The organism is Pseudomonas sp. Ga0074129 (assembly GCA_001465025.1).
Taxonomy (GTDB): Bacteria; Pseudomonadota; Gammaproteobacteria; order Pseudomonadales; family Pseudomonadaceae; genus Aquipseudomonas.
Genome location: LNDO01000057.1, coordinates 57,672 through 113,565 on the forward strand (window position 1 = coordinate 57,672; position 55,894 = coordinate 113,565).

Sequence of the window (55,894 nt, forward strand, 5' to 3'; positions counted from 1 at the left end):
CCCAATATCGCAAAGAGCGGCGCAAGCGACGTCTTATTGACGCCTTAAGTTTGGATCCCTTGGAGGAAGCCTCCGAGGAGAAGATGCCCAAGCCAGAGGATAAGGCCGGTCTTGACCGCTGGTTGGTGCATGTCAACCCGATTGACCGTGAAATTTTGGTGCTGCGTTTTGTCGCAGAGCTGGAATTTCAGGAAATCGCCGACATTATGCACATGGGCCTCAGTGCAACAAAAATGCGCTACAAAAGGTCGCTTGACCGGCTGCGTGATAAATTTTCGAACAATCCCGAAACTTAGTTAGGGTATTGGCGTCCCATTTTATGGTTAATTCTGTTAGAGTTAGCGGCTGAGTTGTCTTGCGTCTGTCAGACAACTTACTGACCACCAAGATAGGTATTTACGTGATGAAACTGAAAAACACTTTAGGCGTCGCTATTGGCTCGCTGCTGGCCGTATCTTCCCTCAGCGTCATGGCTCAGGGTCAAGGCGCTGTAGAAGTGGAGGGTTTTGCTAAGAAGGAAATCTTCGATAGCGCTCGTGACTTCAAAAACAACGGCAATCTGTTCGGCGGCAGCATCGGCTACTACCTGACTGACGACGTTGAACTGCGTCTGAGCTACGACGAAGTGCACAACGCCCGTGGCGAAGATGGCCGCAACATCAAAGGCTCCAACACTGCCCTTGACGCGCTGTATCACTTCAACAACGCTGGCGACGCACTGCGTCCTTACGTTTCTGCAGGTTTCTCTGACCAGAGCATCGGTCAGTCCGGCCGTGACGGTCGCAATGGCTCCACCTTTGCCAACGTAGGCGGCGGTGCCAAGTACTTCTTCACTGACAACTTCTACGCCCGTGCAGGTGTTGAAGCGCAGTACAACATCGACCAAGGCGACACCGAGTGGGCTCCAAGCGTCGGTATCGGCATGAACTTCGGTGGCGGCAGCGCGCCTGCTGCAGCGCCTGTTGCAGTAGCGGCTGTTGAGCCGACTCCTGAGCCGGTAGTTGCTGCTGAAGAGCCGGTTGAACTGGTTCGCGTTGAGCTGGACGTCAAGTTTGATTTCGACAAAGCTCAGGTTAAGCCTGAAAGCTACGGCGACATCAAAAACCTGGCTGACTTCATGAATCAGTACCCACAAACCACCACCGTGGTTGAAGGTCACACTGACTCCAAAGGCAGCGACGCTTACAACCAGAAACTGTCCGAGCGTCGCGCAAGCGCTGTTCGTGACGTACTGGTTAACCAGTACGGTGTAGACGCTTCGCGCGTTAACGCTGCTGGTTACGGTGAGTCCCGCCCGGTTGCTGACAACGTTTCCGATGCTGGCCGCGCTGTAAACCGTCGCGTAGAAGCTGAAGTAGAAGCTCAGATCAAGCAGTAATCGATCTGGCTACATAAAAAAACCCGGCTTCGGCCGGGTTTTTTTATGCGCTGGATAATCTGCGTTCTTCAAAGAAAATCCGCTAAAAGCCCACGTACAGCGGGCGAGCGAAGCGTGAAGAGCTCAGGCGCTGATAGCCGCTAGTTGCAAGTTAGGTTGCGCGGCTACCTCGCCAATCACCAAGATGGCCGGGCTTTTCAAGCGGAAGTCCTGAGCAGCTTGCTGCATGCTTGCCAGGTTACTGCGGCATTCGCGTTGCTGCGGCAGTGAGGCGTTTTCGATCAGGGCCACCGGCATGTCTGCACGCATCCCGCCCGCCAAAAGGCTTTCGCGGATCTCAGCCAGTTTGGCTACGCCCATATAGACCACCAACGTCGTGCCGCTTTGAGCCAGAGCTTGCCAATTCAGGCTGCTGTCATCTTGGGTGTGGGCGGTGATCAAGGTGACGCCACGGGCTACACCGCGCAGCGTCAGTGGAATGCCGCAGTGGGTGGCTCCGGCCAGGCCCGCCGTGATGCCGTTGACTATTTCCACCTCTATACCGTGCTGGCCGAGCCAGTCGGCTTCCTCGCTGCCCCGGCCGAAGATGCAAGGATCGCCGCCTTTGAGGCGCACCACGCATTGACCTTGGCGCGCATAGCGCACCATCAGGCGATGAATAAATGCTTGCGGTGTCGAGCGGCAGCCACCGCGTTTGCCTACGTGCATGATGCGTGCGTGGGGACAGTGTTCGAGCACCGCTGTGTTGACCAGGTCATCGATCATGACGATATCGGCTTGATGCAGGGCTTTGACAGCCTTGAGCGTCAGCAAGTCGGGGTCGCCGGGGCCTGCACCAACCAGCCAAACTTTAGCGTTCATATCGGATACCTCTATGCGTTGACGGCGACTGGCTGGGTGGCCAGCAGGCGTTTGATTTCGGGGACGCAGGAGCCGCAATTGGTGCCGCACTTGAGTGTTTGTTTAAGGCCATTGAGGTCTAAGCCTTGAGCGATGCCTGCGCAGATAGCTTCGTGACTGACATTCAGGCAGTTACACAGGGTTCTGCCGACGGCTGTGGTGGCGCTGTTCTCCGGCGGTGTCGAGCGTGGCGCGAGCAGCCAGCGACGTAATTCGGTATCGGCACTGCCGCTCTCCCAGATGCCCTTGAGCCAGTCACGGGCGGCGGTTTCGCCGGCCAAACGAATGGCAGTGATGCGCCCGTCCTCGATGCGTACGCGTTTACCCACGGCCTTGCGTGGGTCGTCGTAAGCCAGCACAGGGCCGTCGCTAAGCCCGAGGGTTTGATCAATTTGCGCCAACACTTCAGGAGCAGGTGCTATGGCGCAGGCTGCACGAATCAACAGGGCTGGCCGCTCACGCCCCGTCAGCGTCAGGTTGGCATAGGCGAAGTCTTCAAACAGTGGGCGCAATGCCTCGAAGCGCGTTTGCACCTGACCTTCAACCAGGGCAAAGAAATGCCAAGGCAGTTCGACTTTATCCAGCTCGATGCCAGCATGTTTCAGCTCCGGCTGTTTGGATAACGGATCGAATGCCGGTTGGGTCAGCACGTTGGTGCCCAGACCTTTCAGAAAGCGATTACCCCAGTGCATGGGCAAGTAAGCCTGGCCGCTGCGCACGGCGTCATCGGCCTGCACGGGCACGATCAGACTGCCGCGACGGCTGCGTATTTTCACCAGATCACCGCTGTTCAGCCGCCGTCGGCGCAGCTCGTCCGGGTGCAGGCTTAATAGTGCTTCGGGTGCATGGCTAAACAGCCGTGCAGCCGAGCCGGTGCGGCTCATGCCGTGCCATTGATCACGCAGGCGGCCGGTGTTGAGGGTCAGCGAGTAGCGAGTATCGCGCTTTTCCTGAGCGGCGCGGAAGGGTTCGGCGATGAATTGCGCACGACCGTTAGCGGTGGGAAAACGGTCATCGCCATATAGACGTGGCGTACCGCCGGTGGCGCCGGCCGGAAAGGGCCATTGCTGAGGGCCTTGGTTGTCCAGGATCGCGTAGCTGAGCCCCGAGAGGTCGAGGTCACGCTGGGCGGTCAGGTGTTTGTACTCCTCGAACAGCGCTTGCGGGCAGTCGAAGGCGAACAGGCTTGGCAGGCCGGGGCGTAGCAGTTGTTCTAAGCGGCGGGCGAAATCGGTGGTGATGGCCCAATCCGGCCGCGCCTCAGCCGGTGCGGGGACGGCGCGGCGCACATGGCTGACGCGCCGTTCGGAATTGGTCACGGTGCCTTCTTTCTCGCCCCAACTGGCGGCGGGCAGCAGCAGGTCAGCATAGTGGCAGGTTTCGGTGGTAAAGAAGGCTTCTTGCACGACGACAAAGGGGCAGGCGGCCAGGGCTTCATGCACCTTGTTTTGGTCTGGCAACGATTGCGCCGGGTTGGTGCAGGCGATCCAGAGGGCTTTTATGTGCCCGCTGCGCACGGCTTCAAACAGCTCAATGGCCGTGAGGCCGGTGGTGTGCGGCAGGCTGTCGACGCCCCAATAATCGGCCACTTCCTGGCGGTGCTCAGCATTCGCGGCTTCGCGGTGACCGGGCAATAGATTGCTGAGGCTACCGGTTTCGCGCCCGCCCATGGCATTGGGTTGGCCGGTGAGGGAGAACGGGCCGCTGCCCACTTTGCCGATTTGACCAGTGGCCAGGTGCAGGTTGATCAGCGCGCTGTTTTTTGCGCTACCCGCCGTGGATTGATTCAGGCCCATGCACCACAGCGAGAGGAAACTCGGCGCGTTGCCGATCAGCCGTGCACATCGCTGCAGGCTGTCCACGCTGATGCCGCACAGTTCGCTGACCATCTGCGGGTTATAGGCGTGCACCAGACTTTTAAGCGCTTCGAAGCCCTCGGTGTGGGCCTCGATAAAGCGCCGGTCGGCCCAACCTTCCCAGAGCAGGATGTGCAGCAAACCGTGAAACAGCGCTACGTCACTGCCGGGCAGTATTGCCAGGTGCAGATCGGCCAACTCGCAGGTATCGGTGCGCCGTGGATCGACCACAATGATTTGCATGTGAGGGCGCTGGGCCTTGGCTTCTTCCAAGCGGCGAAACAGCACCGGATGGGCGAAAGCCATGTTGGAGCCGACTATCAGCACACAATCGCTTTGCTCGATGTCTTCGTAATTGCATGGCGGCGCATCCGCACCCAAGCTGCGTTTGTAGCCGACCACGGCTGAACTCATGCACAGGCGTGAGTTGCTATCGATGTTGTTGGTGCCTACCAAGGCGCGGGCCAGCTTGTTGAAGGCGTAGTAATCCTCGGTGAGTAATTGGCCGCTGATATAAAACGCCACGCTGTCCGGGCCGTGTTCGCGAATGGTCTCGGCAAATACGTTGGCCGCGTGATCCAGGGCGCTGTCCCAGTCTGTGCGCGAACGAGCCAGGCCTTTGCCTAAGCGTAATTCGGGGTGCATGGCGCGGGCATCAAGGTCGCCGGTCAGGTGCAGCGTCGCACCTTTGCTGCACAATTTGCCGAAGTTGGCCGGGTGCTGTGGATCGCCCTGTACGCCGAGGATGTGCTCGCCGTCGTGCTCGATCAGCACGCCACAGCCCACGCCGCAGTAACAGCAGGTTGATGCGGTGATTTGGCTTTGGGTAGGCATGGGACTCGACTCCGTGATTTGCGGCCTGCTGTAGGAGCCAGCTTGCTGGCGATCCAGGCCGCGAAAAGCATCGCCAGAAGAACTCGGTGTCCACCTGGCTCCTACAGGTTTACGCGCACTTTTCGGCGCAATTAAGGGCCAGTAATACGCGACCGTTTTCAACCTTGGCGTTATGCCGGTGAGCGCAGCCCACGTCCGGCGCTACGGCTTCACCGCTGTCCAGTTCGATCTGCCAATTGTGTAGCGGGCACGACACGCGTTTGCCAAAGATCAAGCCCTGCGACAGCGGCCCACCTTTATGCGGGCAGCGGTCGTCGAGGGCGAACACCTCATCTGTTGACGTCCGGAAAATCGCGATATCGCCTTTTGGCCCGGCCACGATGCGCGAGCCCAGTACGTTGATGTCTTCCAGCGCGCAGATATCCAGCCAGTTCATAGCGTGGCCTCCTCAAGTTGCACGAGCTTGATCGGTTCAAATTCCTTCTTTAACAGCGGTTGTTCGATGCGTTCCTTCCACGGGTCTTGCTCGAACGAGAGAGCGAACTGCAGCCGTGCGGCCAGTGCTTTGCGGTTGGCCTCATCTTCCACAACGGCTTTTTTGATGTACGCCATGCCCACGCGTTGCAGGTAGTGCACGGTGCGCTCCAGATAGAAGGCTTCTTCGCGGTAAAGCTGAAGGAAGGCGGCGTTGTATTCGCGCACGTCGTCTGCGGTTTTCACTTTGACGAAGAACTCGGCCACCTCGGTTTTGATCCCTCCGTTACCGCCGATGTACATCTCAAAGCCCGAGTCCACACCGATGATGCCGACGTCTTTAATACCGGCTTCGGCGCAGTTGCGCGGGCAACCGGAGACTGCCAGCTTGACCTTGTGCGGCGACCACATGTTGAACAGGTCGTGCTCCAGATCGATGCCCAACTGGGTCGAGTTCTGCGTGCCAAAACGGCAGAACTCGCTACCAACACAGGTTTTCACCGTGCGGATGGACTTGCCGTAGGCGTGGCCCGAAGGCATATCCAGCTCTTTCCACACCGCCGGCAGGTCTTCCTTCTTGATGCCGAGCAGATCGATACGCTGGCCACCGGTGACCTTGACCATGGGCACCTTGTACTTGTCGGCCACATCGGCAATGCGGCGCAGCTCGGACGGGTTGGTCACGCCGCCCCACATGCGCGGCACCACGGAGTAGGTGCCGTCCTTCTGGATATTGGCGTGGGCGCGTTCGTTGATCAGGCGCGACTGCGGGTCGTCCTTGGCTTCGCCCGGCCAGGTGGAAATCAGGTAGTAGTTGAGCGCCGGGCGGCAGGTGGCGCAGCCGTTGGGCGTGCTCCAGTTAAGGAAGGCCATGGCCTGGCTCAGGCTGGTCAGGTGCTCATCGCGGATGGCTTTGCGGATCTGCCCGTGGTTGAGATCCGAGCAGCCGCAGATGGCCTTCTCGCTCTTGGGTTTGACATCCGCGGCGCCGCCGACGGTGCTGATCAGGATCTGCTCGACCAGGCCGACACAGGAGCCGCAGGAGCTGCCGGCCTTGGTCTGCTTCTTCACGTCATCCACCGAGAACAGGCCGTTTTCCTGGATGGCCTTGACGATGGTGCCCTTGCATACGCCGTTGCAGCCGCAGATTTCCATGCTGTCGGGCATATTGGCGGTCTTGTCGGCGCCCTGGTGGCCGACGTCGCCGATGGCGTTCTCGCCAAACATCAGGTGGTCGCGGATCTCGCTGACGTTGTGGTTCTCGCGGATCTGGCGGAAGTACCAGCCGCCGTCGGCGGTGTCGCCATACAGGCAGGCGCCGACCAGCACGTCATCTTTGATCACCAGCTTCTTGTACACGCCGCCGATGGGGTCGGAGAGGGTGATGGTCTCGGTGCCTTCACCGCCCATAAATTCGCCGGCGGAGAACAGGTCGATGCCGGTAACCTTGAGCTTGGTCGAGGTCACCGAGCCCTGGTAGCGGGCGAAGCCGAGCTGGGCCAGGTGGTTGGCGCAGACCTTGGCCTGCTCGAACAGCGGCGCCACCAGGCCGTAGGCGATGCCACGGTGGCTGGCGCATTCGCCGATGGCGTAAACGCGAGGGTCGTAGGTCTGCATGGTGTCGTTGACCAGAATGCCGCGGTTACAGGCAATGCCGGCGCTCTCGGCCAGGTCGCTGTTGGGGCGAATGCCGGCGGCCATCACCACCAGATCGGCGGGGATCACTTCGCCGTCCTTGAATTTCACCGCGCAGACGCGGCCTTCGCCGTTGTCCAGCAACTCAGCGGTATGCTTGGGCAGGAGGAACTTCAGGCCGCGGTCTTCCAGGGATTTCTGCAGCAGCTCGCCGGCAGTGCGGTCGAGCTGGCGCTCCAGCAGCCAGTCGCCCAGGTGCACCACGGTGACGTCCATGCCGCGCAGCTTGAGGCCGTTGGCCGCTTCCAGGCCGAGCAGGCCGCCGCCGATGACCACCGCGTGCTTATGGATCTTGGCGGTGTCCATCATCATCTGGGTGTCGGCGATATCGCGGTAGCCGATCACGCCTTCCAGGTCCTTGCCCGGAATCGGCAGGATAAAGGGATTGGAGCCGGTGGCAATCAGCAGGCGATCGTACTCGGCCTCGCTGCCATCGTCGGCGATCACCAGGCGCTTCTTGCGGTCGATCTTGACCACCTTGCGCCCGAGCAGCAGCTTGATGTCGTTTTCCGCGTACCAGTTCAGATCGTTGAGCACGATCTCCTCGAAGGTCTGCTCGCCGGCCAGCACGGGGGAGAGCAGGATGCGGTTGTAGTTGGGGTGCGGCTCGGCGCCGAACACGGTGATGTCGTAAAGGTCGGGGGCGAGCTTGAGCAGCTCTTCGAGGGTGCGCACACCCGCCATGCCGTTGCCGATCATCACCAGCTTGAGTTTTTGCATGCCGGCCATCTCCTGAGTCATTGATCACGGAAAAACAAAAAAGACGTCCCGCTAGTCACCTAGCGAGGACGCCTTTGTCCAAGTCCCGTTCTATCGGGAAGTGCAGCCTTCTACGTTGAGGGCCGCGCTTTTATTACATTGTGTCTGGGGTAATGCAGACCTTGTGCCAACTTGTGCCAGCTTATGAAAAGCCGCGTTTTTTCTGGCTTTTCAGCCACTTGCAAGGAGCTTTTGGGCTAAGGACTGCACCTTTATCAGGCGCCTTGCGCTTCTTTGGTGCGTGCGCCAGTGTGGTGCACGCTATTTAAGCAGCCAGAACAGCAGGGCCAGATTCAGCAGCAGGGAAACCAAGGCCACGCTGCGCCAGACCAGCAATGGCTCGCGCTCCAGCAGCGGCCGCGGCGCGCTGCTGAGGGACTGGCGCTCGCCGCTCTCCAGGGCCAGCAGCCATTCTTCGGCGGTCTCGAAGCGTCGCGCCGGGTCGGCGGCCAGGGCGCGTGCCAGTACTTCATCGAGCCAGGCCGGCAGATCCGGGCGATAGCGGCTGGCCGGGGCCGGCTGGCCGAAGCGCGGGTGCTGGAAGGCCTCGATCTCGCCATAGGGGTAGTGGCCGGTGAGCAAGTGATAGAGCGTCACGCCGGCGGCGTAGAGGTCCTGCTGGGCGCTGGGGGCGCTGCCGCTGAAGGCTTCCGGGGCGATATAGCTGGGTGTGCCGGGCAGGCTGTGGGCTTCGTCGCGGGACAGGCCGGGGCAGTAGGCCAGGCCGAAGTCGAGCACGCGCAGCTCGCCATCATCGCCCCACAGCAGGTTTTCCGGCTTGATATCGCGATGGAGGATATTGCGCCGGTGCAGCAGGCCGACGGCCTTGATTAGGCGCGGGGCGATATCCAGCCACTCGGCCAGCTGCAGCGGGCCGCACAGGCGCAGGTGCTCGGCCAGGGTCTGGCCGCTGTAGGCACGCTGCACGTAGTACAGGTGCTGGCGCTGGGGCACGGGGTGCAGCTCGGGGAAGTGGCGCCCGGCCACCCGGCGCAGAAACCATTCCTCCAGGAGCAGGGCCGGGCCAGCCTGGGGATCGTGGGCACGGCTGGCCGGCAGGGTCTTGAGCAGCCAGCTGCGCTGCTGCTCATCGCGTACCCGGTAGACCAGGGACTGGCGCGACTCGGCCAGCAGGCGCTCGATCTGCCAGCCTTCGAACAGACTGCCCTCGCGCAGGCGCGGCGGCACCGACCAGTGGCTGAGCTGGGCCAGGGTGTCGGCCAGATCACTCTCGGGCAGGGCGTCGATGCGCACCAGCAGGGCGCTGGCATTGTCCTGGCTGCCGGCCTGATGGGCGGCCGCGACCAGGGCCTGGCTGGCGGCCTGCAGATCTTCGTGCTGCTGCAGGATACGGGCGATGGCGCGGTCGTCCAGGCTGGCCCAGACACCGTCGCTAAGCAGCACGAAGCATTCGCCCTGGCGCAGTTCGCCATCCAGATAATCCATCACCAGGTGCTGATCCAGGCCCATGGCGCGCTTGAGCACATGCTGCATGCCCGGCTGCTCCCAGACATGCTCCTCGCTGATCGGCTCCAGTTGCCCGGCCAGCCAGCGGTAGACCCGGCAGTCGCCGACATGGGCCAGGGTAAAGCGCCGGCCGCGCACGACCAGGGCACTGAGGGTGGTGAGCAGCGGCTGGCCGCCGCTGCCGGCCAGCAGCCAGCGGTTGTGGGCCACCAGCACGCGGTCCAGGGACTGGCTGACCGCCCAGGTTTCCGGGGTGGAGTAATAGTCCAGGGCCAGGGCCTGCAGGGTGGCGCGCGAGGCCAGGCCGCCATCGGCGCACTGGCTGACGCCATCGGCAAGGGCGAACAGGTAGCCCTTGCTCGCAGCCAGGGCCGGCGCCGGAGTGACCAGGCGGATGGCGTCCTGGTTTTCCGCCCGCGGGCCGGTGGCGCTGGTTTCGCCGAAGCTCAGTTGCAAGGCCATGGCCGGTTCCTGAAACAAGGTGAACGAGAAGGGCTGAGGCAAAGGCGGGACCTTGGCCGCGATGCACGAGTGCGTCGTTGCCGACTTAACTCGCCTTTCCTGACCAGTGCAATGCCGCGCGGCCGGTCGGTCCCGCCTTCGCCTCAAACCTTCAATCTGGGCGTAGGGTGGATCGCGCTTTACCGATCCACCGTGGCCATCAGGTGGATGAGAAATGCGTCATCCACCCTACGTATCGGGTCAGACCCGGGCGGCGGTCACGGCCGCGCTACCCCAGGTGGTGCGCCAGCGCTTTTTCACTCCATACAGGCCGAACCAGGCCAGTACGCCGAGGCTGGCGAACAGCCACAGGCCCAACTGGTAGTCGCCGGTGTGCTGCTTGATGGCGCCCAGGCCTGCGGCCAGGAAGAAGCCGCCGATGCCGCCGGCCATGCCGATCAGCCCGGTCATCACGCCGATTTCCTTGCGAAAGCGCTGCGGCACCAACTGGAACACCGCGCCGTTGCCGGCACCCAGGCCGAGCATGGCGGCGACGAACAGGGCCAGGGCCGCAGCGGAGCTGGACAGGTTAAAGCCCACGGCGGCGATGCACAGGGCCGCGACGGTGTACATCATCAGCAGCGAACGGATACCGCCGATGCGGTCGGCCAGGGCACCGCCGAGGGGGCGCATCAGGCTGCCGGCGCAGACGCAGGCGGCGGTGTAGTAACCGGCGGTCACCGGATTGAGGCCGTACTGATCACTGAAATAGCCGGGCAAGACGCTGGCCAGGCCGATAAAGCCGCCGAAGGTGACGCTGTAGAAGAACATAAACCACCAGCTATCGCGGTCACCCAGGGCCTTGAGGTAGTCGCCCAGGGCTTTGGGTTGCGGGCGCTCGGGGGCGTTCTTGGCCACCAGGGCGAACACCACCAGGGTGATCAGCAGGGGAATCAGGGCCCAGCCAAACACGTTCTGCCAGCCAAACAGCGCCGCCAGGCCTGGGGCGAACAGGGCCGCCAGCACGGTGCCGGAGTTGCCCGCACCGGCAATGCCCATGGCCTTGCCCTGGTGCTGCGGCGGATACCACTGCGAAGCCAGGGGCAGGGCGACGGCAAAGGCGGCGCCGGCAAAGCCCAAGAACAGACCCAGCAGCAGCGCCTGCTCATAGCTGCCGATGCCGATCTGCCAGGCGCAGAACAGGGCCACTATGACCACCACCTGGCCAATCAGGCCGGCAGTCTTGGGCGACAGGCGATCACAGATAAAACCCATCAGCAGGCGCAGCACGGCGCCGGCGAGAATTGGCGTGGCGACCATCAGGCCGCGCTCCTGGGCGCTCAGGCCCAGATCGGTGGCGATCTGCACAGCCAGCGGGCCGAGCACGTACCACACCATAAAACTCAGGTCGAAATAGAGAAAGGCGGCGAACAGCGTCGGTGCGTGGCCGGATTTCCAGAAACTTGTATTCATCGAACACCTCATTCGGCAGTAAAGGGTCCCGGCCGGGCGCGGCGCACCGTGGTCGTGGACACGGCGGCCGCAACCCGCCGGGGAGGTGCGGTGCTTGTGGCGCCACACCCTGGGGCCTGTGATCTGTTTACGGGGGTAAGCAGGTCTGGCCGCAGCTGGGTTGAATAAGTACAGGCACAAGCCCTGGATCACAGGGCAGGCACCGGCCCCGAACACTGGGGCATAAAACGCAAAACGCCGCATAAGCCGTGCGCCCGTGGGCGTGGTCTATACGACGTCTTTGTCGTTTATCGGGCAGCCGCCATTGGCTACTTGTATGGGGGTATTAGCAAAGGCTGCGCCAACTTATGGCGCAAGACGAAGAAAATGCGCTGCGCCTGGGCGTGCCTCGGCCAGAATCGCCCCGCAATAGCCCGCGTGGGCCCGTGGATGCTCCTGCAGAGCGCATGACGCGGGGCTTTGCGTACAGTGCCAGCGGGCGGCGGGGCTGACTGGCTTAGGGGCAATCAGTTAAGGAGCCTAGGGGCTGGTAAGGTAGTGGGCTGCACCGCAGCAGGGCATGCTGGGCTTGGGAGGGGTGGGCGGTGCTGCAAAATAAGGCGTCAGAGGCTCTCCTGCACCCGGATAAGGCGCAGAGAAGGCGTGCAGGCCAGTGGGCTGGCCTTAAATCTGGATTAGCCCTGCTGGTGCTGGGCTGCCCGTTCGCGGCTATTCGGATTGGTGCCGTCTGCCTGGGTGGGGAGCGGGAGGGTGAGAAGGGCGATGGCGAGCAGATTGCTCATGCGCCCGGCCCGGCGAATATGGCTGCGCGTGGATGGCATAGCGATTCCCCTGCTGCTTGTTGTTATGAACTAGGCGTAGCAGAGCATTGCAGCCTTGTCACGGCGCTGGGGAAATCTTTATTCGGGCTTGATCGTGCGGCCAACCGCCAGGGTAAAGCCGCCATTGGCGGTTATCTCGGCTCAGTCAGCCAATTGACCTTGGCAAACTTGGCGCTGAATTCGGTAGACATTGGTACCACTTTGCCAAGCCGGTAGTTGAAGAAGACAAACCCGGATTTGGCCATTGCCACCAGGGCGCCGTCGGCCGGGCGGGTGATGCGGAAGGTGATATCACCGCCGTACTTGTTAAAGTCCATGACCCCGACCTCGAACAGCAACTGGTCGCGGGCATGGGCTTCGGCGCGGTAGGTGGTGGCCAGGTCCGTGACGATAATGCCTACACCCTCGGCGCTGGTTTCCTCGATGCCGAACTCGAACAGAAAACGCGCCCGGGCCTCGGAGATCATCGAAATCATCGAGTCGTTGCCCAGGTGGTTGGCACCGTTGATATCGGTCACGCGCACAGTCAGGTGGGTGCTGTAGCAATATTGATCTTCGGGAAATTCGAGCGTCAGGCGGGCCATGGTCGGTTCTCTATGGGGGCAGCGGGCATTCTACCGTCGGCATCGACCAACGAAAGCGTTTGGCGGTAAGGAACGTTCGTATTCAATCGCTATTGGCTAATCAACATCTGACAAAAAAGCTATCGCGGGCCCTGCTTATGCTGATGAGCCCGTGTGGGCTTCTCAACGCTGAAGCCTCTAAACAGTCAACGCTTCACAACCCTGCGGCACCCATCCCTGAGCCACCATTAGGGCTCCACTTTCCTTTTCACCATATGCCGCAAATACTCGAGCAAGTCCCCCAATTCCTTGTCACTCAACACCTCAGCCGCAAATCCGGGCATTTTGCCCTGCGGCCAGCGCCGCAAGCTCTGCGGGTCGCGGATGTAGCGGGTGAGGAAGTCGCCGCTGAAGTATTCCGTTGGGTTGTAGGGGATGTTCAGGTCCGGGCCGAATTGCGAGTCGCCTGCGCCATTCAAACGGTGGCAGGCCATGCAGTTCTTTTGGTAGTGGGCAAAACCCGCCTGCACGGCTGGGCTCGAATCGGCGGCGGGTAGCAGTTGCGGGAAACGCTGCGCCACGGGCGCCAGGGTGCGGATGGTGATGAGCTGGAAGGGCCATTGTTCCGGGCCGATCTGGCTGGCGGCCGGGTTTTGCCAAACCAGATAAAACGGCCCCGCGCTGGGTTTGCCCGCGCCCAGGGGCGGCCAGGGTTGCGCAGGGTCTTCAATGGCCAGCCAGGCTTGGCTGCCGGTTTGGCTTAACACGGGCGCGGCGGACAGTTCGGCAGCAAAACCATCACTGGCCACCAGTTGCAGGTGATCACCCGGCGAGACCCCCGACAACAACGCGGCCAACGGCACGGCGTGATAGCGCATGTGGCGCTTGTAGCTGACATCGTTGGGTATTTCGATCTGCTGCACCTTCGGATGAGCCAGCAATTGCGCGCTGCTCAGTGTTTGGCGTTGACTGCCGAGGTTTAGCTGCAACTCGGCCGCCTGGATCACGCTCAGCGGCAGCAGGGCCAACAGGCTGATGAAAGCGAGGTGGCGGATCAATCCTGCGACTCCAGAGCCACTTTCAGCTCTTCATAACCGCCGCCATTAATCAGGTTGCTGTAGCCCAGGGCACGCAGGCTGTCTTCGGCGATACCTGAACGACGGCCGCTGCGGCAGTAGAGAACGATGGGCGTGTCTTTATCCGGGGCCAGTGCGCTGATGCGGTTGGCAATCTCCTCGTGGTCGATTTGCTCGGCACCGGTCAATGCGCCCTCAGCGAATTCAGCCGCCGTGCGCACATCAATCAATACGCTGTTCGGGTTTTGCAGGGCGCTGATGGCGGCATGCAGGTGGGCGTCGTTGGCCATGACGGGCAAACAAACGAGCAGGCCGAGTGAGGCGAGAAGTGTGCGCATGGTGAGCTCCTAGGGTGAATAAAATCACCCTAGCACAGCTCGCCCCAGCAGCGATGTCGGCACACACCTGTCGCCGCCAGCGCACACCACGGTGGCTGGCAGAGCAGGGCGGTTGTGGTGGCGCTGTGCATGTACAGGGCACACAAGTGCGCAGCGTTCAGGCTTAGGTGATCAAGCGGGTCAGGTTGGGAAGGATCAGCAGTAGGGTGGTGGCAAAAACGATCATGCCGGCTTGGCGCAGCTTGATGGGGTTGAGCATGGCGGTTGGCCTTCTTGTTTTTTACGGCGGGTCGTCACGGCCTTGCTGCACTACGCGGTGGTGACGCCACGTCTCTGAGTGGTCAAACATGCTGTCCCGGCAAAACCCGGCGACAACGCCTACAACCAGCGGCCTGCGGTGATGCTGCAGGTGGCGTTTTTCAACTGTAGGGGCATGCTTGGCATTGCAATAGATGACTTGATTACAACGACTAGCGGGCTTGCTACCCGCAGTTATGACGCAACCCCAATCGACCTTAAGCAGCCCTTGAGCTAGAGGCGCTGTTGCCTGTTTGCCCCGTGCGTAACCGTTTGTCTGAGCTGAGCGGTCAATGGCCCTGAGCGCTTCGGTCATTGAGCCTGCCGGTGTGCGGCGTATGGTGACAGCACTCAACAAAAACAGGCGCGGGCCTCACCTGCGCCATCAGCCACCCTCCATTGGAGGTCTGAGGACGCCATGACCGAAGCATATATTTTCGATGCCGTGCGCACGCCCCGCGGCAAGGGCAAGAAGGACGGCGCGCTCTACAGCGTCAAGCCGGTCGACCTGATCGCCGGCCTGCTCAAGGCCCTGCAAGCGCGCAATAACCTCGACACCAGCCAGGTTGATGACATCGTGCTCGGCTGCGTGACGCCAGTGGGTGATCAGGGCGCGGACATCGCCAAAACGGCCGCCATGGTCGCCGATTGGGATGTCAGCGTGTCGGGCGTGCAACTCAATCGTTTCTGCGCTTCGGGTCTGGAAGCGGTGAACATGGGCGCGATGAAGGTGCGTTCCGGCTTCGAGGACCTGGTGGTGGTAGGCGGCGTCGAATCAATGTCGCGCATTCCCATGGGCTCCGACGGCGGTGCCTGGGTGATGGATCCGGCCACCAACATGCACACCCACTTCACCCCGCAGGGTATCGGCGCCGATCTGATCGCCACCCTGGAAGGTTTCAGCCGCACGGATGTCGACAGCTTCGCCCTGCGCTCGCAGCAAAAGGCCGCCCGCGCCAGCAAAGACGGCTCATTCAGCAAATCGCTGATTCCGGTGGCCGACCAGAACGGCATCGTCCTGCTTGATCACGATGAATTTATCCGTGGCGAATCCACCCTCGAAGGCCTGGGCAAGCTCAAACCGAGCTTCGAGATGATGGGGCAGATGGGCTTCGACAGCACCGCGCTGCGCGTCTACAGCCATGTTGAACAAATCAACCATGTGCACACCCCGGGCAACAGCTCGGGCATTGTCGATGGTTCGGCCCTGATGCTGATCGGCTCCGAAGCCAAAGGAAAGGAACTGGGCTTGAAGCCGCGAGCGCGCATCGTCGCCACGGCGGTAACCAGCACCGACCCGACCATCATGCTCACCGGCCCGGCACCGGCCACGCGTAAGGCCCTGGCCAAGGCGGGGCTGAACGTCAATGACATCGACCTGTTCGAGGTCAACGAGGCGTTCGCTTCGGTGGTGATGAAATTTATGAAGGACATGGGCGTCAGCGAGGACAAGGTCAACGTCAACGGCGGCTCCATCGCCATGGGCCACCCGCTGGGTGCAACCGGCTGCGCCATCCTTGGCACCCTGATTGATGAGCTGGAGAAGCGCCAATTGCGCTATGGCCTGGCCACACTCTGCGTGGGTGGTGGTATGGGTATTGCCACGATTATCGAAAGAATCTGATCAGGCGTAGGAGCGGGCCATGCCCGCGAAGCCGACGTTGCGTTGATGATCGCGGGCATGGCCCGCTCCTACGGTTTCTGCGTTGCCCACCCGTTGAGTGCAACTGCCAGTAAGAAAGGAATTAAATAATGACTGACGCCATCCGTTACGAAAAAGGCCAGGACAATATCGTCGTTCTGACCATGGACATGCCCGGCCAGAGTGCCAACACCATGAACGCGGTGTACCGCGAAGCCATGGGCAAGATCGTCGAGCGCCTGGAAGCCGAAAAGGATTCCATCGCCGGGGTTATCCTCACCTCCGCGAAGAAGACCTTCTTCGCTGGCGGTGACCTCAATGAACTGATCAAGGTCACCAAGGCCGATGCGCCGGCCTTTTACCAGATGATCCTCAATATCAAAGGCCAGCTGCGCCGCCTGGAATGCCTCGGCAAACCGGTGGTGGCCGCCATCAACGGTGCAGCCCTGGGCGGCGGCTGGGAAATTGCCTTGGCCTGCCACCACCGTATCGCCCTGAACAACTCCAGCATCCAGCTCGGTTTGCCGGAAGTGACCCTCGGCCTACTGCCGGGCGGCGGCGGTGTGGTACGCATGGTGCGCATCCTTGGTCTGGAAAAAGCCCTGCCGTACCTGGCCGAGGGCAAGAAGGTACGCCCTGATGCAGCGCTCAAGGCTGGTCTTATTCATGAACTGGCCGCTGACAGCGATGAGCTGCTGGCCAAGGCACGCGCCTTTATCGCCGCCAACCCGACGGCTGTGCAGCCGTGGGACGTGAAAGGCTACAAAATTCCCGGTGGTACGCCGTCCAGCCCGAATGTGGCGCAAATGCTGGCCATAGCACCGAGTGTGTTGCGCGACAAAACCAAGGGCTGCTTCCCAGCGCCGGAGAAGATCATGTGCGCTGCCGTCGAGGGTGCCCAGGTCGACTTCGATACCGCGCAGATCATCGAAGCACGTTACTTCACCGAGCTGACCACCGGGCAAGTGGCGAAGAACATGATTGGCACCTTCTGGTTCCAACTCAATGAAATCAACGCCGGTGGCTCGCGTCCGCAAGGCTTCGCGCCCTACGTGACCAAGAAGGTCGGCGTACTCGGTGCCGGCATGATGGGCGCAGGCATTGCTTATGTGTCGGCGGTGGCGGGCATCGATGTGGTGCTCAAGGACATCTCCATCGAGGCCGCTGAGAAGGGCAAGGATTACTCGGCCAAGTTGCTGGACAAGAAGGTCAGCCGTGGCCAGATGAGCGCCGAGAAACGCGATGGCATCCTGGCGCGGATCAAACCGACGGTCAGCGATACTGATTTCGAAGGCTGCGACCTGATTATCGAAGCCGTGTTCGAGGACCGTGACCTCAAAGCCAAGGTAACTGCTGCCGCTGAATCCGCTGCGCTGGCAGATGCAGTGATCGCCTCCAACACCTCGACCTTGCCGATCACCGGCCTGGCCACTGCCGTGCAGAAGCAGGACAAGTTTATCGGCCTGCACTTCTTCAGCCCGGTGGACAAGATGCCGTTGGTGGAAATCATCAAAGGCGAGCACACCAGCGACGAGACCATGGCGCGTGGTTTCGACTACGTCATGCAGATCAAGAAGACCCCGATTGTTGTCAACGACAGCCGTGGCTTCTTCACCTCGCGGGTGTTCGGCACCTTCACCAACGAAGGTCTGGCCATGCTCGGTGAAGGCGTGAGCGCGGCGATGATCGAGAACGAAGCGCGCAAGGCCGGCATGCCCGTCGGCCCTTTGGCGATCAGCGATGAAGTGTCGATGAGCCTGATGAACCATATCCGCCAGCAGACCATCAAGGACCTCGCTGCCGAAGGCAAACAGATCCCCGAGCACCCGGCGTTCGCCGTGATCGACATGATGCTCAACGAATACAAACGGCCGGGCAAAGCGGCTGGGGCTGGTTTCTATGATTACCCTGCGGCCGGCGCTCCGGCTGGCGGCAAGAAGCACCTGTGGCCGGAGCTGAAAGCGCGCTTTGAAAAAGCCGAGGCGCAGATTTCACAAGAAGACGTGCGCGATCGCATCCTGTTTATCCAGTCCATCGAAACCGTGCGTTGTGTGGAAGAGGGTGTGCTCAAGTCCGTGGCCGATGCCAACATCGGTTCGATCTTCGGTATTGGCTTTGCCGCCTGGACCGGCGGTGCGTTGCAGTTCATCAACCAGTATGGCGTGCAGGACTTTGTCGCCCGCGCCAAGTACCTGGCCGAGCAGTACGGCGAACGCTTCCTGCCGCCTGCTTTGCTGTTGGAGAAGGCTGCGAAGGGCGAAACCTTTTAAGGGTGTCTCCAGCTGTTAAAAAGCCAGCCTTCGGGCTGGTTTTTTTATGACGATGAGGCGCTGCGGTAATGCTTTTATCAAGAGGATCTGCCTACTTTAAAGCCCATAAAAGGCGTATTAATGCTGTGGCTTATCCGCGTGCCAGTTGAATTTACCTTTTTTACCCTGCAGCCCTTGCGCCTATTGCCTTGTAGCCCTTCGGCAGGCAGGCTTGCGCGCTGAAAATCCACCCCTTTGCGCCTTAGGTAACCGCCCATATGCCGCTGCAAATTTGCATCTTGGAAACCGATATCATCCGCCCGGAACTGGTCGATCAGTACGACAGTTACGGTCGCATGTTTCAGCAGCTCTTCGCGCAGCAGCCGATTGCGGCTGAGTTCAAGGTGTACAACGTGGTGGATGGCCATTATCCGCCCGACAGTGAGCAGTACGATGCCTACCTGGTGACCGGCAGCAAGGCCGACTCATTCGGGCCAGATGCCTGGATTCAAACCCTGAAAACCTTCCTGCTGGAACGCTACAGCCGTGGCGACAAGCTGCTGGGTGTGTGCTTTGGCCACCAATTGCTGGCCTTGCTGCTCGGCGGTAAAGCGGAGCGTGCCGAACAGGGCTGGGGCGTCGGCACTCATCAGTACCGTTTGGCGCATAAAGCCGAATGGATGAGCCCGGATTTGGAAGATCTGACCCTGCTGATCAGTCATCAAGATCAAGTCACGCAGCTGCCGGAAAACGCCACGCTGCTGGCCAGCAGTGATTTCTGTCCGATTGCCTCTTATTGCATTGGCGATCAGGTGCTGTGCTTCCAAGGCCACCCCGAGTTTGTTCACAGCTACTCGCGCGCCTTGCTTGACCTGCGCCAACAGCACATTGGTGAACCCACCTACACCCGAGGCGTTAACAGCCTTGATCGTGATCACCAGGGACATACCGTCGCCGAGTGGATGATGCGTTTTGTTGCACATGGCAGGGCTGGCTTGGCCGTGTAAGCAGCCGTTTTGGGAAAAACTTATTTAGAACGAGTTTTTATAGCCAACCTGAGCGCTTGAAGCTGGCGAAAAGCCCCACGCAGCCAGTGATTATTACGCTCAGCACGCCGAAGTAGCCGAACTGCCAAGTGAGTTCAGGCATGTACTCGAAATTCATTCCATAAATACCGGCTACTGCTGTGGGAAAAGCTAGGATTGCCGCCCAAGCGGCGAACTTGCGCTGAGTGATGCTTTGTCGAGATGACTCAAGTAGCAGGCCGATTTCGATAGCATGGTCTGCCATCTCGCGTAGAGCGGTGAGATCTTCGAGCAGACGGTTGACGTGAATGGCTACGTCGCGGAAATAAGGGCGCATGTTTTTATCGATAAATGGGAAATCCAGGCGCTGCAACTCCTGGCAAATTTCTGCCAGCGGTCCGATATAGCGGCGTAACCGTAAAAGGTCGCGGCGCAGGCCTTGGATTCGTTCAACATCGGCTTGATTCAATGGATTTTTCAGCACGTGGTGCTCCACCTCTTCAAGTTCGCTGTGATAACTGTCCATCAGGGGGCGGTAGTTCTCTATAACAAAGCTAAGCAGGGCATAGAGCACAAAATCTTCGCCATGTTCGAGCAGCAGCGGGCGTGCCTCGCAGCGTTGGCGCACCCGGGAATAGGGCGCGGATTCGCCATAGCGGGCGCTGATGATGTAGCCGCTGCCTGCAAACAACTGGGTTTCGATAAAAGTCAGTTCGCCGTTTACTCGGATGGGCGAATAGAGGACCAGAAACAGCGCATCACCGAAAGTTTCAAGCTTGGGGCGAGTATGCCGTTGCAGTGCGTCTTCCAGCGCCAACTCATGTAGATCGTATTGCTGCTGCAGGCTTATCAATTCGACAGAGCAGGGGTCATGCAGGCCGATCCAGACGAAATGCCCTGGCTTCTTCGACCATGGCTTACCCTCATCCAAGCTGATGTCCGTGACCTTTTTTCCCTTGCTGTAAACTGCTGCGGCAACAACGCGACCCATAACGCTTCCTTCTTAATTGGTGACATCGGCGTGCAGTTTAGCGGCTCGCTCCGGTGCGGTGCGGTGCGGTGCGAGTGCGCGGCTCAGCTCGTATCTGGCATTTAAGAACTCTGCGCATGGATGTGTTGCGGTTGTATCAGGCACGCTGGCTGATCTGCTGGTCCATCTCGTTAATGCACTGCTGCATTTGCTGGCGGCAGGTTTCAACCAGTTGCGGCAAGTCGTCTTGCGTCAGGCCCGCCGTGGGGATTGGCGGCAGCGAACGGATCATGATCTCGCCACTGTCCCAGCGGTTGAGCTGGATGTGGTTGATGTAGGTGCTCACACACACCGGAATAATCGGCACACCGGCGGCAATCGCCATCTGGAACGCGCCTTTCTTGAACGGCAGCAACCCCTTGCCCAGGTTGCGCGTGCCTTCAACAAACACCCAGATAGAGGTGTCTTTATTACGCAGGGTTTCAGTCGTGGTCAGCATCGACTGCTTGGCGCTGGCGGCATTGCCTCGGTCGAGCAGCACATTACCGGACAGCCAATAGAGTTGGCCAAAAAACGGCACCCACTTGAGGCTTTTTTTACCGATGCTCACGGTGCGTTCAGGCACCACGCGACCGAGCACGTAAAGGTCGTAGTTGGACTGATGGTTGGCGATGATCACGCAAGAGCGCTGATGCTCCAGCAGGCCTTTCGCATCGGCCTTCAGCCGCCAGCGCAACAGCCACTGTGCTGGCACGCTGTAAAGGCGCGCGCAGAGGCGGCTGTTGTCTGGGTTGAACGGGCGGCAGATACCCAGCAGCAGGCCCAGAGTGCCCGCCAGAATGAAATGCACGCCCATCGCCAGCATGCGCAGTAGAAAAAGCATCAGGTACGCCCGTCTTAGGAAAAAGGCGCGCAGTGTACGGGCGTGCACTGCTTTGGGCAATTGATGCTGATCAGAGGTCGTAACAGGGCAATTCAGCAGCCGCATCAAACCGGTTGTGAGTGATGTGCAGGCGAGCGCGGCAGTGCGGTATATACATGAAGTGCATAAAAAAGCCGCGCAGTGTATGGCCATGCGCGGCTTTTAAAGGGCTCGTCCGCCGAGCCATCAAGCATCAGGCGGGCGGCGGATGCGTTGAGCGTTTAGCCCAGGTGTTGCTTATCCTGCTCGATGGCCGCATCCAGCGCGTCCAGCAGCCCTTTACGCACTTTCAGCTTGGTGTTGCGGTGCGCTGTCATGTTGATCTTCTTCATCTGCTTGGCCACGGCCAGCGCGGTTTCATGCAGTTGCTCAGCCGGCACCACTTTATCGAGGAAGCCTGCATCCACAGCGCCTTGTGGATCAAACATCTCACCGTTGATTACCGAGCGGTGGAAGGCCGACTTGCGCAGGCGATCGCGCGCCAACTCGATACCCGCGTGGTGCATGGTCATGCCGATTTGCACTTCGTTCAGGCCGATGGTGAACGCACCCTCGACGCCAATGCGGTAGTCGGACGACAACAAGATAAAGGCACCCTTAGCCACCGCGTGGCCTGGGCAGGCGACGATGATTGGGAAAGGGTGAGCCAGCATACGGCGCGCCAGGGTGGAACCTGCTGCCACGAGATTGATGGCGTTTTGCGGGCCGGATGTCATGACTTTAAGGTCATAACCACCTGACAGAATCCCCGGTTGGCCGGTGATAATCACAATCGCCTTATCCTGCTCGGCGCGATCGAATGCGGCATTAAAGGCTGCGATCACGTCCGGGGAGATGGCGTTCACCTTGCCATTGCTGAGGGTCAGAGTGGCAATGCCATCGTCGAGTTGATAACTGATCAGGTCGCTCATGCTGGGGTTCCTTGTGCTGAAGTGCAGCAGACGTTACTCATCCGCATCGGTCAGGTAAAGCACGGCGGCTGACTGGCCGGTCAATGCTTACGGTTGATCAGCCTATCGTCATCATCAAGATCAGCAATTGGCTGGCGTCACAACATCCTCGTTAGTCTGGCCACCTCAACCAACCATCGAGGCCGCCATGCGTGGATTCCCCCGACTGCTCAGCTTCTGGCGTGTCGCGATTGCTTTGCTGCTGCTCATCGCCTTGCTCTGGCTCGCCACCGATCCCCACAGCCAAACCCCGGCTGGGGTTCTCGGTCTGTTCGCGTTCAGCCTGTTTATCTCCCTGGGCTTTATCTTGTTTGGCCAACAACGATTTGATGCCAGCCCCGGTGCAACCAAGCCCGAAGACCAGCATTTTGCATAACCACATGAATCTTTTGAAAAAAGATTTTGCCTTTGGCGTGCTCTTCGGCTACATTTGCGCGCCTCGACAGACAGCAATGTCAGACGAGACCCGGTGAAGTGTCCGAGCGGTTGAAGGAGCACGCCTGGAAAGTGTGTATACGAGAAATCGTATCGTGGGTTCGAATCCCACCTTCACCGCCAGACCCAGAAAACCCCAGAAAGAGCGATCTTTCTGGGGTTTTTGCGTTTTGGCTGTGCGCATCGTTGCGTTTGTTCAATGTTGCTGGCCAATGCCCGGCGTCAGCCTTCTTTGGCGCGGTAGGCGCCGGGGGTGAGGCCGGTCCATTTTTTGAAGGCGCGGTGAAAGGCTGAGGGTTCGGAGAAGCCGAGTTGTTCGGCGATGTCGTGGATGGCCAGTTCGTCACGGCCCAGGTGGTAGATGGCCAGGTCGCGGCGCAGGTGGTCTTTGAGTTCTTGGAAGCTTGAGCCTTCTTCGCGCAGGTGGCGGCGAAGGGTTTGTGGGCTCATGTGCAGTTGTTGGGCGACGGCGTCCAGGTCCGGCCAGTGGCTGCAATCGCGGCCGAGCAGGCGACGGATCTGGCTGATCAGGCTGTCGCCGCCATCCGGGCGGGCGAGCAGGTCGGCGGGCGAGTGCTGGAGAAATTGCTTGAGCGTGCGTTCGTCCTGCAGCAGTGGCATGGCCAGGTAACGGGCATGAAACAGCAGGCTGGTACGGCCAGCGCAGAACCTTCGGGTGCAAGGGAAGAGCAGTTCGTATTCGCTGGCATGGCCGGGTTGGTTGTAGGTAAAGGTGGCCTCCTCGAGGCGGATGCGTTGGCCAATCAGCCAACTGCCGAGGCGATGCCAGATGACCAGCAGGCTTTCCACCAAAAAGTGATCCGGGTCCCACAGGGTGGAGTCGTCCACGCTCAGGCGCGCCCAGTCGCCTTCGCGTTGGATGCTAATAGTCGGGGCCTCGGGAAACAGGCTGTAAAACAGCGCGCCGCGGCCCAGCGCTTTTTCCAGGGAGCGGCAATGAATGATGGCGTAACACATCATGGCGAAGGTGCCGCGTTTGCTGCGCAGACGACCGAAGCCTAGGTATTCGTCGTCCAAACTTTCCCACAACAATTGCACCAAGCGGGCGAACTGCTCCGGGGCGACGCGGGCGCGGGGTTCGTCGAGCAGGGCCGGTTGGATGCTCAGTTGGCGCAGCAGTGGGGCGCAATCATGGCCGTGACGCTCTGCACCGCGCAGGGCGGCACGAACAAAATGGCTGGCTATGGTGCGTTCGCGCATGGGGCTCGCTCGTCAGATGGGCGCGCCGATGGTAGCCACAGGTGCGCCTGCGCAACAAGCTCACCTTTTGCTCGGTGGGCATGCAATCAGTGTTTGATTTCTCCGCGCTGCAATGCGGCATGCACGGCTTGTGCGGTGGTGGCGACGCCCAGGCGCAGTCTGGCGCGGCGCAGGTGGTTTTCGACGGTGCGTGGCGATACACCGAGGATGGCGGCAATTTCCGTTTGCCGACGGCCGCTGGCAATCCATTGCAACACTTCGCGTTCGCGCAAGGTGAGGCTCGGTGGGTACTCGCGTTCCGTATGTTCAAGCAAGCGCTTGGCTTTGCGAAAGCCGTGTTGACTGACAATTGCCAGTTGCAGGCGCGTGTCGGCGCTGCTGTCGAGGTGGTGGCCGCCAAGGCTCACGGCACCTTCAAGGCCGTTGCGGCCGAACACCGGCACCTGCAAGCCATTGATGCCAGGGCCTGAAGGTGTTTGCACAATGCGGTACATATCTTCGCCGGCCTGGTTGTTTTTGCTCCAGAAGAAAGCTTCGTCAGTGTGCAGCACGTGCTGGGTGGCGGGGCAGCGCTGCACGTATGTCGTGGCATCAACGCTGCTGCCGTCAGCAAACCAGTCGCCCTCCAGCCAGTAAATTCGTCCGATTACCGCGTCCGGAATGGCTGCCATGGAAAACATGGCAAACATCTCATAGCCCAAGGGTTGCGCGATGTGCCTGATAACCGCCTGCACATCGGCCATATGCTGGCTTTTATCGATGCGCAGGAGGCTGTCGAGCAGGGCATCTGTGTGTTTGGCGGGCGGACGGCTTACCGACATGTCAGCGTTTTGCCACGTCGCTGAGCAATGCCTGAGCCGCCAGTTGACCCACTTTGTTGGAGGCATAGGGGCTGTCACCGGTGATCAGTTTGCGGTCCTGATGGGTGTGGCCGGCGATGTCCTGATTGATGATCTCAACGCCCAGCGCCGTCAGTTTTTCGCCCATAAACCACTGCATCTGGCCGGGCATGTAGCCCAGTTGCGGTGTTTGTGCGTCCAGCGTGTCGGGGAAGGCGCAGATTTTGTAATCCTTGAACAAATAATCCTGCGGCGCTTCACCCACGCCAGCGGCCAACAGGGCAGCGGGGCCATGGCAGAGGGTGATGATGTGGCGGTCGTGTTGCACCGCCCAGTGCAAGGCAGCTTTGACATCGGTGCTGTGCGGCAGGCCGATCAGCGCGCCGTGGCCGCCGGGGATAAACAGCGCAAGATAGTCCGAGTCGTCACCCAGGCCTTGGGCGAGCACGTCGGCCAGCTTCAAGGGTTGCTGGAACTGCGCCAGGTACTTGTCGTGGATGGCTTTGACTTCAGCATCTTCGCCGGGGAAGGCCCAGTACTCGAACTTGACCGGGTTGCCCGACAGCGTGGCGACGTCAAAAGCAAAACCGGCTTTGTCGAGGTGGTACATCGGCAGCAGCGTTTCGATGGGGTGGTTGCCGGTGGAAAACCGCGTACCGTTCTGCATCGGCAGGTAGCGCTCATCGGCGGCGATCATCAGGATTTTCCAGCGTCCGCCCTTGTACGGCTGTGGATAGTCAGCACCGCTCAAATCGGACTTGGGCGAGGTGAACTGCGACAGCGAATAGGGTGACGGGAAAAAGGCGTTGTACTCCGCCCTATCGGCGGTTGGGCGTTTGTCATCGCTGCTGGGGTGCATAGCAAAGCTCCTGCTGAATGGATGGGGCTGTGAACGAGCATAGGGCAGATTCGGCCCACCTCCCATGAGGGAAATCCCCTCCCTTTGATTGGTCGCGCAGCCTTGGCGTGCTCTGCGCAGCGCATGACCGATTGAGTCAATCCAGGCTGAGCGCATGGGTCATTGAGGCCGCAGGCAAGCGCGGCCTAACCTGCAGCACGACTTCAGCCCAGGGAGCAACGCCCCATGCAACGCATTATTTTCGACACTGAACACAACATGTTCCGCGACGCCTTCGCGGCCTTTTTGAAAAAGGAAGTGGTGCCGCATCAGGATGAGTGGGAAGCCGCCGGCGTGGTCAGTCGCGAGGTGTGGAAGAAGGCCGGCGACATGGGTTTTTTGCTGCCGTGGGCGGATGAAGAGTATGGCGGCTCCGGGCTTAAAGACTTCCGCTATGAGCAGATCATGTGTGAAGAGTTGGCCAAGATAAACGAGCCGGGTTTTATGCTGCCGCTGCATTCGGCGCTGTGCGGCCCTTATATCGCTGAATATGGCAATGCCGAGCAAAAGGCGCGGTTTATGCCGGGCATCATCAGTGGCGATCTGATTCTTGCCGTGGCGATGACCGAGCCGAGCGCCGGTTCCGATCTGGCGGGCATGCGCACCAGCGCGGTGGATCAGGGTGATCACTACGTGCTCAATGGTTCCAAGGTGTTTATCTCCAATGGCCTGCTGGCCGATGTGGTGATTGTTGCGGCCAAGACCGACCCGGCGAATAAACACGCCATGGGGCTGTTTTTGGTTGAGCGCGGCATGGAAGGCTTTGAGCGCGGCAAGAACCTGGAAAAACTCGGCATGAAGAGTCAGGACACCGCCGAGCTGTTCTTCAATAACGTCAAAGTACCCAAGGCCAACCTGCTGGGCGACGCCAAGGGTGGCTTCTTCTATCTCATGAACATGCTCGCCCAAGAGCGCCTGACCAACGCCTGTGGTGCGGTGGCGGCGGCCGAAGCGGCGTTGCAGGTGACCATCGATTATGTGCGCGAGCGCAAGGCGTTCGACCGGCCGATTTCGCACTTCCAAAACACCCGCTTCAAGCTGGCGGAAATGCGCACGCAGATTGACGTGGCGCAGGTGTTTGTCGATCGCTGTGTGCAAGACCATAACCAGAAGAAACTGACCCCGGAAGTGGCGGCCGAAGCCAAGCTGTTCACCACTGAACTGCTGTGCAAGGTGGTGGATGAAGGCGTGCAACTGCATGGCGGCTGGGGCTATATGTGGGAGTACCCGATTTGCAAGATGTACGCGAACGCGCGCATTCAGCGCATCTTCGCCGGCACCTCGGAAATTATGAAAGAGATCATCAGCCGAGGGATGAAGCTCTAAATAGCGGCACTTGTGATCGGGATTAGGTAGCCGTTACCGGGCGTAACCCACCACCGTCTCAAGGTGCTCCATCGCCGTGTGGGTTATGCGCCGCACTAAGAGCGTACTTTGATTATCTAGCCGTATTCGGCGTCGCTAACCTGCGTATACAACGCGTAACAGTTAATGCCTTGGGCGTTAATCCGAACCCGTGCCGGAGTGTTGCTCAGGGGCTAAGGTGTATCTCGGTAAAACAATAAGAACGAGGGATTGCGATGACTGAACAACTGCCTCTTAAGCGTCTGGCGCACTGGGTTGAGCACCGTGCGGATGCGGTCTGGCTGAGCCAGCCGGTCAATGGTCAATGGCATGATTTCACCTGGGCGCAGGTGGATGATCAGGCGCGGCGCATGGCCAGCGCTCTGCAGGCACTGGGTTGCGCGCCGGGTGACCGCGTGGCCTTGCTGGCCAAGAACTGCGCCGAATGGTTGATTGCCGACTTTGCCATCATGCTCGCTGGGCTGGTCAGCGTGCCGCTGTACCCGCTGCAATCTGCGGAAAGCATCGACTATGTGCTGCGCCATTCGCAGTGCAAGGCGATCTTTCTCGGCAAGCTGGATGAGCCGGAAAAGCTCGCCGCTGGCATTCCCGCCGAGGTCGTGCGCATCGCCATGCCTTACCCCACGATCAAGGCCGAGCACGGTTGGCATGCGTTGCTGGCGGCGCATCAGCCGTTGGCCGTGGGCCATGAGCAAACCGCAGGCGGCCTGTTGAGCATCCTCTATACCTCCGGCACCACCGGCCAGCCCAAAGGCGTGATGCTGTCGGCGGAGGCGTTTGCCATTGCCGGCAGTCGCTCGGTCGCAGAACTGGGAATCACCGAGGCGGATCAGTACTTTTCCTACCTGCCGCTGTCGCATGCCGCCGAGCGTTTTCTGGTGGAGATGAATGCGTTGTACAGCGGCGGGCGCGTGGCCTTTGTCGAGTCGCTGGACACCTTTGCCAGCGACCTGCGCCATGTGCGGCCCACCGTGTTCTTCTCCGTACCGCGCCTGTGGACGCGCTTCCAACAGGGCGTACTGGAAAAACTGCCACAAGCCAAACTCTCGCGCTTGCTGCGTATCCCGCTGCTGGGCCGTTTGGTCGCGCGCAAGATTCGTCAGGGGCTGGGGCTGGATCGGGCGCGGATTCTGGTCAGTGGCGCGGCGGCCATCCCGCGCGCTTTGCTGGAGTGGTACCAGAGCATCGGCATGACGGTGTGCGAGGGCTACGGCATGACCGAGCACTTCGCCTATGGCTGCTTCAACCGTCCGGGGCAGGTGCGATTTGGCACCGTGGGGCGACCGATGCCGGGCAATGAACTGCGCATTGCCGACAGTGGCGAGATTCTGCTGCGTTGCCCTTGCCTGATGCTGGGTTACTACCTGGATCCGGAGAAAACCGCCGAAACCATCGAAGACGGTTGGCTGCACACCGGTGATAAAGGCGAGGTGGATGCGCAGGGCTACCTGAAGATCACCGGGCGGGTGAAAGACATCTTCAAAACCAGTAAGGGCAAGTACATTGCCCCGGCCCCCATTGAAGGTGAGATTGCCAAGAACTTATGGGTTGAGCAGGTCTGTCTGATGGGCAGTAACCTCGATCAGCCGTTGGCGCTGATTGAGCTGTCACCCGCCGCCCGCGAGCAGGCCCGCGAACAGGTTGCCGCAGATTTGGCGCAGACCCTGGCGCAGCTCAATGCCCAACTGGAAGCCCATGAGCGCCTGAGCCATTTCATTCTGGTGCGTGAAGCCTGGACGGTGGACAACGGCTGCATGACGCCGACCATGAAAATCCGCCGCAATGTGCTGGAGGCGCGTTTTGCCGATCAGTTGGGTGAGCTGGACGCCAAGCAGCCGCTGCATTGGCAATAACGCGTGTGTTGATATTCCCCGGATTGCATCCGGGCTACGGGAGTGAGATCCCTGAGGAGTTGTTATGCAAGGCCCGCTGTCGTCTTTGAAAGTGCTGGATTTCTCCACCCTGCTGCCGGGGCCGTTTGCCTCGTTATTGCTGGCTGACATGGGCGCTGAGGTGCTGCGCGTGGAGTCGCCTACGCGCATGGACTTGGTGCGTGTATTGCCGCCGCATGATGACGGCGTCTCCGCCAGTCATGCCTACCTCAACCGCAACAAACGCTGCATCGCTCTGGACCTGAAAAAGCCCGAGGCCGTTGAGGTGGTCAAACAACTGGTGGCCGAGTACGACATTGTGCTGGAGCAGTTTCGTCCGGGTGTGATGGATAAATTGGGCGTGGGTTACGAAGCGCTCAAAGCGATCAATCCGAAGCTGATTTACGTCTCCATCACCGGCTATGGCCAGAGCGGCCCCTATAAGGACCGCGCCGGTCACGACATCAACTACCTGGCCCTGGCCGGTATCGCCAGTTACACCGGGCGGCGCGAAAGTGGGCCATTGCCCTTGGGTATTCAGGCGGCTGACATTGCCGGTGGTTCACTGCACGGAGTGATCGGTTTGTTGGCGGCCGTTATTCAGCGCCAAGTCACGGGGTTGGGCCAGCAGGTGGATATCAGCATGACCGACTGCGCCTTTAGCCTGCATGGCATGGCCGGCGCAGGCTATCTGGCGGCGGGTGTGGAGCCGGACATGGAGAATCAGGCGCTTAATGGTGGCAGTTTTTACGACTACTACCGCACCCGCGACGGCCGTTGGTTCTCCGTCGGCAGCCTGGAGCCGCAATTTATGCAGCAGTTTTGCGCCGCCATTGGCCGGCCGGAGCTGGCGGCGCGCGGCCTGTCGCAGCGCCCTGAAGATCAACAGGCGTTGAAGCGCGAGATTGCTATCGAGTTTGAAAAGCGTGATTTCAGCGAGTGGAGCGATGTATTCGCCGCCCTCGATGCCTGCGTCGAGCCCATGTTGTCGCTGAGCGAGGCGGTGAGCCATCCGCAGATCCAAGCACGGCAACTGGTGACGCAGGTGCCGCGTGCGGGCAAACCCGCACAGGCGCAAATGGCCTGTCCGATTAAATTCTCGCAAGGGCTGCCACCGCCCAAACACATCGGCGCAGCCTTGGGCGCCCATACCGCAGAGGTATTGGCCGCACTGGGTTACAGCGCTGAAGACATTCAGCGTCTAAAGGCGGGCAAGGTGGTGGCTTGATCCGCTTGCAGGGCCGTAGTGCTTAATTCAATCACCGATGAAAAGGTTGCTCGTCATGCGCTGTTTTTTGCGGCATAAGCCTGGGTCTTAATGCCGTTTGGCGCTTGCGAAGGTTGTGTATGTATCACGGTGAACGATTTAACGCCTGGACCCATCTGGTCGGTGCTGTACTGGCCTGTGCCGGTGCAGTCTGGCTCTTGGTATTGGCCAGCCTCACAGGTGAGTTGCGCATCATTGTCAGCGTGGCGATCTACGGCCTGACGTTGGTACTGCTCTACAGCATCTCCACACTGTATCACAGCGTGCAGGGCCGCGCGAAAGTGCTGATGCGCAAGCTCGATCACCTGTCGATTTATTTGCTGATTGCCGGCAGCTACACGCCGTTTTGCCTGATCACCTTGCATGGCCCGTGGGGTTGGACGCTGTTTGGCATCGTCTGGACGCTGGCGGTCATCGGCATGTTGCAGGAGATCAAACCGCGTTCTGAAGCGCGGGTATTGTCGATTGTGATTTATGCAGTGATGGGCTGGATTGTGCTGATCGCGGTTAAGCCCTTGATCGCAGCGCTCGGTATGGAAGGGTTTATTTGGCTGGCTGGTGGCGGTGTACTCTACACCGTGGGCATCATTTTCTTTGCCTATGACAGCCGCTTTCGCCATTGGCATGGGATTTGGCATTTATTCGTTATGGGCGGCAGCCTGATGCATTTCGTTGCGGTGCTGCGCTACGTGCTCTAAACCGGCCATTTAGTGTTTGGATGCGAGCTGAGTGATGTTCACTCGTGGCGTTGTTCGCCGGTAAAGTTCAGGGTGGCTTTACAGCGCCGACAAAAATAGCGCCTGCCTTTACTGACCAGCGCATGGCGCTGAGCAGAGAAGGGGAACTCGCCATCCGGGCAACTGCAACGGTAAATAAACCGATTCACCGTACGACGCTGCACGGCGTAGGTGTGGCAGCGATTGGGCGCTAATTCATATACGCCGCGCATGATCAGTTGCCACTCGTCGCCGTGCGGCTGGATTTTTGCGCCGAAGAGTTGATGGGCAATCATGTGCGCCACTTCGTGGGGCACGGTCTGCTTGAGAAAATCGTCGCGGTTTTCCCGGTACAGCTGCGGGTTGAAGCGCAGCTTATTTTCCGTCAGGTGCGCCACTCCGGCTTTTTGCCCACGCAGTTTGAAGCTGACCTCAGGGCGTACAAAGGTGCGCTTGAAGAAGGTTTCTGCTTGCTGGTAGCAATGTTCTACACGGATCAACAGGTGTTCGGACATAACGGCAGCGATCAGACTTTGGGCGCACGATTATGCCCAAGCACGCGACTGATCACAGCCCAGAAACGACGAAACCACCCGTAGGTGGTTTCGCAGTGTTTCAGGTACGCCTTAGCTGGTGTAAACCGGGCCTACACCAAAGCCCCAGAGGATCACCGACGCGGCAATCATGGCCACCAGCACCACCAAGCCCACAGCGAGCACGGAGCTGGAGAACATAAAGCCTTCATCTTCCGGAATGCCCATAAAAGTCGGTATCCCGACATAAAGCAGGTAAACCGTGTAGCAAATGGCCGCAGTACCAATCACCATAGCCAGCCATAGGTGTGGGTAGAGCGCAGCCAAACCACCAATAAACAGCGGTGTGGCGGTGTAAGCAGCAAACACAACGCACTGGGTAAAGTTTGGATTGGAGTCGTAGGTGCGCGCCATCCAGTGGATAAATGCGCCCATCACCGCTACGCCAGCCAACATGGCCAGGTAGGTCATAACCGTCATTTGCAGGGCGCTGGCTTCGGTGAGCATCACTGGCGCTCGGTCACCGATGGCCCAGCCAACTTGGGTGGTGCCGATGTAGGCGGATACGGCAGGTATGGCGGCAAGCACTAGAATGTGGGTGAGATACATGTGGCTGATGGTTTCTTCTTCGCCACGGATTTCTTGCCATTCCTGATCGGGATGGGTGAACAGCCCCAAAACATGATGGATCATGTCAGACCTCCTGTTGTTATACCGATCGCCCCCCAGCGCAACGCCTGATCTGCGTGTGCAGCAACATCAGGTGTAAGCCGAACCTATGCGACCTTATGTCGCAGTATAGGCAGTGAATGGTCGCAGCCAAGGTCGGGCTTTAGAGCAAATCGGACTCTCAGGCGCGTCCGTAATAGCGTTCCAGCACTTCCATGGCCTTGTTGATCGACTGCAACCGCTCTGTGCTGCCGCCTCGGTCAGGGTGATGCTGACTGACCAATTGGCGGTAGCGGTGCTTGATGGTGGCCAGATCAAGCGTCGCGCTGTGGTCGGCCAACTCAAAGAGCTCAAGCGCCGCCTGTTTATCGTCACCGCTGTGCAGGCGCGTCCAGAAGCTTTGCAGCAGGCGCGTGACGTCCTGCGCGCTGGTCTGCTCAAGTTGCGACAGGTCGAGGTAATAGTCGCGCAGTGGGTCATGCTCGGTCAGTTCATGGCTGCCAGGCTGATAGGGCTGCAGTTGAATATGCAGCGCGCTGATCTGCAACGAGCCGCTCTGAGTCGCCCAAAGCTGGTCGCGCAGGCGGTAAAGTGCGTTGAAGAGCAAAAAGTGTGTGCGAAACAGCACCAACGGATCGCTCAGCGGTAAATCAGGGATGTGTTGGCTGTGGCACGCTTGCAACTGTTGGATGAGCTGGTATTCGCTGAGTCCGGCGGGGGCGCCTACCAGCAAGTGGTGCAGTTGCGTTTGCAGGTCAAGGCCCGCGCTACAGGGGTCGTTCATCGGGCTAACTCGGTTGCAGTCCCGGGTCACCCTAACATTTCTCTGAATGGGGTAGGGCACTTGCCGCTTTCTGCGTAAAATGCGCGACTTTCGTAAGCTTCCGGATTCCAGCGCACCATGGGCACCCTTTCGGTCAATCAGAACAAACTGCAAAAACGCCTGCGTCGTCAGGCTGGCGAGGCCATTGCCGACTTCAATATGATCGAAGACGGCGACAAGGTCATGGTTTGCCTGTCCGGCGGCAAAGACAGCTACACCATGCTTGATGTGCTGCTGCACCTGCAAAAGGTCGCGCCGATCAAGTTCGAGATCGTGGCCGTCAACATGGACCAGAAGCAGCCCGGCTTCCCTGAGCACGTGCTTCCGGCCTACCTGGAATCCATTGGTGTGCCATATCACATCATCGAAAAAGACACCTACTCGGTGGTCAAAGAGAAGATCCCGGAAGGCAAAACCACCTGCTCGCTGTGTTCGCGCCTGCGCCGTGGCACGCTCTACACCTATGCCGATGAAATCGGCGCAACCAAGATGGCCTTGGGGCATCACCGCGACGACATTCTGGAAACCTTCTTCCTCAATATGTTCTACGGCGGCACGCTCAAGGCCATGCCGCCGAAGTTGCGCGCCGATGATGGTCGCAACGTGGTGATCCGCCCGCTGGCTTATTGCAGCGAAAGCGACATTGAGGCGTATAGCGTGCTCAAAGAGTTTCCGATCATTCCTTGCAACCTGTGTGGCTCACAGGAAAATCTGCAGCGTCAGGTGGTCAAGGAAATGCTGCAGGACTGGGAGCGCAAATCACCTGGGCGCACTGAGATCATGTTCCGCGCCCTGCAGAACGTGGTGCCGTCGCAGTTGGCCGACCGCAACCTGTTTGACTTCAAGAGCCTGAAAATCGACGAGAGCGCCACGCCGCGCTTTGTCGATGTGATGAACCTGTAAGGGCGATAAGCCCCGAGCGACACAGAACAAGCAAAGGCGAAAGACGATGCGCGATTACAAATGGCTCAATGAATTTTGCCTGAACCGCTTTGGCTCGGCAGCCGCGCTGGAGTCAATGCTGCCGCAGCCGCGCAGCTCCGACGCCTTGCGCGCCATCACGGACGATCGCTACCTGTCGACGTTGAGCCTGCGCATCTTTCGCGCCGGTCTCAAACACAGTCTGGTGGATGCCAAGTGGCCAGCTTTTGAGCAGGTATTTTTCGGTTTTGACCCGGAAAAAGTCGTGCTGATGGGCGCCGAACGCCTGGAAAATCTGATGCAGGATGCGCGCATCATCCGTCACTTAGGCAAGCTCAAAAGTGTGCCGCGCAACGCGCAGTTCATCCTCGATGTGCAGAAAGAGAAGGGCAGCTTTGGCGCGCTGATCGCCGAGTGGCCCGAGCGCGAAGTGGTGGGGCTTTGGAAGTACCTGGCCAAGCATGGCAGCCAGTTAGGTGGTTTGTCCGCTCCGCGCTTTTTGCGCATGGTGGGCAAAGATACCTTTGTACCGACTGATGATGTGGTGGCTGCGTTAAAGGCACAGAACATCATCGACAAGGCGCCGACCAGCCTTAAAGACTTGGCAGCCGTGCAAGCGGCCTTCAACCATTGGCAAACACAGAGCGGGCGACCGCTGTGTCAGTTGTCTGCGATGTTGGCGTTTACCGTCAATCATTGAGGGGCTGGCGTTGTTGCGGTGGACGAATAAAGCGTCGTCCACCCTACGCATGAGGATTCGCAATGGACGAGCGTATTGTCCGTGTTGCCCAAGTCATCAAACAGGCTGAGCGCATTCTGCTGGTTACCGGTGCAGGCTTATCCGCTGACTCGGGCTTGCCCACCTATCGCGGTGTCGGCGGTTTGTATAACGGCCACACGGCCGAAGGTCTGCCGATTGAAACGGCGCTGTCCAGCCACATGCTGCAACGTGATCCGGCGTTGTGCTGGAAGTACCTGGCCGAACTGGGTAAGGCCTGCTTAGGCGCACAGGCCAATGCCGGGCATTACGCCATAGCCGAACTTCAGCGGCGCAAGCCGCAGTGTTGGCTGCTGACGCAGAACATCGACGGCTATCACCGCGCGGCCGGCAGCCCGATGGACAGGGTGATCGAGATTCATGGTGAACTGGCACCGTTGTATTGCCAGTCATGCGGCGCGGTGGATGCTGAATTGGCAGCTCATCTTGAGCGGCCGCTGCCCCCGCTGTGCAAACAATGCGCCGGCGTGTTGCGCCCGCCGGTGGTGTTGTTTGAAGAAATGCTGCCCGAACAGGCCATCGGCACGTTGTATGACGAGGTGCGCAAAGGCTTCGAGGTGGTCATCAGCATTGGCACCAGTGCGAGCTTCCCTTACATCGTCGAGCCGTTGTTGCGCACCCGTCAGGCAGGCGGCTTCACCGTGGAAATAAACCCGCAACGTACGGACTTGAGCGGTCGCGTCAATGTTCACCTGCAAGGGCGGGCGTTAGATGTTTTGCCGGAACTGCTGAGTCACATTTAGCGCCATAGAATTTGCAAATGTACGCCATAGAGGGCATAGTCGGTTTCTTATGAATTTAACCGACACGGTCGTGCCCATGCTAAAACGCCTCGCACCCCTCGTGCCTATCGCACTTACCCTCGCCTTAACTGGCTGCGCTAATCACGCGCCGCAGCCTGAATTGCCACTGGAGCAGCCGGTGTTCTCCTCGACCGATCTGGTTGAGTTTGACGAACAAGCCAAAGAGGCTGCGCTGGGCGACTTCACAGAAGACAAAGCCTACGAATTGCCGCAACTGGCTGACAGTATCCTGTCTCACGGCCTGTCGTTGGTCGGGACGCGTTACCGCTTTGGCGGCAGTTCGGTGACCTCCGGTTTCGATTGCAGCGGCTTTATCGGTTACCTGTTCAAGGAAGAGCTGGGCATGAAATTGCCACGCTCCTCCCGCGACATGATCAATATCGACGCACCGTTGGTGTCGCGCGATGAGTTGGAGCCGGGTGATCTGCTGTTCTTCAGCACGGCCGGGCGTAACCGCGTCAGCCACGCCGGTATCTACATGGGTGATAACCAGTTTATTCACTCCAGCAGCAGCCGCAGCGGCGGTGTACGGGTCGATAGCCTGGATGATCGCTACTGGTCGCGCACCTTTATCGAAGCAAAACGCGCCCTTGCGCTTGCTCCCAGCGATTCGATTGCACGTCACCCCTGAACCCTGTGATCTGGCGGCTAATGTTGTTTAGCCGCCATCGTCTTGTTCATCTCGATAGTTTTCAACAACCTGCCAAGCAAAGCTAAAGCTTGCACTGCAGTGTGCAAGCCTGCACAGTAGTCGCCATTCCGGCTTGGGGTGGACGTATCATGGCTGCTATCGCCCGTTTAAGTATTTTGCTCGCCGCCGCGCTGCTCAGCGCGTGTTCCAGCCGCGCCCCTGCGCCGGTCGCGCCTCCCGCTGCGCCGCCCGCTGTTAGTTATTCCTACGGCAATGCCAATGATGTGCTGTTCCGCGCCCTTGGCCTAGTCGGCACACCGTATCGCTACGGCGGCAATACACCGGATGGCGGCTTTGATTGCAGTGGCTTGATTGGCTATGTGTACCGCGACGCCGCCGGGATCAGCCTGCCGCGCTCAACCCGCGAGATGATCAGCATGCGCGCGCCTGCCGTAGGGCGTGATGCGCTGCAGAGCGGTGATCTGGTGTTCTTTGCCACCAATGGCGGGCGTCAGGTCAGCCATGCGGGCATTTATGTAGGCGACGGACGCTTTGTCCATGCGCCTTCTACCGGCGGTACGGTGCGCTTGGACAGCTTGAGTAATACCTACTGGCAGCGCACGTACCTCAATGCCAAGCGGGTGTTCACCCCGGAGTTAGCCAGCAATCCCTGACGCACATCCTGCCGGGTTCAGTTGCCATGACCAATCAAACCCTCAGCCTCGATGCTGCCCTGTATCACTACCTGCTGGATGTCTCCTTGCGTGAAACGCCGCTGCTCAGCCAGTTGCGTGAAGAAACTGCAAAACTGAGTACCGCTCGTTGGCAAATAGCGCCCGAGCAGGGGCAGTTTATGGCCCTGCTGGTGCAACTGCTGGGCGCGCGGCAGATTGTTGAAGTGGGCACCTTCACCGGTTACAGCGCACTGTGTATGGCGCAAGCGATGACCGCCGATGGCCGTTTGATTTGCTGCGATATCGCTGGCGACTACAACGCCACGGCGCAGCGCTATTGGCATGCCGCCGGTGTGGCAGAACGCATTGAGTTGCGCTTGGCTCCGGCGCTGGACACGCTGACGGCCCTTGAGGCAGAAGGACTAAGCGGTCGTATTGATTTGATATTCATCGATGCGGACAAGGCCAACTACCCGGCGTATCTGGAACACGGCCTGCGGCTGCTGCGTCAGGGCGGGTTGTTGATATTTGACAATACCCTGTGGAGCGGGCGCGTGTTGCAGGCCGAACCTGAGTGCGCCGACACCCGTGCCATTCAAGCGCTGAACCTGATGCTGCGCGACGACCCGCGTATCGATCTGTCACTGCTTCCGCTGGGTGACGGGCTGACCCTGTGCTGCAAACGCTGACATGCCCCCCGTTATTCGTCTGCCTGAACAACCTGATGCCTGTGAACTGTGCGCCCGCACCATGCCATTGACGCGCCACCACCTGATCCCCAAAGCGCTGCACAATAAGCCCTATGTGCAAAAACGCTTCGACAAGGTAGAGCGCATCAGCGCCACGCTCTGGGTGTGCCGCGCCTGTCATAACCAGATCCATCGCCTGTTCAGTGAAAAGGAACTGGCACTGACCTACAACAGCCGCGACAGCTTGCTCGGTGATGAGCGCTTGCGCACCTTTGTTGAGTGGCTGGCGAGCAAACCGCCAGGCTTTACGCCGAGGCATTGAGTGGTTGCTGTAATCAGCGCTTCAGCTACGACCTCACTGTTTCAGTCGCGCCGTTAAGCGTTGACGCTCTGGTTGCAACTCTCTACCCTGCGCGCCTGCAACAGGTGCCCCCGACGCAGTGCGTCAGAGGGGTGAAACAGGGAAGCCGGTGCGTTACGTGATGTTCACGCAACTATTCCGGCGCTGCCCCCGCAACGGTAAACGAGTTAAGGATCGCCATTCGCCACTGTGCCCTCGGCATGGGAAGGCGCGATCTGGGAGCCCTCAGGTTCCACTCGTAAGCCCGGAGACCGGCCTGCTGCATCCACGGCATGCGGAGGGCGTTGTCGGGTGGTTGCGGCGTTCTGCCGTGCCTGCCTGTGTCGTTTTCCCATGCCTTTAATCGGCAGTGTCGCGCGGGTGGCGCGACGGAGAACAGACCTTGCAGCGCATCTTCCGTATGTGCCCGCTAGCCTTTGCGCTGGTGGGCAGTAGTCCTTTTTTCGCGGCTCAGGCAGCGACCCTCAACCTTGATAATCAGATCGTCACGGCCACGCGTACTGCGCAGTTGACGGCCAATACCATTGCCGCTTTTACTCTGATCGAGCGTGAGCAGATCGAGCGCAGTCAGGCGCAGTCACTGCCGGAGTTGCTCAAGCGCGTTCCGGGGCTTTCCCTGAGCAATAACGGCGGGCCGGGCAAGTCGACCGCGTTGTATATCCGTGGCAGCAATTCCAATCATGCGCTGGTGTTGGTCGATGGCATCAAGATCGGCTCGGTCAGCAGTGGCGGTGCAGCTTGGCAGGATTTGCCCATTGAGCTGATTGAGCGCATTGAAGTGGTGCGCGGGCCGCGCTCCAGCCTGTATGGCTCGGAGGCGATTGGCGGGGTGATTCAGATCACCACGCGTAAACCTCAGCAGGACGGCTTCAAACCCTTTGCCTCGGCCGGTTACGGCAGCCAAGACACTTATCAAGGCAGTGCCGGTTTCACCGGCGCGGCCGGGCAGGGCTGGTACAGTTTGGGCGTTTCGGGCAGTGATACCGATGGCATCAACGTCAAGCCGGTTAATGCCAGCGGCTACGAGGCCGACCGCGACGGCTATCGCAATCTGTCGCTGGCCGCGCGCGCCGGTTATGCCTTTGCCAATGGCTTGGAGCTGGACGGCAACCTGCTGCAGGTTCACTCCCACAACGACTATGACTCGGTCAACACTCGGCGCACGGCTGGCTTTTCAGCCCATGCCGACAACGTGCAAAAGGTCGTTGGTGGGCGCGCCCGTTTCAGCCCCCTGCAACCCTGGCAGGTTACGTTGCAGGCCGGGCGCAGTGAAGATAAATCCGATGCCTTTCAAGACGCGCGCTTTAACTCGCGCTTTGACAGCCGCCGTGATTCGCTCAGTTGGCAGAACGACCTGACCGTGGCTGAGGGGCATACCTTGACGCTGGGGGCCGACCATCAGCGTGACGAGGTCAACGGCACCACTGCCTACGCCGAAGACGCCCGCGACAATCAGGGCGTGTTTGCCCAATACCTCGCCCAACTGGGCGCGCATGATATTCAGCTGAGCCTGCGCCGCGATGACGATGAGCAGTTTGGCCAGCATCACACGGGCAACCTCGGCTGGGGTTATGCCTTCAACGATGAACTGCGCCTGACCGCCAGCTACGGTACGGCGTTCAAAGCGCCCACCTTCAACCAACTGTACTTCCCCGGCTTCGGCAACCCGCAACTGGATGCCGAGCAATCGCGCAGCCTTGAGCTGGGGCTGGCTGGGCAACACAGCTGGGGGCATTGGGCTGTGAATGCTTACCGCAGCGAGATCGATAACCTGATTGCCACGGTCAACACCGTGGTCGGCGGGCAAACTCAAAGCCGCGCCGAGGGCGTTGATCTGGCGCGTATTCGCGGGCTGGAGTTGCAACTGGGCAGCGAGTGGCTGGGCTGGCAGTGGGCTGCCAATTACAGCTTGATGAGCGCCGAAAACCGCTCCGAGCGCAGCAGCCGCACCGGTATTGCTTACTACGGCAAGCAACTCAACCGACGGCCGGGGCAGCTGTTCAACCTGGCTATGGATCGTGCCTTCGGTGCCTTCAGCGTCGGCGCCAGCGTATACGCGCAAAATTCCACCTTCGATGACCTAGAAAACCAGACCGAGCTGTCCGGCTTTGCCACCGTCGATCTGCGTGGTGAATACCGCCTCACGCCCAAATGGCGGCTGCAGGCGCGTGCCGCCAATCTGCTGGACGTCGATTACCACACCGTCGAGGGCTTCAATCAGCCAGGTCAGGCGTTTTACCTGACGGTGCGTTACCAAGCCCTTTAACCCATTCGGCCACCCATGCCGGGTGGCCACTGCTGCAGGAGCCGCTCCATGCCCGTGCTTTCCACCCGAACTCAGGTCCTGATTGGTATCGCGTTGGCGCTGCTACTGGCCATCACCCGCGGTAATCACTTCGCCAGCCTCAACCTGCCCAGCGCCAGTTGGGCGGTGTTCTTTCTGGCGGGTGTGTTGCTACGCCCACTCTGGGTCTTTGCCGGGTTGTTTGCGCTGGCCAGTGCCCTGGATTTTTCCATGATGAGCAGCGGTACTGTCAGTGATTGGTGCCTGTCGCCGGCCTACTGGATGCTTGTGCCGGCCTACGCCAGCCTGTGGCTGGGCGGCCGTATGTATGCCCGCTGGCACAGCGATGGCTTGCACAGTTTATTGTTGCTGGCGGTGCTGGTGATCAGCAGCGCGTTTGTTTGCAACCTGCTCTCGGGCGGTGGTTTCTACTTCTTCTCGGGGCGCTATCCAGAGCCCACGCTGGCCGGCTGGTTGCCGCGCATTGCTGAGTACTACCCGCGCTTTCTGGCGTCCATGACGCTGTATGTTGGCATGGCCAGTGCGTTTTACATCGCGGCACTGGCGCTGAAAGGGCCACGTCGCGCCATGGAGATCCAATGATGAGTGAGTCCATTGAGCGCGATGAGCGTCACCGTGCGCGCATGCAGCGTAAAAAAGCCCTGATCGATGAAAAGATCGCCGAGGCACAGGACGAATACGGCCTGCTGCTGGTGCACACCGGCAATGGCAAAGGCAAAAGCAGCAGCGCCTTTGGCATGGTCGCCCGCGCCCTTGGTCACGGCTATAAGGTGGGCGTGGTGCAGTTCATCAAAGGCGCGGCCAGTACCGGTGAAGAGGTGTTCTTTCGCCGTTTTCCCGAGGAAGTCAGCTACCACGTGATGGGCGAGGGCTTCACCTGGGAAACCCAGGATCGCCAGCGCGACATCGACAAGGCACGCGAAGCCTGGGCGGTGGCGGTGCAATTGCTGAGTGATCCAAGCATTGCCTTGGTGGTGTTGGATGAGCTGAACATCGCCCTCAAATATGGCTACCTCGAACTGGAGCAGGTGCTGGCCGACATCGAAGCGCGTCCGTTGTTGCAGCACGTGGTGGTCACCGGGCGTGGCGCGCTGCCGGGGATGATCGAGGCGGCGGACACCGTCACCGACATGAGCCTGATCAAGCACGCGTTCAAGGCCGGCGTAAAAGCGCAAAAGGGAGTGGAGTTCTGATGAGCCGTGCGGCCGACCGGCAGTGTCCGGCATTGTTGATTGCAGCTCCAGCTTCGGGTCAGGGCAAAACCACGGTCACGGCGGCCCTGGCGCGTTTGCATCGGCGTGCCGGTCGACGGGTGCGGGTGTTCAAGTGCGGCCCGGATTTCCTCGACCCGATGATTCTTGCGCGGGCCAGCGGTGAGCCGGTGTACCAACTCGATTTGTGGATGGTCGGCGAAGAAGAAAGCCGCCGCTTATTGTGGGAGGCGGCGGGCGAGACCGACCTGATTCTTATCGAAGGGGTGATGGGGCTGTTTGACGGCACCCCGTCGGCGGCCGATCTGGCGCGGCGTTTTGCGGTGCCGATCATGGCGGTGATCGATGGCAGCGCCATGGCGCAAACCTTCGGCGCGTTGGCCTTTGGTCTGGCGCATTATCAGGACAACCTGCCGTTCTCTGGCGTCTTGGCCAATCGCGTGGGCAGCGAACGGCACGGCGAAATGCTGCGTGACAGCCTCACGCCCGGCATTCACTGGTACGGCGCACTGCCGCGCAGCGCGGCAGTGGAATTGCCCAGCCGTCATCTGGGCTTGGTGCAGGCCGACGAGTTGAGCGATCTGGATGCGCGTTTGGACGCTGCTGCCGATGCGCTGTTGGCCAGTGCTGGCGAACGCTTGCCCGAGCCGGTGAGCTTTGCCGCGCCGACGCCCACAGCCCTGCCACCCTTGCTCAAAGGCGTGCGCATCGGCGTGGCCCGCGACAGCAGTTTTGCCTTTCTCTACCAGGCCAACTTAGACCTGTTGCGTCAGCTTGGGGCGCAGGTGCTGTTCTTCTCGCCGCTGCATGATCAGCAGTTGCCCGAGGTCGACAGCCTCTACTTGCCCGGCGGCTACCCGGAATTGCACTTGGCTGCCTTGGCGGCTAATAAGGCGATGCAAGCGGCCATTGCCGCACACCATAAAGCCGGAAAACCGCTGTTGGCCGAGTGCGGTGGCATGCTCTACCTGTTGCAGTCACTGACCGATTTGCAGGGCGAATCGGCCGAGTTGCTCGGCCTGTTGCCGGGGCGCGCAACCATGCAGTCGCGCCTGGTAGCCCTGGCCCTACAGGAAGTCGAGTTGCCCGAAGGTCGCCTGCGTGGTCACACCTATCACCACTCGCTACTCGACTGTGACCTGCAACCGCTGGCGTGCGGTGAATGCCCGAATTACCGGCGCACGGCCGAGGCGGTGTATCGTGTCGGTCGTTTGACCGCTTCTTACATTCACTTCTACCTGCCGTCCAATCCCCAGGCCGCCGCTGAGTTGTTGTTGCCATGACCGATCACGCCTTCAGTCCCGCCGAACGTGCCGCCGTGTACCGCGCCATTGCCGAACGGCGCGACATGCGTCACTTCAGCGGCGGTGAGGTTGCGCCTGAGCTGCTGGCCCGTTTGCTACACGCGGCCCATCAAGCGCCCAGTGTCGGTTTGATGCAGCCCTGGCGGTTTATCCGCATTACGCAAACGTCTCTGCGCGAAGCGATTTATGCGCAGGTGGAGGCTGAGCGGGTGCGCACAGCGGAGGCACTGGGCGAGCGCAGCGATGACTTTATGCGGCTGAAGGTGGAAGGCATTCGCGAGTGCGCTGAATTGCTGGTGGTGGCGCTGATGGATCAGCGCGAGCCGCATATTTTTGGCCGCCGTACCTTGCCGGAAATGGATTTGGCCTCGGTGTCGTGCGCCATCCAAAATTTGTGGCTGGCCTCACGCGCTGAAGGCTTGGGGCTGGGCTGGGTGTCGTTGTTTGAGCCACAGGCGCTTGCGCAGTTGCTGCATATGCCGCCTGGTAGCAAGCCGCTGGCGATTCTGTGTCTGGGGCCGGTCAACGCGTTTTATGCCGAACCCATGTTGGTGCAGGAAGGCTGGGCCACTCCCCGGCCGCTGAGCGAGTTGCTGTATGAAAACAGCTGGGCCGAGGTGCCGCTGTGAGTGCGGCGCACAAAGGGCCGCAGCGCATCGTCTGCCTGTCGACGGAAACCTGTGAAACGCTGTACCTGCTCGGTGAGCAGCGGCGCATTGTGGGGATCTCCGGCTTTACCGTGCGGCCAGCGCAGGCGCGCAAGGAAAAGCCCAAGGTCAGCGGTTTCACCACGGCCCGGCTGGATAAAATCCTCGCGGTTAAGCCCGATCTGGTGCTGGGCTACTGCGACCTGCAAGCCGACATGGCCGCCGAACTGGCGCGCGAGGGGCTTGAGGTACACCTGTTCAACCAGCGTGATGTGGCCGGCATCCTGCGCATGATCGAAACCCTTGGCGCGTTGGTGCATGCCAGCGCGCAGGCCGAACAGCTGGTGGCGCAGCTGCAAGCCGGTTTAGATCAGGTCGCGCAGCAGGCCGCCCAGCTGCCGCGCCGCCCACGGGTGTATTTCGAAGAATGGAACGAGCCGCTGATCAGCGGCATCGGCTGGGTCAGCGAGCTGATCACACTGGCCGGCGGCGACGATTGTTTTGCTGAGTTGGCGGCGCATAAACGTGCCCGTGATCGCATCATCGCCAACCCGCTAGAGGTGGTGCAGCGCGACCCGGAGTTGATCATCGGTTCCTGGTGCGGCAAGCGTTTTCGCCCCGAGCAGGTGGCGGCCCGCTTAGGTTGGGACGCGGTGACGGCGGTACGCACTGGCCAGCTGCACGAGATTAAATCCCCCGACATTCTGCAGCCCGGTCCGTCCGCCTTGAGAGAAGGTCTGCAGCAATTGCAGGCGCTGATTCGTCGCTGCGTTGAGGCCACTCCATGAGTGTGGTGCTCAGCACCCTGGCCGGCGTGGCGTTGGATGCCCTGTTGGGCGAATCCAAAGGCTGGCACCCGCTGGTGGCGTTTGGTCGTATGGCCGAGCGCATCGAACAGCGGTTCAATGCAGCGGGGCGCGGCTGGCGTAGCCATGGCGTTACGGCCTGGTGCTTGGCGGTGTTGCCGTTAACCGTGCTGGCGTGGTTGCTCAGCTTGAGCAGTGTCGGTTGGGCGGTGGAGGTGCTGGCGCTGTATGTGGCGCTGGGGCTGCGCAGTTTGGGCGAACACGCCTGGCCGGTGGCGCAGGCGCTGCGCCTGGGCGATTTGCCTCTGGCCCGTGAGCGGGTGGGCTATATGGTCAGCCGCAACACGGCCGCGCTGGATGCCACCGGCGTGGCTCGCGCGGGCACCGAGTCGGTGCTGGAAAATGGCAGTGATGCAGTGTTCGCTGCGCTGTTCTGGTTTGTCGTCGCCGGTGCGCCGGGCGTGGTGCTGTATCGCCTGAGTAACACACTGGACGCCATGTGGGGCTATCGCAATGCACGTTTCGAGCGCTTCGGTTGGGCCGCGGCCAAGATCGATGACCTGCTTAATTACCTGCCCGCCCGGCTGGTGGCGCTGACTTACGCGTTGCTCGGTCGCACGGCGCTGGCCCTGCGCTGCTGGCGCACGCAAGCGCCCCAGTGGGACAGCCCCAATGCCGGGCCGGTGATGGCCGCCGGCGCCGGGGCTTTGGCGGTGAGTTTGGGCGGTGCGGCGCAGTATCACGGTGAATTGCACCAGCGCCCTACGTTGGGTGCAGGGCCAGCGCCGCAAGCGCGGGACATTGAACGGGCGCTTAATCTGGTCAACGGCGGTGTGCTGCTGTGGCTGGTGTTGTTGGTCGTCTGGGGGCTTTTTTATGCTTGATCACGGCGGTCGCCTGCGGGCAGCGTCTTCGCGGTATGGCATTGCGCTGGCCGACTGGCTGGACCTGTCCACGGGCATCGCGCCCTATGGCTGGCCGCTGCCCGCGATTCCTGACAGCGCCTGGACGCGCCTGCCCGAGCAACAGGATGGGCTGGAAATTGCCGCGCGTGATTACTACGGCGTCGCCAATTTGCTGCCCGTGGCCGGCTCGCAGGCGGCCATTCAGGCGCTGCCGCGCTTACTGCGCAATGTGACGGTCGGCATCGTGTCCCCGGCCTATGCCGAGCATGCGGCCGCCTGGCAGCGTGAAGGGCACAAACTCTTGGAAATCAGCGAAGGGGCCATCGAGCGGGCGCTGGAACGTGTTGATGTATTGCTGCTGGTCAACCCGAATAACCCCACGGGCCGGCTGATTGAACCGGCGCGGTTGCTGCAGTGGTACCGGCGGCTGGCCGAGCGGGGCGGCTGGCTGGTGGTGGATGAAGCCTTTATTGACTGCACGCCGGAGCAGAGCCTGGCGGCCTTCAGCGAACTACCGGGGCTGGTGGTGCTGCGCTCGTTCGGCAAGTTTTTCGGCTTGGCCGGTCTGCGTGTGGGGTTTGTCTTGGCGCAGGCCGAGTTGTTGGCGTCCTTAGCGGAGTTGCTGGGGCCGTGGCCGATCAGCGGGCCCAGTCGCGCAGTGGCCACGGCCTTATTGCAGGACATGAGCGGCCACGCACGGCAACGTCAGCGCCTGCAGGCGGATGCACAGCGTTTGGCGCAATTGCTGACCGCGCAGGGTTTAAGCCCCACCGGCGGTTGTGCGCTGTTCCAGTTTTGCTGCGTGAATGACGCCACAGCACTGCACGAATTTTTGGCACTGCGCGGCATCCTGACCCGTTTGTTTGACACGCCGCTCAGCGTGCGTTTCGGCCTGCCGGGCGATGATGCCGGCTGGCAGCGCTTGCAGCAGGCACTTGCTGCCTTTGTGCAGACACGCACATGAGTACCTTGATGGTGCAGGGCACCACCTCCGATGCCGGTAAAAGCACCTTGGTGACGGCGATGTGCCGTTGGCTCAAGCGTCAGGGCGTCAGTGTGGTGCCGTTCAAACCGCAAAACATGGCGCTCAACAGCGCCGTAACTGTCGATGGCGGTGAAATCGGCCGCGCCCAAGCGGTGCAGGCGCAGGCCGCCGGGCTAGCGCCCCACACCGACATGAACCCGGTGCTGCTCAAGCCCAACAGCGACATCGGTGCGCAGGTGATCATCCACGGTCGCGCCCTGAGCAGCATGGATGCCGTGGCCTATCACGATTACAAAAAGGTAGCGATGCAGGCCGTGTTGCAGTCGCATCAGCGCCTGAGCGCCGCTTACCCGGTGGTGATGGTTGAAGGGGCGGGATCGCCTGCCGAGATCAACCTGCGCGCCGGTGACATCGCCAATATGGGCTTTGCCGAAGCGGTGGATTGCCCGGTGATTCTGATTGCCGATATCGACAAGGGCGGGGTGTTTGCCCATTTGGTCGGCACCCTGGCGCTGCTCTCGGAGAGCGAGCAGGCGCGGGTCAAAGGCTTTGTCATCAACCGTTTTCGCGGCGACATCGCGTTGTTGCAACCGGGGCTGGACTGGCTGGAGCAGCGCACGGGCAAACCGGTTTTGGGCGTGCTGCCGTATTTGATGGATTTCCATCTGGAAGCCGAAGACGCCATCGACACGCGTCAGAGCGCCAAGGCCGCCGAGGTGATCAAGGTGGTGGTGCCGGTGTTGCCGCGCATCAGCAACCACACCGACTTCGACCCGTTGCGCTTGCACCCGCAGGTCGAACTGACGTTTGTCGGCCCCGGTCAGCCGATCCCCACGGCGGATCTGATCATCCTGCCCGGTTCAAAAAGTGTGCGCAGTGATCTGGCCTTTTTGCGCGAGCACGGCTGGCCAGCCGCCATCAACCGGCACCTGCGCTATGGCGGCAAGTTGCTGGGTATCTGTGGCGGGCTGCAAATGCTCGGCATGCAGATCGATGACCCGTACGGGTTGGAAGGCACGGCCGGATCAAGCCCGGGGTTGGGCCTGCTGGATTTTGGCACGGTGCTGGAGCCGCAGAAGCAATTGCGCACTGTGCGCGGCCAACTGTGCCTGGAAAATGCCCCGATCAGCGGTTATGAGATTCATGCTGGAGTCAGCACGGGTCTAGGTTTGAATGTGGCCGTGCGACTCGACGATGGCCGCACCGATGGTGGGCTGAGCGCAGACGGTCAGGTGCTGGGCACCTATCTACACGGCTTGTTTGAAACCCCCGAGGCCTGCAGCGCTTTGTTGCGCTGGGCGGGCTTAGGTGATGTGCAGGCGGTGGATTACCACGCCCTGCGTGAACGTGATATCGAGCGCCTGGCCGATCTTGTAGAGGCGCATCTGGATACGAAGACATTACGTGAACTTTGTAATCTGTAGCCCGGATGAAATCTGCGGCAACGGGTGGCCATAAGACCTCACCCGGATTGCATCCGGGCTACAAAGCTGCATCTGTTTAAGGCCTGTGATGCGCATGTGTGGGAGGGGCTTTAGCCGCGACAGTTAGCCCAGCACATTCGCGGCTAAAGCCCCTCCCACAGTCCGTGATGCTTTATTCGAACAAAGGTGAACCATGCATGAACTGATTCTTGGCGGTGCCCGTTCCGGCAAAAGCCGACTGGCTGAGCGCCTGGCCATTGAGTCGGCGCTGGCTGTGACCTATATCGCCACCAGTCAGGCGCTGGATGGTGAGATGAGCGCGCGTATTCGTCATCATCAGGATCGGCGGCCGGCGCATTGGGGACTGGTGGAAGAGCCGCTTGCATTGGCCCGCGTGCTGGGCGAGCAAGCCCGCGCGGATAAATGCCTGCTGGTTGATTGCCTGACCCTGTGGCTGACCAATCTACTAATGCTGGACAACCCGGCTCGCCTGAGCGCCGAACGCGATGCGCTGCTGGATTGTCTAAGCGGCTTGCCGGGGCGGATTCTGCTGGTCAGCAATGAAACCGGTTTAGGCGTGGTGCCCATGGGCGAGTTGAGCCGGCGGTTTGTCGATGAGGCCGGCTGGTTACATCAGGCCCTGGCCGAGCGTTGTCAGCGTGTGGTGTTCTGTATGGCGGGTTTACCCATGGTGCTCAAGGGGGATGCAGTATGAGCCTTAACTGGTGGCAGGCACCCTGCCAGCCACTCGATTATGTGGCGCGCAGCAAAGCTATCGCGCGTCAGCAACAGTTGACCAAACCTGCCGGCTCGCTGGGCCAGTTGGAGGATGTGGTCATTCAACTGGCGGCGTTGCAGGGGCGTGAGCGTCCGCGTCTTGAGCAGGTGGCCATCAGCATTTTTGCCGGCGATCACGGCATCGTCGCCGAAGGGATTTCCGCATTCCCGCAGGCGGTCACCGGGCAAATGCTGCGCAATTTTGTTAACGGTGGCGCTGCTATCAGCGTGCTGGCCAAGCAGCTGAGCGCGCGCCTTGAAGTAATCGACCTCGGTACTGTCTCGCCGGCAGAAGCCTTGCCGGGCGTGATGCGGTTGCAGCTGGGCGCAGGCACGCAGAACTTTCTGCACGGCCCGGCGATGAACGATACGCAGCTTGGGCATGCCCTGCAGGCCGGGCGCAACAGCCTGCAGCGCGCGCAATTGAGTGGCTGCGAGCTGTTTATCGGCGGCGAGATGGGCATTGGCAACACCACGGCGGCTACTGCGCTGGCTTGTTGGTTGCTTCAGCGTCCGGCCAGTGAACTGGTCGGGCCAGGCACAGGTTTAAATGTTCAGGGCGTGGCACGCAAAGCGGAGGTTATTGAGGCCGGTTTGGCCTTGCACCGTCCTGTACTCGACGAGCCGCTAGACGCCTTGCGCGCTTTGGGCGGCTTTGAGATCGCTGCATTGGTGGGCGCTTACCTGGCTTGTGCGCAGCAGGGCTGTGTGGCCCTGGTGGATGGTTTTATCTGCAGTGTGGCCGCGTTAATCGCGGTGCGTGTTAATCCGGCGTGCCGCGAGTGGCTGCTGTTTGCCCATTGCGGTGCAGAACCCGGCCATCAACATGTGCTGCAAGCCTTGCAGGCGCAGCCGTTGCTGGACTTGGGTTTGCGCCTGGGCGAGGGCAGTGGCGCAGCGCTGGCCGTGCCGCTGCTGCAGTTGGCCTGCAGCCTGCACAACGACATGGCCACCTTTGCCGAGGCCGCAGTGGCAGAGGTCTCGGCATGACGGTGTATCTGGAATTGCTGCGCCATGGGGAAACCGAATTGGGCGGCGGTCTGCGCGGCAGCCTGGATGATGCCCTGACCGACACCGGTTGGGCGCAATTGCGCGCAGCGGTGGCCGATGGCACGCGCTGGGATCGCATCATCAGTTCACCGCTGCAGCGTTGTGCGCACTTTGCCCAAGAGCTGGCTGCGCAGCAGGGCATACCGCTGCGTCTTGAACCGCGCTTGCAGGAGTTGCACTTTGGCGCGTGGGAGGGCTGCAGCACGGCGGATTTAATGCAAACCGCCGCCGCTGAGCTGGGCCAGTTCTGGAATGAGCCCTATGCCTTTACCCCGCCGCAGGGTGAACCCCTGAGTGACTTTGAAGCGCGCGTGCTGGCAGCGGTGGAGCAGGTGCAGGCCAGCCATGCGGGCGAACAGGTGCTGCTGGTGACCCATGGCGGCGTCATGCGTTTATTGCTGGCGCGGGCGCGTGGTCTGCCGCGTAATGACCTGCTGCAAGTGGCGGTTGGTCATGCCGAGCGTTTTAAGTTGGCCCTGGATGAACACGGACGTTTATGGGAGCGCACATGACCCCGTGGTGGATCGCTTTGCAGTTTCTCACGCGCCTGCCGGTGCAGTTGTCCGGCATGCCGAGCCCTGAGCAAATCGGCCGCTCGCTGCTGTTCTATCCGCTGGTGGGGTTGTTGATCGGTGTTGGGTTGTTTATCGCCCAGTATTTTTTGGCGACCACACCCTTGTTGTTACAGGCTGCGCTGTTGCTGGCACTCTGGGTGGGTATCAGCGGCGGTTTGCACCTGGACGGCCTGGCGGACAGTGCTGATGCCTGGGTCGGTGGTTTTGCCGATAAACAGCGCACCCTCGACATCATGAAGGACCCGCGTAGCGGCCCGATTGCGGTGGTGGTGTTGGTGCTGGTGTTGCTGCTCAAATTCACCGCGCTGGTGGCGCTGCTGGAGCATCAATCGGCCTGGCTGCTGATACTGGTGCCCTGGCTGGCCCGTGGCTTACTGCCCTTGCTGTTTCTTACGACACCTTATGTACGCTCCGGTGGCTTAGGGCAGGTGCTGGCAGAGTATCTGCCGCGCGATCAATTACCTTGGGTACTGGCTGTCCATGCATTGGCCATGCTGCTGTTTGGCCTACCCGCTGTGCTGGCGTTAGTGGTGGCGGGCGCTGTGTTTATTTACCTTCGCCGGTTAATGCTGCGGCGCTTGGGCGGGACCACGGGCGACACTGCCGGGGCCCTGCTGGAACTGGTGGAGTGTTGGGTGTTGCTGGTCTTGGCATGTGTCTTGTGATGAAGTGACGGCCCTCGGCGTATGAGCGACGAGCACAATGTAGTTCTTTGCCTAACCAGGAGTGCGCCGTACCGTGCTTGGGTGTAGATCGCCTTATCTTCTGGCCTTGCTGTTTTGGCTGATGCCTTCCGCGCAAGCGGTGCACGCTGAAGATTTGCTCTGGGGGGTTGTACCCATTCCCGGTGCATTCAATGTACGCGCTGGCAAAGTTGTCGATGGCTGGATGTATGAGGGCGTGCAGTTGTTGGCTGCGCATCTGCCCGATGTGACCATGCGCTACGAAGTGTTGCCTACCCTGCGTTTGGAGCAGCGTTTGCGCAACAAGGATGAGGTCTGCAGCATTGGCCAGTTGCAAAGCCCGGAGCGTGACCAGGTCGGTTATTTCATCCCCTATGCGCCCGGTATGCCGTTGCATGTGCTCGTTCGCCGGCAAACCCTGGATCAGTTGTTGATTGAAGATGGCCACGTCAGCCTCGATTGGCTGTTTGCTAATCCGTATTTACGCGGTGCGCTGTCGAAGAGTCGTATTTACCCCGAGCCTATTCGCCAGCGTCTGCAACAGGCCTTGGCTGAAGGTCGTTTGCTTGAACTGGGTGGCAGTCTGGGAGGGGAGAACTTGCTGCTGATGGTCAGTCGTCAGCGTCTTGATTACGCGTTCGAATACCCGATGATCAGCGATGCGGCCATGCAAAAGAGCAACGAAAGCGAGCTGCTGATCAGTGTGCCGCTGCGCGAGAATGCTGAGTTGGTGACCATTGGAATTTACTGCCCTCTGTCGCCTTGGGGCGCGCGCATGGCGGCACGGCTAGATCAGGCCATCCGTGCGCAAGCAGCCGACGAACAGGCACTGATGGCGCTGTATAAGCAGCGTTGGCCTGCCGAAATGTTTGCACGCTATCAGCCGAAGCTGCTGCGGTATTTTCATCAACGAGCCCGCGCAGACGCGATGGTGTTTGATTAGCCCTTGGTCGCCTTGCTTCATCTACCGGCGGCGCGCACGCTGCCTGTTCTTCCTTTAAGGACTTGCCATGAGAACCATCGGGCGCAACAGCGCGCTGATTTTATTGGGCGCTTCGCTGATTTTGGCGTTGTCGCTGGGTATTCGGCATGGCTTCGGCCTGTTTCTACCGCCCATGAGCAACGAGTTTGGCTGGGGCCGTGAGGTCTTCGCGTTTGCCATCGCCTTGCAAAACCTGATCTGGGGGCTGACCCAACCCTTTACCGGCGCGCTGGCTGATCGCTTTGGGGCCAAACGCATGGTAATGGTCGGCGGTGTACTTTATGTCGTCGGCCTGCTGTTGATGGGCCTGGCGGATTCGCCACTGAGCTTGTCGCTAAGCGCCGGGGTGCTGATCGGCATGGGCCTGTCCGGCACCTCGTTCTCGGTGATTCTCGGTGCCGTAGGGCGCGCCGTGCCGCCGGAAAAACGCAGCATGGCCATGGGCGTTGCGGCAGCGGCGGGGTCTTTCGGCCAGTTCGTTATGCTGCCAGGCTCATTAGGCTTGATCAGTTGGTTGGGCTGGTCGGCCGCGTTGATGGCGCTGGGGCTGTTGGTGGCGTTGATCGTGCCGCTGGCCAGCCTGCTTAAAGACACGCCGCTGCCCAGCAGCGGGCAGGAGCAGACGCTGCGCGAAGCCCTGCGTGAGGCCTTTGCTCACTCCGGGTTCTGGCTGCTGGCGCTGGGCTTTTTTGTCTGCGGCTTTCAGGTGGTGTTTATTGGTGTGCACCTGCCGGCGTATCTGGTGGATCAGCATTTACCAGCGTTGGTGGGCACCACGGTGCTGGCGCTGGTCGGACTGTTCAATATCTTTGGTACTTACATCGCCGGCATTTTGGGTGGGCGAATCTCCAAGCCGCGCCTGTTAACAGCCCTTTACTTGGCGCGGGCAGTGATCATCGTCGCGTTTATTTCCCTGCCGCTCACCGTGTGGAGCGCCTATGCCTTTGGCGTTGCCATGGGCTTGCTGTGGTTGTCGACCGTGCCTCTGACCAACGGCACGGTGGCCACCCTGTTTGGTGTGCGCAACCTTTCGATGCTGGGCGGTATTGTCTTTCTGTTTCACCAGCTAGGGGCCTTTCTCGGCGGCTGGATGGGCGGTTATGTGTATGACCGCACCGGCAGTTATGATCTGGTCTGGCAGATTGCCGTGCTGCTCAGCTTGCTGGCCGCCGCACTTAATTGGCCGGTGCGTGAGCAACCGGTGGCCCGTCTGCAAAATGCGGAGCTTGGTAGATGATCAGTGATTACGCTTGGAGCACGGCATTGGCGATGGTCAGCATGCTTACTCTTGGGTTGGCCTGGTGGGGCTGGTCGCAAGGTGGCTTGGCCTTTTTGCAGTTGGGTTTGGGTGTGTGTTGATTAAAACGGCCAGGGGTAAGGGGATGCTGATGCGACGTTTTTATGGGTTGGCTGTGCTGCTGGTCAGTGCATGGATGGGCACTGCTCAGGCGGCTGAGTGCCCGCCGATGTTGCAGGGTGATGTACAAAAGCTGCGCAGCCAGGAACGCATTGATCTGTGCGAGCGTTTTGCCGGCAAAGCCCTTGTGGTGGTCAACACTGCCAGTTTCTGTGGCTTTACCCCCCAGTTCAAAGGTCTGGAAGCGTTGTATCAACGTTATAAAGGCCAAGGCTTGGAAGTGCTGGGTGTGCCTTCCGATGATTTTCGTCAGGAGGCTGACAGCAGCGAAGAAACCGCCAAGGTCTGCTATGTCAACTACGGCGTCACCTTCAGCATGAGTGAAACCCAGAAGGTGACCGGCCCTGATGCGTTGCCACTGTTCAAAGAGCTGGCGGCGCAAAGCCAGGCCCCGGGCTGGAACTTCTCCAAGTATGTGGTCGATGCGCAAGGGCAGGTGGTGGCCAGCTTCCCCAGCAGCACTGCACCGGATGACCCTGCTCTGCTGGCTGCTGTGCAGCAGGCCATTGCTTCTCAGCGTTAATGCCTCACCCATTTAGGTGATAGCCCACGCCAAAACTGCTCCTTAGAGTTGTTGGTGCGCCGGACGCAGTCTCCCGGCGTGCCAACAATAAAAATAAGGAGGCACCCATGCGTCGCGTTATCGCTACTGCCCTGGCCACCGTCGCCCTGTTCGGCGCGGTTCAAGCCCAAGCCAGCTACACCCAGACCAAATACCCGATTGTGCTCGTGCACGGTGTGACCGGCTTCGACACCATCGGCGGTTTGATCAACTACTTCCACACCATTCCCTGGAACCTTGAGCGCGATGGCGCAAAGGTCTTCGTTGCTAGCGTGTCGGCGCTTAACGACAGCGAGCAGCGCGGCGCGGCATTGGCCCAGCAGATCGTGCCGTGGGCCGGCGCCAATGGTGGCAAGGTCAATCTGATCGGTCACAGCCAAGGCTCTCCCACCTCGCGCGTGGCGGCCTCGTTGCGCCCTGATCTGGTGGCGTCGGTGACCTCGGTCAATGGCGTCAACAAAGGCTCGAAAGTCGCTGACGTGCTGCGCGGTGCGATTCCGCCTAATGGCGCGATTGAAGGCGGTGCCAATGGCCTGGCCAATGCCTTGGGTTCGCTGATCAACCTGCTTTCTGGCAGCAACAACCCGCAAAATGGTCTGGCTGCGTTGAGTACCTTGACCACGGCGGGCACCAGCGCGCTGAACAGCCGTCACCCCTGGGGTGTGAACACCAGCAGTTACTGCGCCAAATCCACTGAAGTGCATAACGTGCGCGGTCACTCCATCCGTTATTTCTCCTGGACGGGCAACACCTCCTACACCAACATTTTGGATGCGGTTGATCCCTTCCTCGCCATCACCGGCTTGGCCTTTGGCAGCGAGAAAAACGATGGCTTGGTGGGTGTGTGCTCCACCTACCTGGGGCAGGTCATCGGTGACAGCTACAACCTTAACCATGTCGATGCGATCAACCATCTGTTCGGCATTCGCGGTTGGACGGACCCGGTCACGCTGTATCGCCAGCATGCCAACCGCCTGAAAAACAAAGGCGTCTGACCCATCTGCGCGCGGGCTACAGCAGTAGCCCGCACCTTGGAGGTCGTATGGCCCTCTCTGTACCCAAGTCTTTCGCGCTTGTGCTGGTGGCTGGCAGTGTTGCCGGCTTTACGCTTTTCTGGCACTGGCCAACGCATCAATCACCCTCAACGCAGGCCGTCGCGATTTCACCCGCCACTCAACCGGTACCGCTTGCTCCTGTTTCGCTGCTTCGCGCGCCCCAGCCTAAGGCTTCTGTTACCCCTGAATCGCCCACTCTGCCGGGCCTGCAAGGCACCGAGGTGGATGGTGAACTCAAGGCTGACAGCGCCGGTAATCTGCACTTGAGCCTGGCTGTGCGTGATTACCTGGACTACTTCCTCAGCGCTGTGGATCAGGCCGGATTGGATGCCGTTGTTGAGGTGATGCTGGCCGATGCCCGCAGCCGTTTACCCGAGCCAGCTTTAGGGCAGTTTATTGGCCTGCTGGGTGATTATTTGGATTACAAGCGCGCCAGCCTGGCCCTGATGCAGCAACCGTTGAGTGCCAGCCAGCAAAGTACCCCGGCGGATCAACTGCAGGTGATGCAACACGCCTTTGAGCAACTGTCGCAGTTGCGCCGTACGCACTTTTCCAGTGCCGCCGCCGAGGCGTTGTTTGGCGCTGAAGAAGCCTATGGCCGCTATACCCTGGACACCCTCAAACTGATGGCACGTGACGACCTCTCCGAGCAAGGCAAAGCCCTGGCGCAAGAACGTCTGCGCGCACAATTGCCCGAAGCCATGCGCGCCACTGAAGAGCGCCAAGCCCAAGCGCAGCTTCTTCAGGCGCAATCTGAGCAGCTCTGGCGCGAAGGTGCTGGTGAAGAGCAGGTGCGTCAACTGTTGGCCATGACCTATGATCCGCCCACTGTGGAACGCTTGCTGCTTGAGCAGCGCAATGAGCGCGACTGGCAACAGCGTTACGCCGCGTATCAGCAGGAACTGGCCACCTTGCGCGGTAATGGCCTGAGTAGCGAAGATCAGCTGCGCGAACAACAGCGTTTACGCCAGCGTCTTTTCAACGCTGAAGATCAGCATCGTGTGGACACCTATGACGCCATTGCCGCAAAGCAGCAGGACAATCCGCCTTCCGAGTTGTAATCACGGAGCTTGGCGATGACCCTGGATCGCCAGGAAGCCTTGTTGCTGGCACAACAACGCCGAGGCTGGAGTCGTCTGCAGTTTGTTGAGGTGTTGGAAGACGCCTTTATCGAACATCGCGTGCAACGCATCCGTCGCCGCTTGCTGTTGATCATCAGCACGGCGGTGCTCTTTCAGCTGACCTACAGCGTACTCGACCTGCTGTTACTGCCTCCCCATGCCAGCCTGGCCACGCTGCCGGTGCGCATTTTCGGCATCGTTGGTGCTTTGCTGGCCTTTATCTACTGTCGTCGCACGAGCAGCCCCGCCAGATTAGCGCTGCTGGCGTATGTGGCGGCCTATACCCTTAACGGCGCCTGTATCGCGGTGATTATTCACCTGTGCTGGAACCAGGGTGTGGAGATGCCCTATGACGGGCTGTTTCTGGTGTTGTTGTTTGGCTACGTTTTGCTTGGCGTTTCGTTTCGTGCCGTGAGTGTGGCGTCGTGGGGCGTGTGTGCGCTGTTTTTTCTGTTGGGCAT

Annotated in this window: 55 protein-coding genes, 1 tRNA gene and 1 riboswitch (2 of these 57 only partly in view); of the genes, 38 read left to right on the forward strand and 18 right to left on the reverse strand. The window is 60.3% G+C overall.

Annotated elements, in window-relative coordinates:
- Together sigX and AUK77_RS05535 are read left to right on the forward strand one after the other, a co-directional pair.
- A protein-coding gene (gene sigX / locus AUK77_RS05530) for an RNA polymerase sigma factor SigX (protein ID WP_296127024.1) crosses the window boundary here: on the forward strand, window positions 1-296 show its 3' portion. Its footprint begins 295 nt before the window's first position; 296 of the gene's 591 nt are visible here — the last part of the coding sequence; the start codon falls outside the window, past its left edge; it ends in the stop codon at window positions 294-296.
- Between the two features lie 107 nt (window positions 297-403).
- Window positions 404-1,378, forward strand: coding sequence for an OmpA family protein (locus AUK77_RS05535; RefSeq protein WP_296127196.1), 975 nt, complete (start codon window positions 404-406; stop codon window positions 1,376-1,378).
- Between the two features lie 123 nt (window positions 1,379-1,501).
- On the opposite strand, the gene cobA is transcribed toward AUK77_RS05535, so the two are convergent.
- The 9 genes from cobA to AUK77_RS05580 form a co-directional block, all read right to left on the reverse strand.
- Entirely contained in the window at window positions 1,502-2,239 is a 738-nt protein-coding gene (gene cobA, locus AUK77_RS05540) for a uroporphyrinogen-III C-methyltransferase (RefSeq protein ID WP_296127026.1), read from the reverse strand.
- Between the two features lie 11 nt (window positions 2,240-2,250).
- A complete protein-coding gene (locus AUK77_RS05545) occupies window positions 2,251-4,968 on the reverse strand; it encodes a nitrate reductase (RefSeq protein WP_296127028.1) in 2,718 nt (905 codons plus the stop codon).
- 109 nt (window positions 4,969-5,077) lie between these two features.
- Window positions 5,078-5,404 (reverse strand): nitrite reductase small subunit NirD, encoded by a 327-nt coding sequence (gene nirD / locus AUK77_RS05550; RefSeq protein ID WP_296127031.1) that lies wholly within the window; start codon window positions 5,402-5,404, stop codon window positions 5,078-5,080.
- Window positions 5,401-7,857: a nitrite reductase large subunit NirB gene (gene nirB / locus AUK77_RS05555; protein ID WP_296127032.1), complete on the reverse strand. Its 2,457-nt coding sequence runs from the start codon at window positions 7,855-7,857 to the stop codon at window positions 5,401-5,403. The genes nirD and nirB overlap by 4 nt, the downstream gene beginning before the upstream one ends.
- Window positions 7,858-8,157: 300 nt before the next feature.
- The gene (locus AUK77_RS05560; RefSeq protein WP_296127033.1) at window positions 8,158-9,825 is read right to left on the reverse strand and encodes a bifunctional protein-serine/threonine kinase/phosphatase; all 1,668 of its coding nucleotides are present in this window, start codon (window positions 9,823-9,825) and stop codon (window positions 8,158-8,160) included.
- 240 nt (window positions 9,826-10,065) lie between these two features.
- The gene (locus AUK77_RS05565) at window positions 10,066-11,277 is read right to left on the reverse strand and encodes a nitrate/nitrite transporter (protein ID WP_296127034.1); all 1,212 of its coding nucleotides are present in this window, start codon (window positions 11,275-11,277) and stop codon (window positions 10,066-10,068) included.
- Between the two features lie 952 nt (window positions 11,278-12,229).
- Complete coding sequence (locus AUK77_RS05570) at window positions 12,230-12,682, reverse strand: thioesterase family protein (RefSeq protein WP_296127035.1); 453 nt, start codon at window positions 12,680-12,682, stop codon at window positions 12,230-12,232.
- Window positions 12,683-12,909: 227 nt separating this feature from the next.
- A complete protein-coding gene (locus tag AUK77_RS05575) occupies window positions 12,910-13,719 on the reverse strand; it encodes a cytochrome c (protein WP_296127037.1) in 810 nt (269 codons plus the stop codon).
- Window positions 13,716-14,075 carry a rhodanese-like domain-containing protein gene (locus tag AUK77_RS05580; RefSeq protein WP_296127039.1) on the reverse strand — a complete coding sequence of 120 codons (360 nt, stop codon included), beginning with the start codon at window positions 14,073-14,075 and terminating at the stop codon, window positions 13,716-13,718. The genes AUK77_RS05575 and AUK77_RS05580 overlap by 4 nt, the downstream gene beginning before the upstream one ends.
- Before the next feature lie 715 nt (window positions 14,076-14,790).
- On the opposite strand from AUK77_RS05580, the gene AUK77_RS05585 reads away from it, so the two are divergent.
- From AUK77_RS05585 to AUK77_RS05595, 3 genes are all read left to right on the forward strand, one after another.
- Window positions 14,791-15,996: an acetyl-CoA C-acetyltransferase gene (locus tag AUK77_RS05585; RefSeq protein WP_296127041.1), complete on the forward strand. Its 1,206-nt coding sequence runs from the start codon at window positions 14,791-14,793 to the stop codon at window positions 15,994-15,996.
- 128 nt (window positions 15,997-16,124) lie between these two features.
- Window positions 16,125-18,284, forward strand: a complete 2,160-nt coding sequence (locus AUK77_RS05590) for a 3-hydroxyacyl-CoA dehydrogenase NAD-binding domain-containing protein (RefSeq protein ID WP_296127043.1) — start codon at window positions 16,125-16,127, stop codon at window positions 18,282-18,284.
- A gap of 257 nt (window positions 18,285-18,541) precedes the next feature.
- On the forward strand, window positions 18,542-19,270 hold the full coding sequence (locus AUK77_RS05595) for an amidotransferase (RefSeq protein ID WP_296127044.1): 729 nt from the start codon (window positions 18,542-18,544) through the stop codon (window positions 19,268-19,270).
- Between the two features lie 37 nt (window positions 19,271-19,307).
- Here AUK77_RS05595 and AUK77_RS05600 read toward each other — a convergent pair whose 3' ends face one another.
- From AUK77_RS05600 to AUK77_RS05610, 3 genes are all read right to left on the reverse strand, one after another.
- The gene (locus AUK77_RS05600; protein WP_296127046.1) at window positions 19,308-20,279 is read right to left on the reverse strand and encodes a magnesium and cobalt transport protein CorA; all 972 of its coding nucleotides are present in this window, start codon (window positions 20,277-20,279) and stop codon (window positions 19,308-19,310) included.
- A gap of 136 nt (window positions 20,280-20,415) precedes the next feature.
- Complete coding sequence (locus AUK77_RS05605; RefSeq protein ID WP_296127049.1) at window positions 20,416-21,141, reverse strand: 1-acylglycerol-3-phosphate O-acyltransferase; 726 nt, start codon at window positions 21,139-21,141, stop codon at window positions 20,416-20,418.
- 260 nt (window positions 21,142-21,401) lie between these two features.
- A complete protein-coding gene (locus AUK77_RS05610; RefSeq protein ID WP_296127050.1) occupies window positions 21,402-22,091 on the reverse strand; it encodes a crotonase/enoyl-CoA hydratase family protein in 690 nt (229 codons plus the stop codon).
- Window positions 22,092-22,278: 187 nt separating this feature from the next.
- Here AUK77_RS05610 and AUK77_RS05615 point away from each other — a divergent pair, with 187 nt between their 5' ends.
- Together AUK77_RS05615 and AUK77_RS05620 are read left to right on the forward strand one after the other, a co-directional pair.
- Window positions 22,279-22,506: a hypothetical protein gene (locus tag AUK77_RS05615; RefSeq protein WP_296127052.1), complete on the forward strand. Its 228-nt coding sequence runs from the start codon at window positions 22,279-22,281 to the stop codon at window positions 22,504-22,506.
- 92 nt (window positions 22,507-22,598) lie between these two features.
- Window positions 22,599-22,688: transfer RNA gene (locus tag AUK77_RS05620), tRNA-Ser, on the forward strand.
- A gap of 99 nt (window positions 22,689-22,787) precedes the next feature.
- On the opposite strand, the gene AUK77_RS05625 is transcribed toward AUK77_RS05620, so the two are convergent.
- The 3 genes from AUK77_RS05625 to hchA all read right to left on the reverse strand — a co-directional run bounded on the left by AUK77_RS05625 (window position 22,788) and on the right by hchA (window position 25,484).
- A complete protein-coding gene (locus AUK77_RS05625; protein ID WP_296127054.1) occupies window positions 22,788-23,786 on the reverse strand; it encodes an AraC family transcriptional regulator in 999 nt (332 codons plus the stop codon).
- 86 nt (window positions 23,787-23,872) lie between these two features.
- Window positions 23,873-24,607 carry a PA1136 family autoinducer-binding transcriptional regulator gene (locus AUK77_RS05630; RefSeq protein WP_296127056.1) on the reverse strand — a complete coding sequence of 245 codons (735 nt, stop codon included), beginning with the start codon at window positions 24,605-24,607 and terminating at the stop codon, window positions 23,873-23,875.
- Window position 24,608: 1 nt separating this feature from the next.
- Complete coding sequence (gene hchA / locus AUK77_RS05635) at window positions 24,609-25,484, reverse strand: glyoxalase III HchA (protein WP_296127058.1); 876 nt, start codon at window positions 25,482-25,484, stop codon at window positions 24,609-24,611.
- 225 nt (window positions 25,485-25,709) lie between these two features.
- On the opposite strand from hchA, the gene AUK77_RS05640 reads away from it, so the two are divergent.
- From AUK77_RS05640 to AUK77_RS05655, 4 genes are all read left to right on the forward strand, one after another.
- The gene (locus AUK77_RS05640) at window positions 25,710-26,849 is read left to right on the forward strand and encodes an acyl-CoA dehydrogenase family protein (protein WP_296127060.1); all 1,140 of its coding nucleotides are present in this window, start codon (window positions 25,710-25,712) and stop codon (window positions 26,847-26,849) included.
- A gap of 254 nt (window positions 26,850-27,103) precedes the next feature.
- Window positions 27,104-28,741 carry an AMP-binding protein gene (locus AUK77_RS05645; RefSeq protein ID WP_296127061.1) on the forward strand — a complete coding sequence of 546 codons (1,638 nt, stop codon included), beginning with the start codon at window positions 27,104-27,106 and terminating at the stop codon, window positions 28,739-28,741.
- A 64-nt stretch (window positions 28,742-28,805) separates the two neighbouring features.
- Window positions 28,806-29,987, forward strand: coding sequence for a CaiB/BaiF CoA-transferase family protein (locus AUK77_RS05650; protein ID WP_296127062.1), 1,182 nt, complete (start codon window positions 28,806-28,808; stop codon window positions 29,985-29,987).
- 119 nt (window positions 29,988-30,106) lie between these two features.
- Window positions 30,107-30,724 (forward strand): hemolysin III family protein, encoded by a 618-nt coding sequence (locus AUK77_RS05655; protein WP_296127064.1) that lies wholly within the window; start codon window positions 30,107-30,109, stop codon window positions 30,722-30,724.
- A 38-nt stretch (window positions 30,725-30,762) separates the two neighbouring features.
- Here the strand turns inward: AUK77_RS05655 and AUK77_RS05660 are convergent, their stop codons facing one another.
- The 3 genes from AUK77_RS05660 to AUK77_RS05670 all read right to left on the reverse strand — a co-directional run bounded on the left by AUK77_RS05660 (window position 30,763) and on the right by AUK77_RS05670 (window position 32,728).
- Complete coding sequence (locus AUK77_RS05660) at window positions 30,763-31,257, reverse strand: SprT family zinc-dependent metalloprotease (RefSeq protein ID WP_296127066.1); 495 nt, start codon at window positions 31,255-31,257, stop codon at window positions 30,763-30,765.
- Between the two features lie 111 nt (window positions 31,258-31,368).
- On the reverse strand, window positions 31,369-31,968 hold the full coding sequence (locus tag AUK77_RS05665; RefSeq protein ID WP_296127069.1) for a Yip1 family protein: 600 nt from the start codon (window positions 31,966-31,968) through the stop codon (window positions 31,369-31,371).
- 157 nt (window positions 31,969-32,125) lie between these two features.
- Window positions 32,126-32,728: a DNA-J related domain-containing protein gene (locus AUK77_RS05670; RefSeq protein ID WP_296127070.1), complete on the reverse strand. Its 603-nt coding sequence runs from the start codon at window positions 32,726-32,728 to the stop codon at window positions 32,126-32,128.
- A gap of 117 nt (window positions 32,729-32,845) precedes the next feature.
- Here AUK77_RS05670 and ttcA point away from each other — a divergent pair, with 117 nt between their 5' ends.
- The 27 genes from ttcA to AUK77_RS05805 form a co-directional block, all read left to right on the forward strand.
- Window positions 32,846-33,670 carry a tRNA 2-thiocytidine(32) synthetase TtcA gene (gene ttcA / locus AUK77_RS05675; RefSeq protein ID WP_296127072.1) on the forward strand — a complete coding sequence of 275 codons (825 nt, stop codon included), beginning with the start codon at window positions 32,846-32,848 and terminating at the stop codon, window positions 33,668-33,670.
- Window positions 33,671-33,716: 46 nt separating this feature from the next.
- A complete protein-coding gene (locus AUK77_RS05680; RefSeq protein ID WP_296127075.1) occupies window positions 33,717-34,388 on the forward strand; it encodes a DNA-3-methyladenine glycosylase I in 672 nt (223 codons plus the stop codon).
- 62 nt (window positions 34,389-34,450) lie between these two features.
- Window positions 34,451-35,209, forward strand: a complete 759-nt coding sequence (locus AUK77_RS05685; RefSeq protein ID WP_296127077.1) for an NAD-dependent deacylase — start codon at window positions 34,451-34,453, stop codon at window positions 35,207-35,209.
- A 76-nt stretch (window positions 35,210-35,285) separates the two neighbouring features.
- Window positions 35,286-35,900 carry a C40 family peptidase gene (locus AUK77_RS05690; RefSeq protein WP_296127079.1) on the forward strand — a complete coding sequence of 205 codons (615 nt, stop codon included), beginning with the start codon at window positions 35,286-35,288 and terminating at the stop codon, window positions 35,898-35,900.
- Between the two features lie 149 nt (window positions 35,901-36,049).
- Window positions 36,050-36,574, forward strand: a complete 525-nt coding sequence (locus AUK77_RS05695) for a C40 family peptidase (protein WP_296127080.1) — start codon at window positions 36,050-36,052, stop codon at window positions 36,572-36,574.
- Between the two features lie 26 nt (window positions 36,575-36,600).
- Window positions 36,601-37,263: a class I SAM-dependent methyltransferase gene (locus tag AUK77_RS05700; protein ID WP_296127082.1), complete on the forward strand. Its 663-nt coding sequence runs from the start codon at window positions 36,601-36,603 to the stop codon at window positions 37,261-37,263.
- Window position 37,264: 1 nt separating this feature from the next.
- Window positions 37,265-37,585 carry a hypothetical protein gene (locus tag AUK77_RS05705; protein WP_296127084.1) on the forward strand — a complete coding sequence of 107 codons (321 nt, stop codon included), beginning with the start codon at window positions 37,265-37,267 and terminating at the stop codon, window positions 37,583-37,585.
- An 85-nt stretch (window positions 37,586-37,670) separates the two neighbouring features.
- Window positions 37,671-37,899: riboswitch (cobalamin riboswitch) on the forward strand.
- Between the two features lie 125 nt (window positions 37,900-38,024).
- Window positions 38,025-39,890 carry a TonB-dependent vitamin B12 receptor gene (gene btuB, locus AUK77_RS05710; protein ID WP_296127197.1) on the forward strand — a complete coding sequence of 622 codons (1,866 nt, stop codon included), beginning with the start codon at window positions 38,025-38,027 and terminating at the stop codon, window positions 39,888-39,890.
- A 48-nt stretch (window positions 39,891-39,938) separates the two neighbouring features.
- Window positions 39,939-40,511: a hypothetical protein gene (locus AUK77_RS05715; RefSeq protein WP_296127086.1), complete on the forward strand. Its 573-nt coding sequence runs from the start codon at window positions 39,939-39,941 to the stop codon at window positions 40,509-40,511.
- Entirely contained in the window at window positions 40,511-41,122 is a 612-nt protein-coding gene (gene cobO, locus AUK77_RS05720; protein ID WP_296127088.1) for a cob(I)yrinic acid a,c-diamide adenosyltransferase, read from the forward strand. The genes AUK77_RS05715 and cobO overlap by 1 nt, the downstream gene beginning before the upstream one ends.
- Window positions 41,122-42,423, forward strand: a complete 1,302-nt coding sequence (locus AUK77_RS05725) for a cobyrinate a,c-diamide synthase (RefSeq protein ID WP_296127089.1) — start codon at window positions 41,122-41,124, stop codon at window positions 42,421-42,423. The genes cobO and AUK77_RS05725 overlap by 1 nt, the downstream gene beginning before the upstream one ends.
- Window positions 42,420-43,073: a 5,6-dimethylbenzimidazole synthase gene (bluB, locus tag AUK77_RS05730; RefSeq protein ID WP_296127091.1), complete on the forward strand. Its 654-nt coding sequence runs from the start codon at window positions 42,420-42,422 to the stop codon at window positions 43,071-43,073. Before AUK77_RS05725 ends, bluB begins: the two co-directional genes overlap by 4 nt.
- Window positions 43,070-43,879, forward strand: coding sequence for a cobalamin-binding protein (locus AUK77_RS05735; RefSeq protein ID WP_296127094.1), 810 nt, complete (start codon window positions 43,070-43,072; stop codon window positions 43,877-43,879). Before bluB ends, AUK77_RS05735 begins: the two co-directional genes overlap by 4 nt.
- Entirely contained in the window at window positions 43,876-44,781 is a 906-nt protein-coding gene (gene cbiB, locus AUK77_RS05740; RefSeq protein WP_296127096.1) for an adenosylcobinamide-phosphate synthase CbiB, read from the forward strand. The genes AUK77_RS05735 and cbiB overlap by 4 nt, the downstream gene beginning before the upstream one ends.
- Window positions 44,774-45,766, forward strand: coding sequence for a threonine-phosphate decarboxylase CobD (cobD, locus tag AUK77_RS05745; protein WP_296127098.1), 993 nt, complete (start codon window positions 44,774-44,776; stop codon window positions 45,764-45,766). Before cbiB ends, cobD begins: the two co-directional genes overlap by 8 nt.
- The gene (locus AUK77_RS05750; RefSeq protein ID WP_296127099.1) at window positions 45,763-47,211 is read left to right on the forward strand and encodes a cobyric acid synthase; all 1,449 of its coding nucleotides are present in this window, start codon (window positions 45,763-45,765) and stop codon (window positions 47,209-47,211) included. The genes cobD and AUK77_RS05750 overlap by 4 nt, the downstream gene beginning before the upstream one ends.
- A 193-nt stretch (window positions 47,212-47,404) precedes the next feature.
- Window positions 47,405-47,926, forward strand: a complete 522-nt coding sequence (gene cobU / locus AUK77_RS05755; protein ID WP_296127101.1) for a bifunctional adenosylcobinamide kinase/adenosylcobinamide-phosphate guanylyltransferase — start codon at window positions 47,405-47,407, stop codon at window positions 47,924-47,926.
- Window positions 47,923-48,978 carry a nicotinate-nucleotide--dimethylbenzimidazole phosphoribosyltransferase gene (gene cobT / locus AUK77_RS05760; protein WP_296127103.1) on the forward strand — a complete coding sequence of 352 codons (1,056 nt, stop codon included), beginning with the start codon at window positions 47,923-47,925 and terminating at the stop codon, window positions 48,976-48,978. Before cobU ends, cobT begins: the two co-directional genes overlap by 4 nt.
- Complete coding sequence (gene cobC / locus AUK77_RS05765; RefSeq protein WP_296127105.1) at window positions 48,975-49,550, forward strand: alpha-ribazole phosphatase family protein; 576 nt, start codon at window positions 48,975-48,977, stop codon at window positions 49,548-49,550. Before cobT ends, cobC begins: the two co-directional genes overlap by 4 nt.
- Window positions 49,547-50,278 (forward strand): adenosylcobinamide-GDP ribazoletransferase, encoded by a 732-nt coding sequence (locus AUK77_RS05770; protein ID WP_296127106.1) that lies wholly within the window; start codon window positions 49,547-49,549, stop codon window positions 50,276-50,278. The genes cobC and AUK77_RS05770 overlap by 4 nt, the downstream gene beginning before the upstream one ends.
- Before the next feature lie 73 nt (window positions 50,279-50,351).
- Window positions 50,352-51,239: a hypothetical protein gene (locus AUK77_RS05775; RefSeq protein WP_296127108.1), complete on the forward strand. Its 888-nt coding sequence runs from the start codon at window positions 50,352-50,354 to the stop codon at window positions 51,237-51,239.
- Window positions 51,240-51,306: 67 nt separating this feature from the next.
- Complete coding sequence (locus AUK77_RS05780; protein WP_296127110.1) at window positions 51,307-52,515, forward strand: MFS transporter; 1,209 nt, start codon at window positions 51,307-51,309, stop codon at window positions 52,513-52,515.
- On the forward strand, window positions 52,512-52,637 hold the full coding sequence (locus tag AUK77_RS05785; protein ID WP_296127201.1) for a hypothetical protein: 126 nt from the start codon (window positions 52,512-52,514) through the stop codon (window positions 52,635-52,637). Before AUK77_RS05780 ends, AUK77_RS05785 begins: the two co-directional genes overlap by 4 nt.
- Before the next feature lie 23 nt (window positions 52,638-52,660).
- A complete protein-coding gene (locus tag AUK77_RS05790) occupies window positions 52,661-53,218 on the forward strand; it encodes a glutathione peroxidase (RefSeq protein WP_296127112.1) in 558 nt (185 codons plus the stop codon).
- Window positions 53,219-53,325: 107 nt separating this feature from the next.
- On the forward strand, window positions 53,326-54,252 hold the full coding sequence (locus AUK77_RS05795; RefSeq protein WP_296127114.1) for a triacylglycerol lipase: 927 nt from the start codon (window positions 53,326-53,328) through the stop codon (window positions 54,250-54,252).
- A gap of 47 nt (window positions 54,253-54,299) precedes the next feature.
- Window positions 54,300-55,373, forward strand: a complete 1,074-nt coding sequence (locus AUK77_RS05800; RefSeq protein ID WP_296127116.1) for a lipase secretion chaperone — start codon at window positions 54,300-54,302, stop codon at window positions 55,371-55,373.
- Window positions 55,374-55,388: 15 nt separating this feature from the next.
- On the forward strand, window positions 55,389-55,894 hold the start of the coding sequence (locus AUK77_RS05805; RefSeq protein WP_296127118.1) for a hybrid sensor histidine kinase/response regulator. It continues 1,276 nt past the right edge of the window; 506 of the gene's 1,782 nt are visible here — the first part of the coding sequence; its start codon is at window positions 55,389-55,391; its stop codon lies off the right edge, out of view.

Bases quoted from the DNA above. Each gene is read 5' to 3' on its own strand.
- cobC (WP_296127105.1), top strand. From the start codon at position 48,975: ATGACGGTGTATCTGGAATTGCTGCGCCATGGGGAAACCGAATTGGGC.
- AUK77_RS05725 (WP_296127089.1), top strand. From the start codon at position 41,122: ATGAGCCGTGCGGCCGACCGGCAGTGTCCGGCATTGTTGATTGCAGCT.
- AUK77_RS05560 (WP_296127033.1), bottom strand. From the start codon at position 9,825: ATGGCCTTGCAACTGAGCTTCGGCGAAACCAGCGCCACCGGCCCGCGG.
- AUK77_RS05595 (WP_296127044.1), top strand. From the start codon at position 18,542: ATGCCGCTGCAAATTTGCATCTTGGAAACCGATATCATCCGCCCGGAA.
- AUK77_RS05750 (WP_296127099.1), top strand. From the start codon at position 45,763: ATGAGTACCTTGATGGTGCAGGGCACCACCTCCGATGCCGGTAAAAGC.
- cobA (WP_296127026.1), bottom strand. From the start codon at position 2,239: ATGAACGCTAAAGTTTGGCTGGTTGGTGCAGGCCCCGGCGACCCCGAC.
- btuB (WP_296127197.1), top strand. From the start codon at position 38,025: ATGTGCCCGCTAGCCTTTGCGCTGGTGGGCAGTAGTCCTTTTTTCGCG.
- AUK77_RS05535 (WP_296127196.1), top strand. From the start codon at position 404: ATGAAACTGAAAAACACTTTAGGCGTCGCTATTGGCTCGCTGCTGGCC.
- cobD (WP_296127098.1), top strand. From the start codon at position 44,774: ATGCTTGATCACGGCGGTCGCCTGCGGGCAGCGTCTTCGCGGTATGGC.
- AUK77_RS05690 (WP_296127079.1), top strand. From the start codon at position 35,286: ATGCTAAAACGCCTCGCACCCCTCGTGCCTATCGCACTTACCCTCGCC.
- AUK77_RS05585 (WP_296127041.1), top strand. From the start codon at position 14,791: ATGACCGAAGCATATATTTTCGATGCCGTGCGCACGCCCCGCGGCAAG.
- nirB (WP_296127032.1), bottom strand. From the start codon at position 7,857: ATGCAAAAACTCAAGCTGGTGATGATCGGCAACGGCATGGCGGGTGTG.
- AUK77_RS05545 (WP_296127028.1), bottom strand. From the start codon at position 4,968: ATGCCTACCCAAAGCCAAATCACCGCATCAACCTGCTGTTACTGCGGC.
- cobO (WP_296127088.1), top strand. From the start codon at position 40,511: ATGAGTGAGTCCATTGAGCGCGATGAGCGTCACCGTGCGCGCATGCAG.
- AUK77_RS05600 (WP_296127046.1), bottom strand. From the start codon at position 20,279: ATGGGTCGCGTTGTTGCCGCAGCAGTTTACAGCAAGGGAAAAAAGGTC.
- cbiB (WP_296127096.1), top strand. From the start codon at position 43,876: ATGAGTGTGGTGCTCAGCACCCTGGCCGGCGTGGCGTTGGATGCCCTG.
- AUK77_RS05770 (WP_296127106.1), top strand. From the start codon at position 49,547: ATGACCCCGTGGTGGATCGCTTTGCAGTTTCTCACGCGCCTGCCGGTG.
- hchA (WP_296127058.1), bottom strand. From the start codon at position 25,484: ATGCACCCCAGCAGCGATGACAAACGCCCAACCGCCGATAGGGCGGAG.
- AUK77_RS05625 (WP_296127054.1), bottom strand. From the start codon at position 23,786: ATGCGCGAACGCACCATAGCCAGCCATTTTGTTCGTGCCGCCCTGCGC.
- AUK77_RS05640 (WP_296127060.1), top strand. From the start codon at position 25,710: ATGCAACGCATTATTTTCGACACTGAACACAACATGTTCCGCGACGCC.
- bluB (WP_296127091.1), top strand. From the start codon at position 42,420: ATGACCGATCACGCCTTCAGTCCCGCCGAACGTGCCGCCGTGTACCGC.
- AUK77_RS05605 (WP_296127049.1), bottom strand. From the start codon at position 21,141: ATGCTTTTTCTACTGCGCATGCTGGCGATGGGCGTGCATTTCATTCTG.
- AUK77_RS05785 (WP_296127201.1), top strand. From the start codon at position 52,512: ATGATCAGTGATTACGCTTGGAGCACGGCATTGGCGATGGTCAGCATG.
- AUK77_RS05715 (WP_296127086.1), top strand. From the start codon at position 39,939: ATGCCCGTGCTTTCCACCCGAACTCAGGTCCTGATTGGTATCGCGTTG.
- AUK77_RS05590 (WP_296127043.1), top strand. From the start codon at position 16,125: ATGACTGACGCCATCCGTTACGAAAAAGGCCAGGACAATATCGTCGTT.
- nirD (WP_296127031.1), bottom strand. From the start codon at position 5,404: ATGAACTGGCTGGATATCTGCGCGCTGGAAGACATCAACGTACTGGGC.
- AUK77_RS05700 (WP_296127082.1), top strand. From the start codon at position 36,601: ATGACCAATCAAACCCTCAGCCTCGATGCTGCCCTGTATCACTACCTG.
- AUK77_RS05655 (WP_296127064.1), top strand. From the start codon at position 30,107: ATGTATCACGGTGAACGATTTAACGCCTGGACCCATCTGGTCGGTGCT.
- ttcA (WP_296127072.1), top strand. From the start codon at position 32,846: ATGGGCACCCTTTCGGTCAATCAGAACAAACTGCAAAAACGCCTGCGT.
- AUK77_RS05615 (WP_296127052.1), top strand. From the start codon at position 22,279: ATGCGTGGATTCCCCCGACTGCTCAGCTTCTGGCGTGTCGCGATTGCT.
- AUK77_RS05680 (WP_296127075.1), top strand. From the start codon at position 33,717: ATGCGCGATTACAAATGGCTCAATGAATTTTGCCTGAACCGCTTTGGC.
- AUK77_RS05570 (WP_296127035.1), bottom strand. From the start codon at position 12,682: ATGGCCCGCCTGACGCTCGAATTTCCCGAAGATCAATATTGCTACAGC.
- cobT (WP_296127103.1), top strand. From the start codon at position 47,923: ATGAGCCTTAACTGGTGGCAGGCACCCTGCCAGCCACTCGATTATGTG.
- AUK77_RS05580 (WP_296127039.1), bottom strand. From the start codon at position 14,075: ATGCGCACACTTCTCGCCTCACTCGGCCTGCTCGTTTGTTTGCCCGTC.
- AUK77_RS05670 (WP_296127070.1), bottom strand. From the start codon at position 32,728: ATGAACGACCCCTGTAGCGCGGGCCTTGACCTGCAAACGCAACTGCAC.
- AUK77_RS05685 (WP_296127077.1), top strand. From the start codon at position 34,451: ATGGACGAGCGTATTGTCCGTGTTGCCCAAGTCATCAAACAGGCTGAG.
- AUK77_RS05705 (WP_296127084.1), top strand. From the start codon at position 37,265: ATGCCCCCCGTTATTCGTCTGCCTGAACAACCTGATGCCTGTGAACTG.
- AUK77_RS05800 (WP_296127116.1), top strand. From the start codon at position 54,300: ATGGCCCTCTCTGTACCCAAGTCTTTCGCGCTTGTGCTGGTGGCTGGC.
- AUK77_RS05660 (WP_296127066.1), bottom strand. From the start codon at position 31,257: ATGTCCGAACACCTGTTGATCCGTGTAGAACATTGCTACCAGCAAGCA.
- AUK77_RS05780 (WP_296127110.1), top strand. From the start codon at position 51,307: ATGAGAACCATCGGGCGCAACAGCGCGCTGATTTTATTGGGCGCTTCG.
- AUK77_RS05610 (WP_296127050.1), bottom strand. From the start codon at position 22,091: ATGAGCGACCTGATCAGTTATCAACTCGACGATGGCATTGCCACTCTG.
- AUK77_RS05790 (WP_296127112.1), top strand. From the start codon at position 52,661: ATGCTGATGCGACGTTTTTATGGGTTGGCTGTGCTGCTGGTCAGTGCA.
- AUK77_RS05795 (WP_296127114.1), top strand. From the start codon at position 53,326: ATGCGTCGCGTTATCGCTACTGCCCTGGCCACCGTCGCCCTGTTCGGC.
- AUK77_RS05645 (WP_296127061.1), top strand. From the start codon at position 27,104: ATGACTGAACAACTGCCTCTTAAGCGTCTGGCGCACTGGGTTGAGCAC.
- AUK77_RS05695 (WP_296127080.1), top strand. From the start codon at position 36,050: ATGGCTGCTATCGCCCGTTTAAGTATTTTGCTCGCCGCCGCGCTGCTC.
- AUK77_RS05630 (WP_296127056.1), bottom strand. From the start codon at position 24,607: ATGTCGGTAAGCCGTCCGCCCGCCAAACACACAGATGCCCTGCTCGAC.
- AUK77_RS05565 (WP_296127034.1), bottom strand. From the start codon at position 11,277: ATGAATACAAGTTTCTGGAAATCCGGCCACGCACCGACGCTGTTCGCC.
- AUK77_RS05665 (WP_296127069.1), bottom strand. From the start codon at position 31,968: ATGATCCATCATGTTTTGGGGCTGTTCACCCATCCCGATCAGGAATGG.
- AUK77_RS05650 (WP_296127062.1), top strand. From the start codon at position 28,806: ATGCAAGGCCCGCTGTCGTCTTTGAAAGTGCTGGATTTCTCCACCCTG.
- cobU (WP_296127101.1), top strand. From the start codon at position 47,405: ATGCATGAACTGATTCTTGGCGGTGCCCGTTCCGGCAAAAGCCGACTG.